Raw genomic sequence first — 57,671 nt, 5'->3', positions numbered from 1 at the left:
TTCCTGCTGTTCACCGAGGATGAAGACCTCGGCGCGCTGAACTTCTACTCCCGCAAACCCGGTGCGTTCACCGACGACAGCGAGCTGGCTGGCTTGTTGCTGGCCTCGCATGCGGCGGTCGCCTTTTCCGCGGCTCGTACCCACGCGCAGATGGAACAGGCTGTCGCCACGCGCCACGTCATCGGCGAAGCCATGGGCATCATCATGGGCAGCCACCGCGTGAACGAGGAGGAGGCCTTCAACGTGCTGCGCCGCTACTCACAGGCGAACAACATCAAGCTCCGCGAGGTCGCCCGCCGGGTATGCGAAGAGGGCATCCTCTCGTGACTTGATCGGCGTCTTCCCCCGCTCGCTGGCTGAACCGGAGGAGCCTGACCACATCCCGAGGCGATCGCCGCGGGGGCGACTCAGCGGCTGAAAGTCTGGAGTTCCTCAACTTACGTTCATGGATGAGCACCTGCGCCGGTACCTACGGCGCCATCTCCAAGCAGGGGGAGAGCCGTCGTCGACTGTCGTCATCTGTCGTCACTGGCCACCCTCGGACGGCCCAGGGACGGCCCCAGGACTGAGGACAAACCCGATGTCGCTCGGCAGGTCCGGGTGTCACGCTGCGGGGTGTGACGCGACCGGAGATGACGGAGCTGGATTATCTGCGCGAGGTGGAACGCCTGGCGCGGGCTGTTGTGTCCGCAGCTGGAGGCGAGGGCTGGCTTTCGTACGCCCCGGATCCAGATGACGCGACCGGTCTGCAACGAGCGGTGAATGCTCTCGCCCGATCCATCCGGCACTACCACTTCCCGGGCGACGGCTGCACAGAGGAGGAGGAACGCCCGGTGGTCAAGCTCGCCGGCGTAGTCATCCTCCGTCCCGAAGCGATGCCGACCGGATGGACGGAGACGTACGAGGATGCGTGCACGCGTCTTGGCGTTGAGCCCCGCACAGATGGCTGGGCTGTGTGGAACACCTGGGGCGACAACGACATGCCAGTCACAATGATCGTCTCTGCCGTCGACAGCACCGAGGGCCTGCTTGCGAACTGGTCGCGAGGCCGCACTGTCTATCCGATCATGCCTTTGCCCTCACAAGTCGCCCTCATCCACCAAGGTTGGTCCGCACCCATGTGCTGGACCCACACCTGCCGCAATGTTTCCACCTCCGTCAGCGTGCCCAGGCCGGGCGGCGTGTCAGCGGCGAAGACCGCCTCAAGCAGCAGCATCCCGTCACGACCGACCCGCAAGCCCACCTCATCACGCTTGGCGCGGGCCTTGGGGAACCGGGAGTCCTCGGCCCTGGCGGCGTAGTGCCTGAACCACTCCGGCTCCGCAACACCCGCCAGCCAGTCCGGGGCAGCCTGGGCAAGTGCGTTGAGCGCGGACCGCAGGGTCTCGGCCACCATCTCCAGCCAGGACAGCTCCCGCACCGACGACAGCACATGCGTAGCGTCGGTGCGGGCCCGGCCCGCCGTCTTGAGCAGGCCCTTCTCCCGGGCCGCGACCAGGATGCCGTCCAGCACCCGCCGCCCGGCATCGGCCTCCACCAGCCGATCCCGGAACTCCGACAGCACCGAGAAGTCGAACCCCGGATCGTCCAGCCGAAGGCCGAGGGCGTACTTGAAGTCGATCCTGGCCCGGACCGCCTCCGCGGCCTGCCGGTCGGTGAGTCCTTCGAGGAACTGCAACACCAGTACCAGCGCGAGCCGCCCCGGTGACCAGGCAGACCTGCCCCGTACCGGGAACAGGTCCGCGAACTCCTCGTCCGTGAACAACGGCCCCAGCTCGTCCCGCACCCGGATCGCCGGGCTCCCCTTCGGGAACGCGGCCCGAGCCACCCGCACCGTCTCCGCCGGGATCTCCCCAGACCCCTTCGGCTGCATCGACACCCGCACCCACCCCATACGACAACGTCGGCCTTCAAGACCACAACCAGGTCTTGAAGGCCGACGACACGCCAGGCCCCGGATTAACCAACAGCATCCAAGATCGGTCCGGGGCCTTTTAGCTGGTGCCCCCGGCAGGGTTCGAACCTGCGACACCCGCTTTAGGAGCGAGGTTGGGCGATCATGGCCCTGACCTGTGGATTCCCCGCCTTGCGCGGATGCTGGGCGTGTGTGCCTTGCGTACCCTGATTCCCCGCTGTTCCCCGCTCGTTCTGGCACGAGAGTGGCACGGCCCGGAGACTGTGCCACGAATCCTCGATGCTGTATTTCGCTGTACTGCTCAGCACCTACGGTTCGAGCCCTCGCCCAGTTCGGCGCCGGTACTTCCACGCGCGAAGCTCAAGCCAGGTGACCCAACCTGCGGACAATGTGATCGCCGTTTCGATCGACTGCCTCCAAGTCTCCGGGACCCACTTGTGTGCCGCGACTGCCACGAGGCCGAACCAAGCGCTCAGCAGGAGGTAGTCCCGAAGGCGGGTCCGCAGGCGGGCGTCTGGCCGTGCCAGGTACACCATGGAGATCCCCCTCTCTAAAACCGGAGGGTACAACGCGGCCGGAAGCGCGGTTGGCCGATCGAGTAGCCAGTTTGGAAGACGCCGCATGCGGATGGCGGCTGACCTGGCAACTCGCTGACCTGGGCCGGAGCTCGATCGCCGCCGCTGTTCCCCGTGAGTCCCCGCTGCGTCCCGTCGGACCGGGCACGCAGCGGGCACGGCTTGGCTGCGGCTCATGTCTGAGATCAAGCCGACGGATCCGGGAGCCGCGAGGGCGCGAGGACGTGTCCCACTATGGCTAGGCGCCGAGGATCTGCGTCGGCTGGGTTGCTGTCACATGGCGCCACGAGCCAGGAAGAAGCGACGCACTGTGCGGAGGGTGAAGACCGACACCGTAACCGCGAGCACGAAGTTGAGCGCGTCAACGACCTCGACAACGGAGTAGGGCGCGTGCAACAGGCCCGGCACCTTGGTGCCGATCATCCCGAGACCCATGAGGAGGGGGAGCCACGCCCAGAGGAAGCGCATGCCCCGGTCGAGGCCCACTCCCTCTCCCTTCCGAGCCTGGGTACGCTCCCACCACCGGCCGACGAGGCTTCCGAGAACCAGCAGGCATCCCATTGCGACGACAGACCAGTCCATAAACCGCAGCATCACATCTCCCTTGATCGGCAGGATCTTCCTACTGCGCATGACCGCACGCAAGGGCTCGCGATTGAGATGATCTAGGGCCAGTCGCGCACCTGCCCCACACATCCGGCACGGGGGTCGGCAACGGCGTGGGACCACTTCCACCCGATGAACTGGGGCCCTCCTTGGCCCCGCCGGCCGTCGCGATGCCCGGACCTACGAGCGGGGCTTTCTACCTGCGCAAACTGACGTAGGTCGGTGTAGCGACTTTGGCCGGGAGCTGCTTTGGCGCGAGTGATCATGGCCCCGTAAGCTTCCGGCGCGTCGGGCAGCCTGTGGACCTGCCCGGTAAAGCACGACGTTGGGGCCATGATCTTCGAGGCTCGCGCCAAAGTGGCTGGCTAAAGTCGTGGAGCCGACCGGCCCCAGCCACGACGTGTTCTGACCTCATGCACTGTGTGCCCGCCCGGAGGAGCGAAGCGACGACGGTGCTTGAACCCGTGAAGAAGGTTGTTACTCAGGTTGAGTCGTGATGCGCCACAGGGGCGCGTCGTACTGTTCCGGGCGGCTGTTGATGAGTAGCTCGCGCAGGTCCTGGCGCTGGTTGCCGTTGAGGTTCAGGGCCTCGGTGAGGTGGCGGAACGTGGTGTGGGTGACTTCGTGGCTGCGTGCCTCGGTCTCGAAGGCGTCCAGCTTGGTCAGGACCGCCTCTGGGTCCAGCTTCGACGGGGGCTGCTCGCGGAGCCAAGCGGCCTTGTTGCGCTCGTAGTCGATCTCCGAGTAGCCGCAGATTTCGCGACTGTGGGCCTCGACTTCGCCGAGGGCGGCTGTCGTCATGATCGCGCGGGCCAGCTGGTTGCGGCTCAACGCTTCGTCGCCTCGCGGAAGGACGAGGAACGGCGGGACGAGATGGTCACTCACCTGATCCGACTCGCCCAGCTCGGCCGCGCCGCCGGAATCTACCTAGAGGTGTGCGGACAGCGGTTCGGTGCCGAACTGGGCAAGGGAGCGACCATGCTCCGGGCCCAGCTCACCGGCCGCGTCTGCCACCGTGTCAACGACGAAGCCTCCGCGAAGATGGCGCTCGGCGACATCGCCCCCGAGTCGGTGTACGCGGCCTGCGCCATCGCCGCCGAACTGCCCGGCCTGGCCGTGGCGGGGGACACCTCCGGGGGCTGGTCCCGGATGCGCACCCCGTACCTGTCCCTCGCCGACGCTGCTGCCGTCTGCCGCGAGACGGCTGATCTCGCCCCGGACGTACCGGCGCTCGCCCCGTTCCGCCCCTACGTGCGGCCCGTGCCCCTGGGCGACTCCGGGACGTTCCCCGCCCCGCTCTCCGTGACCGAGTAGCCACTGCCGATCCAACGGCCGGCGCGGCCGTACCGCGCCAAGTCCTTACCCCCGCCATGCCTGAAGAAGGGACGGTATCCGTCATGTGCTCCGCATGCGAGGACTTCACCCGGACCGTCGTCATGCTCGGCCGACTCGCCCTGTACGCGCACACCGTGGACGCGGATACCGACTTCATCGCCGCCGTGGGCCCGTCCCTGGCCGCGTCCTTGCCCGAACCGCCGCCCGGCGTCCTCCCGACCGACTACGACCCCGGCACCGCACCCGCATACCCCGGTGAGGCGTCCTGATGGCCCACACCGCCCTCCGCGCTGACGCGGTCCTGGTCCAGGCCGTCATTGCCGGTGCCCTGTCCTTCGCCTACTTGCACGACCTCGCCGCCGCTGCCGGACAAGACGGCTGGAAGGCATGGGCCTACCCGATCAGCGTGGATCTGCTCCTGGTCGCCGCGTGGCGACGGCTCCGTTCCGGCGGGGCCAAGGCAGCCGCCTGGTGCTGGTTCCTCGTCGCGTTGACCGCGTCGCTCGGTGCCAACATCGCCACGGCCGGACTGCTCGACCTGGACGCCGTACCGGCCTGGCTGCGCATCCTCGTCGCCGGATGGCCGGCCGTCGCCTTCCTCGGCGGAACCCTGCTCGTTCACGGGGCGCCGGGGACGGACACCGCGCCGACGCCGGAAGAGCCTCGGACTGTCCAGGAGAGCACTCAGGCGGCAGACGCAAGCCCCGACGCCCTTCGCCGGCCGTTCGCTCACGCCCTACGCGGGCGCCGTCGCCGCCGTGGTGGTCGTGGGGGTCGTCCTGACGGCGCTCCTGGCGGCCGTCGCCATCACGGCCGTGTCCGTGGCTATCGCCGCCGTGGTCCTGCGCTCGCTCCTCAACGGCGCCAACAGGCGCTGACCGGCCGCCGGGGCGGCAACAACGCCGCCAAGCATCCCGCCGCCCCGGGGCCGTCCCTCCCAACCACCGAAACAGCCGAAAGGAACACCTATCATCACCCGGCAGGCTCCGCCCCCACTGGCGGAACTCTCCATGTTGGCCTCCCTCGGCACCATGCCCGAGCTGGCCCGCCAACTCTCCGGCCTGGGCGGCTGCACTCATCCCGTCCGCCTCGACGGCCACCGCACGGAGTACGCGGTCGACAGGACGACCGGCGAAATCGGCAACGTCCTGCACCACCTCGACTCCTCCACGCTCCCCGCCGGGCAGCTCCTGGTCCGCTGCAACAACCGCCGTGCGACCCGTTGCCCCGCCTGCGCCGAGACCTACCGCCGCGACACCTACCACCTGATCACCGCCGGACTACGCGGCGGCAAAGGCGCCTCGGAGGAGGTAGCCACCCACCCCCGGGTCTTCGCCACCCTGACCGCCCCGAGCTTCGGCCCGGTCCACAACCGCCCCAACGGCGGCCGAGACTGCCGTTGCGGCGTCCGCCACGACGAACACGATCCCGCCCTGGGGACACCCCTCAGCCCCGACACCTACGACTACGAAGCTGCCGTCCTCTGGAACGCCCACGCTGGTGCCTTGTGGCGGCGCTTCTCGATCTACCTCCGCCGAGAGGTGGCCAAGCGCGCCGGCCTCACCCAACGGGCCTTCCGCGACCACGCCCGCATCTCCTTCGCGAAGGTGGCCGAGTACCAGAAGCGCGGCGCGGTCCACTTCCACGCGGTCATCCGCCTGGACGGCCCGGAAGGAGGAGAAATGGCACCCCCGGCATGGGCCTCGACCACGCTCCTCGCCGACGCCATCCAAGCCGCCGCCGCTGCCGCCCGCGTGACCGGACCCGATATCGAAGATGCAGGACGCCGGGAGCTCCGCCGGCACCGCCCACCATGCGCACCGGACGATCCGGGTCGCTCTCGGTGAGGCCAAGCGGCGTGGGCACGTGGTCACGAACGTGGCCGAGATCGCCAAGGCTCCGCGTCTCGAAGAAGAGGACATCGAGCCGTTCACGATCGAGGAGGTTCAGAGTCTTCTCGTCGAGGCGGCCAAGCTCCGCAACAGCGCTCGCTGGGTCGTCGCCCTGGCGCTCGGCCTCCGGCAGGGGGAGGCTCTCGGGCTCCACTGGGAAGACGTCGACCTGGACGCGGGATACGTCCGCATCCGCAAGAACCGTCTCCGTCCCAAGTACGCCCACGGCTGTGGAGACGATCCCTGCGGTCGGAAGGCGGGGTACTGCCCCCAGAAGCAGCAGACCCGCCGAGAGCACAAGTCCACAAAGTCTCGTGCCGGGCGTCGCACGATCGGCCTGCCCGACCCGCTGATCAAGCTTCTCCGCCAGCACCAGGCGGAGCAGGAGAGGGAGCGGAGTGTTGCCGGTACGGACTGGGAGGACAAGGGATACGTCTTCGCCTCCCCTACTGGTGGCCCTCTCAGCCCGAACACCGACTTCCACATCTGGAAGAAGCTCCTGAAGGACGCGGGCGTACGGGACGGCCGTCTCCATGACGCGCGCCACACCGCCGCGACCGTCCTCCTGATCCTCGGCGTCCCGGACGTCGTGGTCGACGCCATCATGGGCTGGGAGCCCGGGGGAGCGGCCCGGATGCGGGCTCGGTACATGCACGTCACCGGAACCCTGCCGCGGAAAGTCGCCCAGCAAGTCGGCGATGCCCTCTGGGAGCTCCCGAAGACGAACTGAGACGGAAACTGAGACGGACAACGTCGAAGGGCCCCACTGCGAACAGTGGGGCCCTTCGACAACGTGCCCGGTGAGGCACTGGCGGAGGATACGAGATTCGAACTCGTGAGGGGTTGCCCCCAACACGCTTTCCAAGCGTGCGCCCTAGGCCTCTAGGCGAATCCTCCGCCGGAAACATTACATGACCGAGGGGAGTGCTCGCGAACTCGTTCCTGCTGGCCGGGATCGGGTACTCTGTGCGCAGCCCCTCACGCGGCGCTATCTGACTGAACTCCCCCAGGGCCGGAAGGCAGCAAGGGTAGGTCGGCTCTGGCGGGTGCGTGGGGGGCGTCTGTGTTTGCGGGCGGGGCTGGTTGTCGGTGGGCGCCTATAACCTCGTATGCGTGTCGTCTCTCGCGCTGTACCGCCGCTATCGCCCGGAGTCCTTCGCCGAGGTCATCGGGCAGGAGCATGTCACGGACCCGTTGCAGCAGGCGCTGCGGAACAACCGGGTCAATCACGCGTACCTGTTCAGCGGGCCGCGCGGGTGTGGCAAGACGACCAGCGCGCGGATCCTCGCCAGGTGCCTGAACTGCGAGCAGGGGCCCACGCCGACCCCGTGCGGCGAGTGCCAGTCCTGCCGGGACCTGGCCAGGAACGGGCCCGGATCGATCGACGTGATCGAGATCGACGCCGCTTCGCACGGTGGCGTGGACGATGCCCGCGAGCTGCGCGAAAAGGCCTTCTTCGGCCCCGCGAGCAGCCGGTACAAGATCTACATCATTGACGAGGCCCACATGGTCACGTCGGCGGGCTTCAACGCGTTGCTCAAGGTCGTCGAGGAGCCGCCCGAGCATCTCAAGTTCATCTTCGCGACCACCGAGCCCGAGAAGGTCATCGGGACCATCCGCTCGCGCACCCATCACTATCCGTTCCGGCTCGTCCCGCCGGGCACCCTGCGGGACTACCTCGGCGAGGTGTGCCAGAAGGAGGACATCCCCGTCGAGGAGGGTGTGCTGCCGCTGGTGGTGCGCGCGGGCGCGGGGTCCGTGCGTGACTCCATGTCCGTCATGGACCAGCTGCTCGCCGGTGCGGGCGCGGACGGTGTGACGTATGCCATGGCGACCTCCCTCCTCGGGTACACGGACGGGTCGCTGCTGGACTCCGTCGTCGAGGCGTTCGCCACCGGGGACGGGGCCGCGGCGTTCGAGGTCGTGGACCGTGTCATCGAGGGCGGCAACGATCCCCGCCGGTTCGTCGCCGACCTGCTGGAGCGCCTCCGTGACCTGGTGATCCTCGCCGCCGTCCCGGACGCCGTGGAGAAGGGGCTCATCGACGCTCCGGCCGATGTCATCGAGCGTATGCAGGCCCAGGCCGGCATCTTCGGCGCCGCCGAGCTCAGCCGCGCCGCCGACCTCGTCAACGAGGGGCTCACCGAGATGCGCGGCGCCACCTCGCCCCGCCTCCAGCTCGAGCTCATCTGCGCGCGCGTGCTGCTGCCCGCCGCCTACCGCGACGAGCGCTCGGTGATGGCCCGCCTCGACCGCATCGAGCGGGGCGTCAACTTCTCCGGCGGCGGTGGTGCGCCGGTGACGGGGTACGTTCCCGGGCCCGAGGCACACATGGGTGCGGCCCCGGCCGCCGGTGCGACGCCCGCTCCGCCGGGCGGTGGCATGGCGGCGGCCCGGGCGGCCGTGCGGGCCACCGGGGTGCTTCGGACTCTCCGGCTCCGGTGGGTGCGGCGGCCGCTGGTGGTGAACAGGGCGTCCAGTCTCCTGCTCCCGTGTCGACTCCCCCGCGGCAGCCGCCCCGCAGCCATCTGCTCCCGCCCCCGCCCCCGCCGCCCAGGCCCCGGCCGCCGGTGCCTGGCCCACTGCCGCACCCGCCGGTGCCGTGGCTGTCCCGGCGGCTGGCCCACGGCTGCCCCGGCGGGCAGCGGCCGTCGTCCCAGACTCCGGCCGCCCCCGCCTCCGCTGCCTCCGCGCCCCCGGCGGCGCCCGCCGCTCCCGCGGCACCCGTGCCCGGTGGCCTCGACCCCCGCATGCTCTGGCCGAACATCCTGGAGGCGGTCAAGAACCGTCGCCGTTTCACCTGGATCCTGCTCAGCCAGAACGCCCAGGTGGCCGGGTTCGACGGCATCACCCTCCAGCTCGGCTTCGTCAACGCCGGCGCCCGCGACAACTTCGCGAGCAGTGGCAGCGAGGACGTGCTGCGGCAGGCGCTGGCCGAGCAGTTCAACGTGCAGTGGAAGGTCGAGGCGATCGTCGACCCGTCGGGCGGTTCGGCGCCCCCGCCGTCCGGCGGTTCCCCGGGGTACGGCGGAGGCGGCGCCGGTGGCTACGGCAATCAGAGCGCCGGTGGCTACGGCAACCAGGGCGCCCCCGCGCAACGCCCCGCCGCCCCCCAGCCGTCCCCCGCGGCTCCTCAGGCCCAGCCGCCGGCCCAGGCTGCCCCCACCCCGACCCCGGCACCCCAGCCGACAGCCGCCCCCGAGCCGCCCCCGGTGGCTCCCGAGGACGACATCCCGGAGGACGACGACCCGGACCTCGACGAGTCGGCCCTCTCCGGCCATGACCTCATCGTGCGGGAGCTGGGGGCGACGGTCGTCGAGGAGTTCTCCAACGAATGAGGAGTTCTCCAACGAATGGAGAAGTTCTCCAACGGGGTGGGAGACGCGGGGCACGGAGGCCGTCCTTCGGAGGAACGCACAGCTGTCTCCGCTCCCAGCCCTCGGAAGCCCGTACAAACACCCCGGCCCACGCCGGATAGGCTGACCCCGTGAAGGTCCTCGTCATCGGCAGCGGCGCCCGCGAACACGCCCTGTGCCGCTCCCTGTCCCTCGACCCCGACGTCACCGCGCTGCACTGCGCCCCCGGCAACGCCGGCATCGCCGAGGTCGCCGAGCTGCACCAGGTGGACGCCCTGGACGGCAAGGCCGTGTCCGCGCTGGCCACGGAGCTCGAAGCCGACCTCGTGGTCGTCGGCCCGGAGGCCCCCCTGGTCGCCGGGGTCGCCGACGCCGTGCGCGAGGCGGGCATCCCGGTGTTCGGCCCCTCCGAGGAGGCCGCGCAGCTCGAGGGGTCCAAGGCCTTCGCCAAGGACGTGATGGCGGCCGCCGGCGTGCCCACCGCCCGGTCCTATGTCTGCACGACCGCGGAGGAGGCGGCCGCGGCCCTCGACGCCTTCGGTGCCCCCTATGTCGTCAAGGACGACGGGCTGGCCGCGGGCAAGGGCGTGGTCGTCACCCAGGACATCGAGGCCGCCAAGGCGCACGCGGCGGAGTGCGAGCGGGTCGTCATCGAGGAGTTCCTCGACGGCCCCGAGGTGTCCCTCTTCGCGATCACCGACGGCGAGACCGTCGTACCGCTCCAGCCGGCGCAGGACTTCAAGCGGGCCCTCGACAACGACGAGGGCCCGAACACCGGCGGCATGGGCGCGTACTCCCCGCTCCCGTGGGCCGAGCCCAAGCTGGTGGAAGAGGTCCTGCAGACCGTTCTGCAGCCCACGGTCGACGAGATGCGCCGACGCGGCACCCCCTTCTCCGGGCTGCTCTACGCCGGTCTCGCGATCACCTCGCGCGGTGTACGGGTCATCGAGTTCAACGCCCGCTTCGGCGACCCGGAGACCCAGGTGGTCCTGGCCCGGCTGAAGACTCCGCTGGCCGGTGTCCTGCTCGCCGCCGCGAACGGCGCCCTCGACGACCTGGCCCCGCTGCGCTGGAGCGAGGACGCGGCGGTCACCGTCGTCGTCGCCTCGCACAACTACCCCGGCACCCCGCGCACCGGCGACCCGATCACCGGCCTCGACCGGGTGGCCGCCGAGGACGCCCCGCACGCGTATGTGCTGCACGCGGGCACCCGGCGCGAGGGCGACGCGGTCGTCAGCGCCGGTGGCCGCGTCCTGTCCGTCACGGCGACCGGCAAGGACCTCACCGAGGCCCGCGAGCGGGCGTACGCGGCCGTGGAGCGCATCGGCCTCGACGGTTCGCAGCACCGCACGGACATCGCCGCGAAGGCGGCGGCGGGCGTGTAACCGCCGTACAAACGCCACACGCCGAACGCCAACTCGGGCCCCGGAGAAATCCGGGGCCCGATCATTGCTGTCTGTCGTACAGCTCTGACCAAAGCCATTCCATCGAGTGAGCAATGCCCCATCCGGCTGACGGGGGCCGAGGCCCCAACTAGGGTGCGGCGCAAGCGTTCCGGCACTTGGCCCACCGGCATTGCGATGTCTCCGGCGGGTGCCACAGTGGGGGAGTGAGCAACGCCAGGACAGCACCAGGGCATCAGCGAGGGGGTGACCTCCGGTCGTGACCGGAATGGGTGTGGAGGCGGGCGCGCAGGCGGCGCGGTCCCGGGCCCTCGCCGTGCTGCGGATCCGCGGCCGGGCGCTGGCCGTGGCCCTGCTGCCCGCGGCGGCGGCCGTGATCCTGCTGGCCGGCGGTTCCACGGGACATCTGCCGGGCCGCAGCTGGGACCTCGCCCGCTGGACCGTGAGCGGGGTCGCGCTGCTGGTGCTGCTGGCCGCCGCGGGCATAGCGCTGATCGTGGCCCGCTCCCGTCCGGCCGTGAGTCCGACGGTCGCGATCCCTGAGGAGTCCGCCCCCGACCTGTACCGGATGGTGCGTGACCTCGCCGACCGGCTCGACGTGCCCGCGCCCTCCGCCATAGCGCTCACCCCGGACTGCGACAGCTGGCTGGAGGACCGCACCCACCCCGCGCACGGCCCGCCCCCGCCCGAGCACCACGACGAGCTGGCGGACCCGGGCCGGCGCGCCCAGCGCCGTACGGCGGCCGCGCCCGTCCTCGTCATCGGCTCCCCGTTCCTGTGGTGGATGCGGGTCGGCGAACTGCGCGCGGTGCTCGCTCCGGTCGTCGCCGGTACGGGTCCCTCGGCGCACCCGGACATAGCGGCCGCCCGCCGTTTCGTCCGGGGGCTGGACGCGGCGGTCGCCGTGACCTCCGCACCCGGCCGCGGCCCGCTCACCCGCTCCGTGCTCGCGGGCGTCGGCTGGGTGGCGCGACTGATGCTGCGCGGCTGCCGGGAGCACGCGGCCGAGATGGAGAGGGGTGTGGCCGCCGCGGCCGCCGAGCGTGCACAGGCTGTGGATTACGGCCTGCGGATCGTCGCCCAGGAACAGGTGGGGCTGGCGTACGCGGGCTGGGACCGGCTGCTGACCCGGGTCGCGCTGCCGGCCTGGCGGATGGGCCGCTGGCCCTCGCGTCTCGACGCGGGCGTGGTGGCGGCGCTCACCGAGCTGTCCCGCCGGGATCGCCTGGCCGAGGGCTTCGCCTCCCGGCTCGGCGAGCGCCCCGCCTGTGACCTGCTGGAAGAGCCCGGCGCGATGGACGAGGCCGCCTCCCTGCTCGCCGCCCGTCTCTTCCACGGCGGCCCCGCGGAGCCGGGCCCGGACTGGTCCCCGGTGGACTGGCAGGAGTATCCGGACGAGGTCGTGGACCGGAAGTGGCGCACCGACGCGGCCCGTCTCCACCGCGTCCTGGACTCCCTCGGTGTCCGCACCACCCCCGACCCCACCGCCTCGGCCCCCGGCGGCCCCACCCTGTCCCGCGTCCTCGACCACCTGTCGGATCCACCGGACGACGAGACCGACGGCCACTCCTCGCCGACCGCTGCGTGCGGCGAGGGAGCCGCGATGGCCGCGGAGGACAAGTCACCCGAGGGCGCGGTCACCGAAGGAGCCGAAGAAGCCGAAGGAGCCGAAGAAGCCGAAGGAGCCCAAGGAGCCCCAGGAGCCGTCGGCCACGACCGGCCCTTCCCCGACACCCCCGCATACGACGACGAGCCCGACGGCGACTCCGAGAACCAGCGCGGTGCCGCCCTCGCCGCGCGGCTCAGCGCGGAGCTGGCCCGTGAGGAGGCCTCCGCGTGCGCCTCCGCCTCCGCCGCACCGCCGACCGGCTCGGCCCGCCCCGGCCAGGGTCCCGACACCGGCCTGTGGGACGACGGCGCCCTGCCCCTGTTCCCCCTCCAGCCCCCGCGCACCGCCCGCGAGCTCCTCGCCGACCACGTCACGGCGATGGTGTGCTGCGCCGCGATGGACACGGCGGGCGCGGTCCCGGGCCTGGACTGGCTCGACGGCCCGTCCCTCCTCATCAACGGCGAGCGGGCCGCGGATCTGAGCTCCCGGGTGCTCAGCCTGACCGAGGAAGGGGATCCGGACCCGCTTCGAGCCTGGCTGATCGAGTCGGGGATACGCCCGGAGAAGCCGGTACGGCTCGTCTGACCTCGGACGATGGTCCGCCGTAGCGGAACGCCTTCTTCCATTTCAGGTCAATTCGCAACGAATAGTGACCGCGCGCGTGCGTTATGTGATGTGCTGGGACCGATCGCGCACATGGCAAGGGCTTACGACATACGACAGCCGCATCGCACGCACAGTACGGGGGCCCGAGGGAGGGGAGCGATCATGGGATCCGAGCACATCCGCCGCTGGGAGTCGGGGGCACTCGCACACGCCGTCACGGACCCCTTCGGCCTGGGACCGGTTCCCTGGCTGCGCGGCAGCGAGACCTACTTCGACGACACCGGCCATGTCGTCCCCTGGTACGTGGACGCGACCCAGCAGCACGCGCCCCCGGCGGGCAGCGGCAGGCCGAGGGTGCCGGCTCCGCGCCCCTCCGGCGGCCCCCGCTCGGCGGACGACGTCCACCGCCAGATCAAGGGCTTCACCTCCACCGGCGCGGTCGCGCCCGGCGAGGCCGTCGACTTCCACATCACCGTCGACCCGCCCCAGCAGTTCAGCGTGGACATCTACCGGATCGGCCACTACGGCGGTGACGGCGCCGCCAAGATCACCACCAGCCCCCGGCTCTCCGGCATCGTCCAGCCCCCGCCGCTGACCGCCGACCGCACGGTCTCCTGCCACCACTGGTGGCTGTCCTGGCGGCTGCAGATCCCGTCGTACTGGAGCAACGGCGCCTACGTGGCCGTCCTCACCACCGCCGACGGCTACCGCTCCCACGTGCCGTTCACGGTCCGCGACAACCACCCCGCGGATCTGCTCCTGCTGCTCCCCGACATCACCTGGCAGGCCTACAACCTCTACCCGGAGGACGGCCACACCGGCGCCAGCCTCTACCACGCCTGGGACGAGAAGGGCCGGCTGCTCGGCGAGGCCGACGCCGCGACCACGGTCTCCTTCGACCGCCCGTACGCGGGCGCGGGCCTGCCCCTGCACGTCGGCCACGCCTACGACTTCATCCGCTGGGCGGAACGGTACGGCTACGACCTCGCCTACGCCGACGCCCGCGATCTGCACGCCGGACGCGTCGACCCCACCCGCTACCGGGGCCTGGTCTTCCCCGGCCACGACGAGTACTGGTCGACGCAGATGCGCCGCACGGTGGAGATCGCCCGCGAGAGCGGCACCTCGCTCGTCTTCCTCTCCGCCAACACCATGTACTGGCAGGTGGAACTGGGCCCCGCGCCCTCCGGCGCGGACCGCCTGCTCACCTGCCGCAAGCGCAAGGGGCCGGGCAGGCCGGTGCTCTGGCGCGAGATCGACCGCCCCGAACAGCAGCTGGTCGGCATCCAGTACGCGGGCCGGGTCCCCGAGCCCCACCCGCTGATCGTCCGCAACGCCGGCCACTGGCTGTGGGAGGCGACCGGCGCCGGCGAGGGCGACGAGCTGGCGGGCCTGGTGGCCGGCGAGGCCGACCGCTACTTCCCGCGCACCCCGCTCCCCGACCACGAAGAGCGCATTCTCCTCGCCCACTCCCCATACACCGACAACGACGGCGTCCAGCGCCACCAGGAGACCTCCCTGTACCGCGCGCCCTCCGGCGCCCTGGTCTTCGCGTCGGGGACCTTCGCCTGGTCACCGGCCCTGGACCGGCCGGGGCACGTGGACCCCCGTATCCAGCGGGCCACCGCCAACCTGCTGGATCGAATCTGCAAGCGCGACTGACCCGCTGTCCATGACCGGCCACCCATACGGGACAATCGAGCCACTTGGACAGAACCACGGGGAGGAACCGTGTCCGGATTCGTCGAAAAGCCCGAGCCGATCCAGGTTCCGGGTCTGGTGCATCTGCACACCGGCAAGGTGCGCGAGCTGTACCAGAACGAGGCGGGCGACCTCGTGATGGTCGCCAGCGACCGCATGTCCGCCTACGACTGGGTGCTGCCGACCGAGATCCCCGACAAGGGCCGCGTACTCACCCAGCTCTCGCTGTGGTGGTTCGACCAGCTCGCCGACCTGGTCCCCAACCACGTCCTGAGCACCGAGCTCCCCGCGGGCGCGCCCGTCGACTGGGCGGGCCGCACCCTGATCTGCAAGTCGCTGCGGATGATCCCGGTCGAGGCCGTGGCCCGCGGCTACCTCACCGGCTCGGGCCTCGCCGAGTACCAGGAGTCCCGCACGGTCTGCGGCCTCGCCCTGCCCGAGGGCCTCGTGGACGGCTCCGAACTGCCCGCCCCGATCTTCACCCCGGCCACCAAGGCCGAGGTCGGCGAGCACGACGAGAACGTGTCGTACGAGGAGGTCGCCCGGCAGGTCGGCGCGGACACCGCCGCCCAGCTGCGCCAGACCACCCTCGCCGTCTACAACCGGGCCCGGGACATCGCCCGCGACCGGGGGATCATCCTCGCGGACACCAAGTTCGAGTTCGGCTTCGAGGCAGACACCCTCGTCCTCGCCGACGAGGTCCTCACCCCGGACTCCTCCCGCTTCTGGCCGGCCGACCAGTGGCAGCCGGGCCGCGCGCAGCCGTCGTACGACAAGCAGTTCGTGCGCGACTGGCTGACCTCCGCCGAGTCCGGCTGGGACCGCAGGAGCGAGCAGCCCCCGCCGCCGCTGCCCCAGCAGGTCGTGGACGCCACCCGGGCGAAGTACATCGAGGCGTACGAGCGCCTGACCGGCCTGAGCTGGGCGTGATGCAAAGGGTGTAACGCAAAAGGCCCCCGGGAGACCGGGGGCCTTGCTGGAGCGGACGACGAGGCTCGAACTCGCGACCTCAACCTTGGCAAGGTTGCGCTCTACCAACTGAGCTACGTCCGCATTGCGCTGCTGCGCGAGAGCAACTATACCCAACCTCGCTCCCGAGCGAGACGCACCGCAGCATGACGGTTGTCGGCCCCGAGTTTCGTCACGGCCGAGGAGAGGTAGTTCCGCACGGTCCCCGGCGACAGCGCGGCCCGCTCAGCGATCTCTGCGACCGGTGCCCCGTCGGCGGCCAGCTCCAGGACCTCGGCCTCGCGCGCGGTCAGTGGCGAGTCCCCGGCGGAGATCGCGTCGGCGGCCAACTCGGGGTCGACGTAGCGGTTTCCGGCGTGCACGGTACGGATGATCTCCGCGAGCCGCTGGGCGCTGACGGTCTTCGGGACGAACCCGCGCACACCGGCCGCAAGGGCCCGTTTCAGATGGCCGGGCCGCCCGTGACCGGTGACGATCAGCACCTGGCAGCCGGGAAGTTCGGCCCGCAGGGATGTGGCGACCTTCACACCGTCGGCGCCCGGCATCTGAAGATCCAGCACCGCCACGTCCGGTTCATGGGCCCGCGCCATGGCGAGCGCCTCGGGCCCGGTCGCCGCCTCGGCGACCACGACGAGGTCGTCCTCCAGGGAGAGCAGCGCGGCCAGCGCCCCGCGGATCAGATGCTCGTCGTCGGCGAGCAACAGCCGTACCGGGGACCTCATGACGCGACTCCGCTCACACTCGCCACGGGCACCTCGGCCACCAGCCTGAACCCGTCCTCCCCGACGGCACCCGCCGTCAGGGTCCCGTCCACCACGGCCAGCCGCTCCCGCAGCCCCGCGAGCCCGGAACCCCCACCCCCGTCGGGGGCTCCGGACGCTCCGTCGTTCTCCACCGTCAGCACCACACGCCCCTCCAGCACCCGAAGACTCACCGCACACCGCCCGGCGTCCCCGTGCCGCAGCACATTGGTGGTGGCCTCGCGCACCACCCAGCCGAGCGCGGACTGCACGTCGGCGGGCAGCCCGTCGGCGGCACCGGTGATCTCGCAGTCGATCCCGGCCGCCGTCAACACGCCCTGCGCGCCGAGGAGTTCGACATCGAGGTCGGCCTCCCGATAGCCCCGTACGACATCGCGCACCTCCCGCTGCGACTCCTGTGCGATGCGCTGTACCTCGATCATCTGTTCCACGGCCTCTGGCCGTCCCCGCCGTGCCAGTTGCACGGCCAGTTCGCTCTTGAGGGCGATCACGGACAGGTTCCGCCCCAGGACGTCGTGCAGATCCCGCCCGAACCGCAGCCGCTCCTCGGCGACGGCGAGCCGGGCCTCGATCTCGCGGGCGCGTTCCGCCTCCCAGAGCACGGACAGGGTCCAGGCGCCGCAGCGCGCGGCCGTCAAGGCGAAGCCGGTGGCGAAGCCGCACACCACCGTCGTGGCGAGGACACCGAGACCGTCCAGGCGGACGATCGAGAGGGCGCCCACGATCAGTGCCGTGAGGACCGCGGATCGGCGCAGGAACACCGGGACGGACACGGTGAGCGCGTACGGCAGTCCGAACGGCACGAGCACCGCCGCGATCGCCAGCCGGGCCGTGACCGGATCGGTCCCGTCGACCACGGCGAGCGCCGTGATCAGGGCGAGCGCCAGGCCGAGCAGGACGGCGGCGGTGCGCTGGGAGCGGGGCGGCAGTTCGGCGCGCCCCAGGTAGTGGTCGAGCGCCGGCCGGACGAGCCGGCTCGCGGCCGCGCACTGCAGCAGGTCCACGGCGACCAGCAGCCCGCCGAGCACCATCGGCACGGGCCGCCGGTCGAGCCCGCCGACCAGCGGCAGCATCAGCCAGCTGAGCGGAAGCACCCAGATGGTGGCGTGCCAGGTGACCACGCTCTGCAGCTCGACGCGCTCCGCCTTGCTGCGCTCCCGCCAGTGACGCTGATGCAACCGCCGTATCCGCCCCACCCTGTGCTCCCCGGTACTCAGCGCCGCGGCTCCCACCGGAACCACCGCCGTACAGCAAACACCGCCAGAACGGTCCAGGCCAGCGAGGTCAGTACGGCGCCCAGCACCTCGTACGCGCCGAGATGGCCGGTCCAGCCCGCGCGGACCAGCCGGACGGCGGGGGAGAGCGGGAGGAGGTCGCAGACGGAGGCGAACCGGTCGGGCAGCACCTCGGTGGGGATCGCGATGCCCGAGCCGATCATCGACACCAACACCAGCGGCAGCGCGGTGACCTGGGCGCTCTCGGTGGTCCTGGTGAAGGCCGAGGTGAGGGCGGCGAGCGCGGCGCTCAGCACCAGGCCCGACAGGACGCCGAGCACGGCCAGCTGCGGCGCCCTGGGTGCCCCCGCATCGAGGAGCGCCGCGCAGCCCACGGACAGCACCAGCGCCTGGGCGAGTCCGACGCAGACCGCGGGCAGGGCCGTGCCGACGAGGATCTCCAGGTCCCCGAGTTCGCCGGTGCGCAGCCGCTTGAGGACGAGTTCCTCGCGGCGGGTGACGAAGGAGCTCACCAGCGCGGTGTACACGCAGAAGAGGAAGGAGAAGCCGATCCCGGCCGTCACCATCACCGCGCCGACGGTCAGTCCCTCGGCCTTGAGGTCGATCTGTTCGACCGCGGGCTGCACGCTGAACGGCAGCGCGAGCGGTGCGAGCAGTGCCGTGAGCACGGCACTGCGGTTGCGGCCGAGCAGGGTGAGTTCGGCCCGGGCCAGGGCGCGCAGCCGCCGGGCCACCGGTGCGAAGGCGAGGGTGCTCATGCCGCTGCTCCTGCCGTGGGCTCCTGCTCCCGCGCGATCCCGAGGAACGCCTCCTCCAGCGATGCCGACCGCATGTCGAGGCCGCGCAGTTCGACCCCGGCCCGCTCGGCCCACACCAGCAGCCCGGTGGCCGTCCGCTGGAGTTCCGGGGTCCGCAGCCGTACGGTCCTGCCCGCCACCTCGTGCCCGCACACCGCCAGCTCGGCGAGCGGCGGCAGATCGCCGACGAAGTACCCCTCGGGCAGTTCGAAGGAGATGCGGGAGGGCCGGCCCGCGGTCACCTCGGCGGGCGTGCCGGAGGCGGCGATGCGGCCCTCGTGCAGGATCGCGAGCCGGCCGGCGAGGCCTTCCGCCTCCTCCAGGTAGTGCGTGGTGAGCAGCACGGTGGTGCCGGTGTCGCGCAGCGCCCGTACCAACTCCCAGGTGTCCCGGCGCCCTTCGACGTCGAGCCCGGCCGTCGGCTCGTCGAGGAACAGCACCTCGGGCTCGCCGAGCAGCGCGAGGGCCAGGTCCAGGCGCCGCCGCTCACCTCCCGACAGCTGCTTCACCCGCACACCGGCCTTCCCGGCCAGCCCCACCAGCGCCAGCGCTTCACCTTCCGGCCGGGCCCCGCTGGTGCAGCCCGCCCACATCCGCGCGGTCTCGGCGACGGTCAGCTCGGACGGGAAGCCGCCCTCCTGGAGCATCACGCCGGTGCGCGGCCGTACGGCGGCCCGCTCCAGGTAGGGGTCGTGGCCGAGGACCCGCACCTGCCCGCCCGCCGGTGCCGCGAGGCCCTCCAGCAGCTCGACCGTCGAGGTCTTGCCCGCGCCGTTGGTGCCCAGCAGCGCGAAGATCTCGCCGCGGGCCACGGAGAAATCGATTCCGCGCACCGCCTCGAACCCGCCCCCGTAGACACGCCGGAGGTCGGTGACCTTGATCACGTGCTCGTGCTCTTTGATGTCCATGACCTCAGCGTCCCGGCGGGCGGGGCCGGACAGCAGTGCGCGGTGTCATCACTCGGCATGACAAATGTCAGACGTACGGCACATAAAAAACCCCGGTCATCAAGACCGGGGCTTCTCTGGAGCGGACGACGAGGCTCGAACTCGCGACCTCAACCTTGGCAAGGTTGCGCTCTACCAACTGAGCTACGTCCGCACTGCTCCCGACCGGCTCCCACCGATCGGTGCGAGCACCAGCCTACCCGATCGTCCCCCAAGCTCTCGACAAGCTCGAGCAGGGGGGACCCCCATGCATGCATGTGACGGTGGTGGTGCCAGAGCGGGTGACAGGAATCGCACACTGCGCCTTCCCCCTGGAAGGGGGATGTTCTACTACTGAACTACACCCGCATGTAGTCCGTGGGATCCGGCCTTTCGGCCTTGCCCCTCGGCGTGCTCCAGACATTAGCTGATCAGCAGGGGGGTAGCGCAAGTCGGCTGCTGACGGCTTCCAAGTCGGCTGTCCTCAGGGTCCGGTGACGGACCCTGAGGACTCACCCCTCGCGGGCGTCACTGGGCGGCGCTGAACGCCTCGTAGACCTTCTTGGGGATCCGGCCGCGTGCGGGCACGTCCATCTTGTTCGCCTGGGCCCAGGCGCGGACGGCCGCGGGATCGGGAGCGACCTCGGTCTGCCGGTAGGTCTTGCCCGACTTCGCCCTCTTGCGGCCGGCTGCCACGTACGGCTCAAGAGCCTTACGCAGTTTCTTGGCATTGGCTTGATTGAGGTCGATCTCGTACGACTTGCCGTCGAGTCCGAAGGCGATCGTTTCCGCCGCTTCCGAGCCGTCGATGTCGTCAAAGAGAGTGACCACGACCTTCTGCGCCACGAATATCGGTCCCTTCGTGCGACACCCCTCTGCGGTGACGTGCCAAGACGCCCGGGAGATGTCGACTGTCCGCCTGTTAACGGGGAAAGTATCGGCTATTGCCAATTCATTTGTACAGTGCTCGGCAATGCAAAGTGAAGCCCGACTAAATCCGCCCGCGTGTCCGAGCGCAATAGCTGCCACGGGTCGACCGCCGAACTTTCCCAGATTTTTTGGTGAAGGCACCCGTTCGACACCTGATCGTGATGCCCGTCACGTAGTTTCCTCCAACTCTACTCGCGTAGAAATTTTGTGCGGGTAGTCTGAAGGAACCTGCTCAGCACCACACACCGGGAGTGCCAGTGGCACGCGTCGTAGTCGACGTCATGCTCAAGCCGGAGATCCTCGACCCCCAGGGCCAGGCGGTGCAGCGCGCACTGCCGCGACTGGGTTTCGAAGGGATCTCCGACGTACGTCAGGGAAAGCGATTCGAACTGGAAGTTGACGGCCCGGTCGACGAGGCCGCGCTCGCCCGCATCCACGATCTTGCGGAATCCTTCCTCGCCAACACCGTGATCGAGGACTTCACCGTCAAGGTGGAGGAAGTCGCGGAGGCCGCGAAGTGACCGCTCGTATTGGCGTCGTCACTTTCCCGGGAAGTCTCGACGACCGGGACACCCGGCGCGCGATCCGCCACGCGGGTGCCGAACCGGTCGCCCTCTGGCACAAGGACAAGGACCTCAAGCAGGTCGACGCCGTGGTGCTGCCCGGTGGTTTCTCCTACGGCGACTATCTGCGGGCCGGAGCCATCTCCCGCTTCTCGCCGGTGATGGAGTCCGTCATCGAGCAGGCGAAGGCCGGACTTCCCGTCCTCGGTATCTGCAACGGCTTCCAGATCCTCACGGAAGCCCACCTTCTCCCGGGCGGGATGCTCGGCAACAACCACCTCCACTTCATCTGCCGCGACCAGAAGCTGCGGGTGGAGAACGCGGAGACCTCCTGGACGAGCGACTACAGCGCCGGCGAGGAGATCCACATCCCGCTGAAGAACATGGACGGCCGGTACGTCGCCGACGAGTACACGCTCGACAAGCTGGAGGCCGAGGGACGGGTCGCCTTCCGCTACCTCGACTTCAACCCCAACGGCTCGCTCCGCGACATCGCCGGCATCACCAACGAGGCGGGCAACGTCGTCGGCCTGATGCCGCACCCCGAGCACGCCGTGGAGCCGCTGATCGGTACGGGCCGTACCGACGGCCTCCCGTTCTTCACCTCGATCCTCAAGAAGCTGGTGGGCGCATGAGCCGGACGCCTCTGGACACGGTCGAGCACGCGGCCGCGACCCCCGACGTCGAGCTGCCCTGGGCCGAACTCGGTCTGAAGAAGGACGAGTACGAGCGGGTCGTGGAGATCCTGGGCCGCCGCCCGACCGGCGCCGAGCTCGCCATGTACTCGGTCATGTGGTCCGAGCACTGCTCGTACAAGTCCTCCAAGGTCCATCTGCGCCAGTTCGGCGAGAAGGCCCCGCAGAGCGACGCGATGCTGGTGGGCATCGGTGAGAACGCGGGCGTCGTCGACGTCGGCCAGGGCTACGCGGTCACCTTCAAGGTCGAGTCGCACAACCACCCGTCGTACGTCGAGCCCTACCAGGGCGCGGCCACCGGTGTCGGCGGCATCGTCCGCGACATCATCGCGATGGGCGCCCGCCCGGTCGCGGTCGTGGATCCGCTGCGCTTCGGCGCCGCCGACCACCCCGACACCAAGCGCGTCCTGCCGGGCGTCGTCGCCGGCATTGGCGGCTACGGCAACTGCCTGGGCCTGCCCAACATCGGCGGCGAGGTCGTCTTCGACGCCTGCTACCAGGGCAACCCGCTGGTCAACGCCGGTGCCATCGGCGTCATGCGGCACGAGGACATCCACCTCGCGAAGGCGTCCGGCGCGGGCAACAAGGTCGTCCTGTACGGCGCCCGGACCGGCGGCGACGGCATCGGCGGCGCCTCGATCCTCGCGTCCGAGACCTTCGACACTGCATCTGACAGTGCCTCCGGCACGGGCAAGCCCTCCAAGCGCCCGGCCGTCCAGGTCGGCGACCCCTTCCAGGAGAAGCTCCTCATCGAGTGCACCCTGGAGGCCTTCCAGGAGAAGCTGGTCGTCGGTATCCAGGACCTCGGCGCGGCGGGCCTGTCCTGCGCCACCTCCGAGCTGGCCTCCAACGGCTCCGGCGGCATGCGCGTGACCCTGGACGACGTACCGCTGCGTGACTCGACCCTCTCTCCCGAGGAAATCCTCATGAGCGAGTCGCAGGAACGCATGTGCGCGGTCGTGGAGCCGGAGAAGGTCGACCGGTTCCTTGAGATCTGCGACAAGTGGGACGTCATCGCCACCGTCATCGGTGAGGTGACCGACGGCGACCGCCTGGAGATCTACTGGCACGGCGGCAAGATCGTCGACGTCGACCCGCGGACCGTCGCCCACGAGGGCCCGGTGTACGAGCGCCCCTACGCCCGCCCGTCCTGGCAGGACGAGCTCCAGGCGGACGACGCGAACAAGCTGCCGCGCCCGGCGACCTCCGAGGAGCTGAAGGACCAGGTCCTGAAGCTGGTCGGCTCGCCCAACCAGGCCTCCAAGAAGTGGATCACCTCGCAGTACGACCACTTCGTGCAGGGCAACACCGTCCTCGCCCAGCCCGAGGACTCCGGCATGATCCGCGTCGACGAGGAGACCGGCCTCGGCGTCGCGATCGCCACGGACGGCAACGGCCGGTACGCCAAGCTCGACCCGTACGCGGGCGCGCAGCTGGCGCTCGCCGAGGCCTACCGCAACGTGGCGACGACCGGCGCCAAGCCGCTGGCCGTCTCCGACTGCCTGAACTTCGGCTCGCCCGAGGACCCGGCGGTGATGTGGCAGTTCGCGGAGGCCGTGCGCGGCCTGGCGGACGCCTGCCAGCAGCTGGGCACCCCGGTGACCGGCGGCAACGTCTCGCTCTACAACCAGACGGGCGAGGCGGCCATCCACCCGACCCCCGTCGTCGCGGTCCTCGGAGTCATCGACGACGTCGCGCGCCGCACGCCGGTCGCCTTCCAGGAGGAGGGCCAGCTGCTCTACCTCCTCGGCGACACGCGTGAGGAGTTCGGCGGCTCGGCCTGGTCCCAGGTCGTCCACGACCACCTCGGCGGCCTGCCTCCGAAGGTCGACCTGGAGCGGGAGCGCCTGCTCGGCGAGATCATGATCTCCGCCTCGCGAGACGGCATGATCGACTCCGCGCACGACCTGTCCGACGGCGGTCTGATCCAGGCGGTCGTCGAGTCGGCGCTGCTCAGCGGCATGGGCGCGCGTCTGGTCGTACCGGACGGGCTCGACGCGTTCACCTTCCTGCTGTCCGAGTCGGCGGGCCGCGCGATCGTCGCCGTACCGCGCTCGGAAGAGGTCCGCTTCAACGACATGTGCGGCGCGCGCGGCCTCCCGGCCACCCGCATCGGCGTCGTCGACGGCGACGCGGTGGAGGTCCAGGGCGAGTTCGCACTCTCCCTGACGGAGCTGCGCGAGGCGCACGAGGGGACGATCCCGGCGCTGCTCGCGTGATTCCCGTCGCTGGGGCGTGATCCCCTTTCCGGGACCGTCCCGCGGCAGCATGAAGGCCTCGCTCGTCGACTCGATGAGCGAGGCCTTCGTGCTGCGCCGTCAGCGCTGGGTCAGACCGCCACCCAGATCACCGTCGCCAGGAGGGCGAACGAGCTGAAGATCTCCACGATGCCGATCTGCTTGGGCGTGAGACCGCGTCGGGGCAGGGCGGCCGCGCGGAGGAGGCAGCCGGTGAAGGGCAGCGCGTAGGGGAGGGCCAGCCAGGCCGCCGCCAGGAGCGCCGCGGCGTGGAAGGAGAGCGACGCGGTCATCAGCCTGTGGCTGCCCCGGGCCCGGATGGTCGTTCTGACGAAGAGCAGGGAGCCGGTGAAGTAGAGGAGCGTCACCAGGGATGTGCCGGTGACCTGCCAGGGGGATGCTTCGCCGGCCACGGCCACGACCGGCAGGATCAGCGTCGCCGCCACGACCGAGACCAGGCCGTTGCCCAGGGCGCGGTCACGGCGGGCCTTGGCGAACAGGCCGTTGACCGCGAGTACCGCCGCGAAGACCGGTGCGAAGAGGAGGATCTGCGGCCGGGCGAGCAGAACCGTGACGCCGGCGGTCAGCGTGATGCTTCCGTAGACGAGGAGTTGTGTGCGGACCCGGGAGAGGCGGCGGGTCTTGATGGCCAGCAGGCCGAAGTAGGACAGCAGGTAGCCGCCCACCCAGCCCAGGAGCAGCGGGATCTGCACCCAGGAGAAGCCGACCGCGATCAGTCCGGCCAGGTAGGGCACCAGCAGCATGGCCCAGGCGCCGTGCTGCGGAGGCATCCACCGGCCGCGCCGCCGTCGGCGCCGGACCGGGGCGGAACGGGGCCCGGCCGTCCTGGCCGTGCCGGGCGACTCAACCGTCCCGGCCGACTCGGGTGGTATCTGCGGGGACATGGGCTGCCTCGTTCTTGAGGGCCGAGTCGAGGCGGATGAGCACGCCGTCGAGGATCCGCTGCGCCGCGCTCGCGCAGCGGGAGCAAGTGGAAACATGGGTAGTAATAGAAACGAAATTTCTAGTTTCTAATAGACCGGAACCCTAACATAACCGCCCCCCGTGCTACAGGGCACCACCGCGTGACCACCGCGTGACCACGTACGGGACCACGTACCAGGGCCTAGGCTCACCGCCATGCCCACGCCCAAGAAGCGCGCACGTACGTACGACCCCGCCAGGATCCGCGACGCCGTGCAGGTCCAGTTCGGGAACGTGCGCAACGCCGTCCGCACCCTCACTCCCGAGCAATTCGCGCTGCCGACCCGGCTGGGGGACTGGACCGTACGGGAGCTGATCGCGCACATCGGCATGGCCGTCACCGCCGTCCACCGGGCCCTCGACGAGCCCGAGCCGCCCCGGCGGGACGTCACCGTCGTCGAGTGGTCCTTCGCCACCGCCGGCAATGCCTCCGCCATCGCCGACTTCACCCGGCGCCTGGTCGAGCGGCACCCCGACCTCGACGCCTACCTCGCCGACGTCGACCGGAGTCTGCGTGAGCTTCTCGACGCGCATCCCGGCAGCCGGCTGCTGGCGACCAGCGCGGGTGCCCTGTCCCTGGACGACTATCTCGTCACCCGCACCGTGGAGCTCGTCGTCCACACCGACGACCTGAACGCGGCCGTACCGGGCCTCGACGTGCCCTACGACCGACAGGCCCTCGCCGCGGCCACCCGTCTGCTCGCCGACGCGCTCGCCGTGAAGGCCCCCGGCGGCTCGACCGAGGTCCGCGTCCCGCCGTACGCCGTCGTGCAGTGCGTCGAGGGGCCCCGGCACACCCGTGGCACTCCGCCCAACGTCGTCGAGACCGACCCGCTCACCTGGATCCGGCTCGCCACCGGTCGGCTGCTCTGGAAGGACGCCATCGAGGCGGCGAAGGTGAGCGCGAGCGGGGAGCGGGCGGATCTCGCGGCCCTGCTGCCGCTGATGTCCTAGGAGGCCCGCGGAGGGAACCGATCCTCCCGGTCCGTCCGTCGAATCGACATGCGCAGGCACAAAGAGCGTCTGATCCTGGCGGCCACCGTCTCGCTCGTCGTTCCGCTCGCGGCGGCCTGCGGCAGTGAGCACGCGGGCAGTGGATCCGCCGGCGCCCAGGAGCCGGCGACCGGCGTCCACTGGATCGTCGACAGCGTCACCGTGGACGGCACGACACGCAGTGCCCCGGCGGGTGCCCACATGGTGATCGACGACGGCGGCAGGACCCAGGGCAACTACGGCTGCAACCACTTCACCGCGCGGGCCGCCTTCGACGGCGACCGCATCCGGCTCAGCGACGCCACGGCGACCGAGATGGCGTGCGAGGCCCAGCCCATGGCCTTCGAGCGGACCCTCGCCCACACTCTCGCTGCCGGCCCCCTCACCACCCGGGTGAACGGCGACCGGCTGACCCTCACCACCACCGGGGGCGACACCGTCCGGCTGACCAAGGAGGAGGACGCCCCGCTCTACGGCACCGAATGGACGATCACGGCACTCGGTGCCGGCGACACCGTCAGCTCCCTGCCGAAGGGGGCCGACGCCCATCTCACCTTCGACCGCAAGAGCGGAAAGGTCAGCGGCCGCCTGGGCTGCAATCAGGTCACCGCGCACGCCACGGTCAGCGACTCCAGTATCACCCTGGGCTCTGCCGCGACCACCCGAATGATGTGCGACGCCTCACTCATGCATACGGAAAAGAGTCTGCTGCGGCTCTTCGGCGGCACCGTCAGCTACCGACTTGATCATCGAAACCTCACGCTGACCAGCGAAAATGGAGAGACTGTGACGGCCGTGGCCCAGGGGTGACCGGTCAAGAACGCATAACTTCGGTGCATTGGCCAATTCGGACCAGTGGTCGATCTCGCCTACACTCGGTGCCGTGCCACGTGGTGACGGTCGACTCAATCACGATCTGCTCCCCGGTGAGAAAGGCCCCCAGGACGCGTGTGGCGTCTTCGGTGTCTGGGCTCCGGGTGAAGAGGTCGCAAAGCTCACGTACTTCGGGCTCTACGCCCTCCAGCACCGGGGTCAGGAATCCGCGGGGATCGCGGTCAGCAACGGCTCCCAGATCCTCGTCTTCAAGGACATGGGCCTGGTCTCCCAGGTCTTCGACGAGACCTCTCTCGGTTCGCTCCAGGGTCATATCGCGGTCGGTCACGCCCGCTACTCGACCACCGGCGCGTCCGTGTGGGAGAACGCCCAGCCGACGTTCCGTGCCACCGCGCACGGCTCCATCGCGCTCGGGCACAACGGCAACCTGGTCAACACGGCGCAGCTCGCCGAGATGGTTGCCAATCTTCCCAAGGACAACAACGGCCGCTCGACCCGGGTCGCGGCCACCAACGACACCGACCTGCTGACCGCGCTCCTCGCGGCCCAGGTCGACGAGGACGGCAAGCCGCTGACCATCGAGGAGGCCGCGCACGCGGTCCTCCCGCAGGTCAAGGGCGCCTTCTCGCTCGTCTTCATGGACGAGCACACCCTCTACGCCGCCCGCGACCCGCAGGGCATCCGCCCGCTGGTCCTCGGCCGCCTCGAGCGCGGCTGGGTGGTCGCCTCCGAGAGCGCCGCCCTGGACATCTGCGGTGCCAGCTTCGTCCGCGAGATAGAGCCGGGCGAGTTCGTCGCGATCGACGAGAACGGTCTGCGCACCTCTCGATTCGCGGAAGCGAAGCCCAAGGGCTGTGTCTTCGAGTACGTGTATCTCGCCCGCCCCGACACCGACATCGCCGGGCGGAACGTCTATCTCTCGCGCGTCGAGATGGGCCGCCGCCTCGCCAAGGAGGCCCCCGTCGAGGCCGACCTGGTGATAGCGACCCCGGAGTCCGGCACCCCGGCCGCCATCGGCTACGCGGAGGCCTCCGGCATTCCGTTCGGCGCCGGTCTGGTGAAGAACGCCTACGTCGGCCGGACCTTCATCCAGCCCTCGCAGACCATCCGGCAGCTCGGCATCCGGCTGAAGCTGAACCCGCTCAAGGAAGTCATCAGGGGCAAGCGCCTGGTCGTCGTCGACGACTCGATCGTGCGCGGCAACACCCAGCGCGCCCTGGTGCGCATGCTCCGCGAGGCCGGCGCCGCCGAGGTCCACATCCGGATCTCCTCGCCGCCCGTGAAGTGGCCCTGCTTCTTCGGCATCGACTTCGCCACCCGCGCCGAGCTCATCGCCAACGGCATGACGATCGAGGAGATCGGCACCTCGCTCGGCGCCGACTCCCTGGCCTACATCTCCATCGACGGCATGATCGAGGCGACCACGATCGCCAAGCCGAACCTGTGCCGCGCCTGCTTCGACGGCGAGTACCCGATGGAGCTCCCGGACCCCGAGCTGCTCGGCAAGCAGCTCCTGGAGACCGAGCTGGCCGCAGGGCCCGCCGCCACGGCCGCGGCCGACGCGATCCGTCGCCCGTAAGCCCCGTAGAAACCAACCCGAAAGATCCCAGGCAATGTCTGCTGTGTCTGATCAGTCGCCGTCGGCGACGGGCCCTTCCACCGGTGCTTCCTACGCGGCTGCCGGAGTCGACATCGAGGCGGGCGACCGCGCCGTCGAGCTGATGAAGGAGTGGGTGAAGAAGACCCGGCGCCCCGAGGTCCTCGGCGGCCTCGGCGGCTTCGCCGGCCTCTTCGACGCCTCCGCCCTCAAGCGCTACGAGCGTCCGCTCCTCGCCTCCGCCACGGACGGCGTCGGCACCAAGGTCGACATCGCGCGGCAGATGGGCGTCTACGACAGCATCGGGCACGACCTGGTCGCCATGGTCATGGACGACATCGTGGTGTGCGGTGCCGAGCCGCTGTTCATGACCGACTACATCTGCGTCGGCAAGGTCCACCCCGAGCGCGTGGCCGCCATCGTGAAGGGCATCGCGGAGGGCTGTGTGCTGGCCGGCTGCGCCCTGGTGGGCGGTGAGACGGCCGAGCACCCGGGTCTGCTGGGTGCGGACGACTTCGACGTCGCCGGCGCCGGTACGGGCGTCGTGGAGGCCGACCGGCTGCTCGGCGCGGATCGTATCCGTAAGGGTGACGCGGTGATCGCCATGGCGTCCTCCGGGCTTCACTCGAACGGGTACTCCCTGGTCCGCCACGTCCTGCTGAACCAGGCGGGCCTGGCGCTCGACGCACACATCGAGGAACTCGGCCGCACGCTCGGCGAGGAGCTCCTGGAGCCCACCAAGATCTACTCGCTGGACTGCCTGGCCCTCATCCGCACCACCGAGGTCCACGCCTTCAGCCATGTCACCGGCGGCGGCCTCGCGGCCAACCTGGCCCGGGTGATCCCGGACCAGCTGCACGCCGTCGTCGACCGCTCCACCTGGACCCCGGGCGCGATCTTCGACCTCGTCGGCCGGACCGGCGACGTCGAGCGCCTGGAGCTGGAGAAGACCCTCAACATGGGCGTCGGCATGATCGCGATCGTGCCCCAGGCCTCGGTGGACGTGGCCCTGGCGACACTGGCCGACCGCGGGGTCGACGCCTGGGTCGCCGGCGAGATCACGGACCGGGGCGAGCACGACTCGGGCGCGGCCCTGATCGGCGACTACGCCTGACGGTCCCGGTGACTGGCGGCCTGACGGTCCCGATGACCGTTGCTGACACCCGATGGCGTTCGCGGGGCTTCACGGCCCCGCGGGCCCAGGGCCCGGCCATTTCAGGCCCGGCGCCCCGGGAGGCAGCACGAAACCCGGTCCGGTGCCAAGGCCCCGGACCGGGTGAAGTGCAGTCGCTGCAGAAACCGCGAAGCGCGCTACGTCAAGCGCCGCGACGACGCGACGCGGGACCGGACTCGTCGTCCTCGTCGTCCTCGTCGTCGTCGTTGTAGAGATCCGCGTACTGGGCGTACGGGTCATCTTCCTCGTCGTCGTCCTCGAACGGCTCGCCGTTCGGCGGCTGACTCGAAGTCGAAGCGCCCAGCTCGCTGGCCAGACGCGACAGGTCAGTCCCGCCGCTGTTGTACTTCAGCTGGCGGGCGACCTTCGTCTGCTTGGCCTTGGCCCGGCCGCGCCCCATGGCTCGACCCCCTCGGTGACGGGGCTCGACGGCCCCAGAGTCTTGACACGCGTTCATGATCTGGAACGGGCTCTCCGTGGAGAGACCGGTCCGTAGGGCTTCCACGGTACCTGAGCCCGCGCCCATACGGTACGTCGCCCGCAGCACGTGCCTCGGCCCAGAACCCGCGAGGCGCCCCGTCCTCGCTGGTCAACCGCGATTTTAACCACTTATCGGCGGCCGACCCGCCGACGAACGTGAGAGTTCTCTCTAACTGTCCGCCGACGGGTACCGGCAAACCCCGTGGAACCTCCGCGTCAGCGTGCCGCGGCGGCCTCGTGCATCCGCTGCTCGGCGATCCGGTCGGCCGCGGCGGCCGGCGGAATCCCGTCTTCCTTCGCACGTGCGAAGATAGCCAGCGTGGTGTCGAAGATCTTCGCCGCCTTCGCCTTGCACCGGTCGAAGTCGAAGCCGTGCAGCTCGTCGGCGACCTGGATCACACCGCCGGCGTTCACCACATAGTCCGGCGCGTAGAGGATCCCGCGGTCGGCGAGGTCCTTCTCCACACCCGGGTGGGCGAGCTGGTTGTTGGCCGCGCCGCACACCACCCTGGCCGTGAGCACCGCCACGGACTCGTCGTTCAGCGCCCCGCCGAGCGCGCAGGGGGCGTAGATGTCGAGGCCCTCCACGCGGATCAGCGCGTCGGTGTCGGTGACCGCCGTGACGCCCGGGTGCTGGTCGAGAATCCGCCGTACGGCGTCCTCGCGCACGTCCGTGATCACGACCTCGGCGCCCTCGTCCAGCAGATGCCGGACCAGGTGGTGGCCGACCTTGCCGACACCGGCGATGCCGACCCGGCGGCCGCGCAGCGAGGGGTCGCCCCACAGGTGCTGGGCACAGGCCCGCATGCCCTGGTAGACACCGAAGGCGGTGAGGACCGAGGAGTCGCCCGCGCCGCCGTTCTCCGGCGAGCGCCCGGTGGTCCAGCGGCACTCGCGGGCCACGACGTCCATGTCGGCGACATACGTGCCGACGTCGCACGCGGTGACGTACCGACCGCCGAGCGAGGCCACGAACCGCCCGTAGGCGAGCAGCAGCTCTTCGGTCTTGATGCGCTCCGGATCGCCGATGATCACGGCCTTGCCGCCGCCGTGGTCGAGCCCGGCCATGGCGTTCTTGTACGACATGCCGCGCGCGAGGTTGAGTGCGTCGGCGATGGCCTCCGCCTCGTTCGCGTACGGATAGAAGCGCGTACCGCCCAGCGCGGGGCCGAGAGCGGTGGAGTGGATGGCGATCACGGCCTTGAGTCCGGTCGCGCGGTCCTGGCAGAGCACTACTTGCTCATGACCGCCCTGGTCCGAGTGGAACAGGGTGTGCAGTACATCAGCAGGTGCGCCGGTTACGTCGGTCACGGTGGTGACTCCCGGGTAAGTTGCGGCGGTCGAAAGACCAGCTCCCGTGTGGGTGGCGGGTGCTGTGGCATGAGCGTAGAGCCTGTGCCCACCCACCATCCGCGCAGTGTTCAGGATCACTCTCTCGCGATCACTCTCTCGCGCCGCACACGCACGCACACGCGTGGCACGATTTGCAGTGGTTTCCCGCCCGTTTCGGGACACCTCGTACGGATCCCGTACGGGTTTCGAGCCCTGTCCGGTGGGGAGGGAGCAGGCGTGCCCAAGGTGTCCTCGGTGATCGTCCCCTACGCTGCGTATCTACGCGTGTACGAACCGTTGGCCGCCTTCCCGGAGCCGGAGCGCGCCCACTGGTCGCGCTACGCCCGCCGCCCCGAGCGCCCCTCCTACCAGGACGAGCTGCGCCGCTCCCTGGCCGATCTGCTGCCCACCCCGCCGGTCCCGGTGCCGGTGCACGAGAGCGGCGACGCCTTCGTGCTGGACGTCGACGGGGTGGTCTGCGTCTGCCCTTGGCGCACCCGGCTGCGCGGCTGGCAGGCCCTGGGCGAGCTGTCCGAGGAGTTCCCGGCGTCGGTCCTGGACGCGGTGCTGCCGCCGGTCGTGCGCCGGCAGGCCGCCCAGGACTACGAGCGCTGGCTCACCCGCAACCCCGATGCCCGCCCCTGGATCCGCACCGCCACCTGGCAGGTGCCGCTGAACTGGTTCGTGCTGGTCTCCGACGAGGAGCGGGAGTACGCCAAGGGAGGTGCCGAGGAGGCTCCCCTGCTGCGCTACCGCACGCCCATGGTGCAGGCCAGGCGGCGCGTGGCCCGGGGACTGCGGACGCTCAAGGACGCCATCGAGGAAGGGCCGCTGATCGACGGCCTGGTGGACGTGGGGCGGTGGCTGGAGGAGTTCCACCCGCGCTCGCTGGTCGAGCTGGACTACGGCGGCCTGGTGCACGCGGTGCCGGCCGGCGAGCTGGAGGGGGACCACTCGGCGGCGGACGTGGCCGAGGGCATCGACGCGCTGCGCAGGGGCGACGGGGCCGCGGCGGGGGAGGCGTACGGGCGGCTCGTGGAGCGGTGGCGGACGGTGCGGGACAGGCGTTCCGCGAACTGAGTGACGTACGTCACGGCCCAAACCGGCCTGGACGACGTACGGTCTACGCCACTTAGGTCACCTGACGGGGCGTTGGTTCCGATAGGGGCTTTTGTATCAAGGGTGACGGACCGCACTTACGCGGCCCTTGCGCCTCTTGCCGCTCCTCATGCCAAAATAGGACAAGGAGTCCGGGGAAGACTCCGTCCGCCCAACTAAGCTCCATTCTGGGCGGAATCTCAGCATTGCAATGCTTTGGGGGGTCTTGTGACTCCTGATCGCCCCTGTGACTGATCGTCACAGTGGCGTGACTGTCCGCTATGGCATGGTCCATCGGCTTCCGCGGCTGATGACTACCTGGGAGGGCAATTCCATCGGTTTGGCCGACGCGGCTGGACAGATGGTGTAGTTGTAGTGCCGAGGACAAGCCGTTCGTCCTATAACCGACTCGACCCGCGTCCACCATTTCGGGCAACGCGGGTCAAGGTGCAGAATTTAGAGGAAAGAACCGAGAAGGTTCGGTTCTCCCGAGGAGGCCGCTCATGACCGCTCGCACCCCTGATGCCGAGCCGCTGCTGACCCCGGCTGAGGTCGCCACGATGTTCCGCGTCGACCCCAAGACGGTCACGCGGTGGGCGAAGGCCGGCAAGCTCACTTCCATCCGTACGCTCGGCGGACACCGCCGCTACCGCGAGGCCGAGGTCCGCGCTCTTCTCGCGGGCATCCCGCAGCAGCGCAGCGAGGCCTGAACAATCGCATAACCGGGCAAAACGGCTGGTCCCCCAACCCGCCGAGGCGCCCGGGCCCTAGCTCCAAGCGACGCGGGACCTGCCCCAACAGGACCCTCGCCCAAGCCAATGGGAACTTCTCAGGCACGTGACACAGGGTGCGTCGTAGATCGCGCTGGACTCCGCCGGGTCCAGCGCGATCTTTTTTGTGCGCCGAAACCCCTGGTGCGGAGGGTCCGTGAGCGGGCTTGTCGGAGTCTGGGGAGGGGTGTCGGATCCGCTGTGGATGTCCCCTCGGAGCGGTGCAATTGCACATATTAAATTGACCCGTTGTAGGACAGGTGTAAGTACCGGGGTTTCAGAAAGTCATGCGGTGACACCCGTCACATACCGGGTGGCTTGTTGTCGGTGGTCCATGTGCGCTAATGGAGACATGGGCTCCAGCGTCCCACTGTGGCACGGGTGTTGGGAGTGCGCGAGCGCTACGCGGTCGGGGCGGCCTCGTCCTCGGCCGCGCCCTCCAGAGCCTGAGCGCCCGGCGGGGCGGAGTCCATCGCCAGCCTCAGCAGGCGGTGGCAGATCGGGCAGTGGCGGGTGAGGTGCCGATAGGAGGAGGCGGCCGACAGGTGCGCGCGGAGCAGGGCTCGCGTCTCGTGCCTGACAGATGCCGCCATACGCCACCTCCGGGGGCCGCACGAGAACGGGGCCTGCTTTCTGGGTACCGACGGAATGTGACGCCGTCAAGAGCGGGGGGCTCCGCCGGTTCGGCGTTGTTCACCGGTGCCTCCGCTGGGTTCGGCGCCGGTGTCGGTGTGGCCGCTCACTGGGGGCTGCCGCCCCCAGACCCCCGCTTCGGCCTGAACGGCCTCGTCCTCAAACGCCGGACGGGCTGATTGGTGCCGGCCGGTGGTGAGGGGTGAGGGGCGGAGATATGGCGAAGGCCCGCATCCGTATCGGTGCGGGCCTTCATCGTTGCGGTCCTGACGGGATTTGAACCCGCGGCCTCCACCTTGACAGGGTGGCGAGCACTCCAAGCTGCTCCACAGGACCAGGTTTCGCGGCGCCATTCGTGCGTTGCGCTGCGAGAAGAGACTGTACAGGAGGGTGAGCCCCACGGTCGAACTCACCCTGCGTGCACAGGCGATTACGAGACCGCCGCGTCGATCGCCTTCACGATCCGCTTGTCGGAGACCGGGTACGCCGTGCCGAGCGCATGCGCGAAGTAGCTGACCCGGAGCTCCTCGATCATCCAGCGGATGTCCAGGACGGACGACGGGACGGGACGGCCCTGCGGCAGCTGCTCCAGGAGCCAGGCGTACTCGTCCTGCATCTCGTGGACCTTCTCCATGCGAGTGGTGTCCCGCTGGACGCCCGTCGGCATCTGCTGGAGACGACGGTCCACGGCCACCAGATAGCGCATCAGGTCCGGCAGCCGCCGTATGCCCGCCCACGTCACGAAGCCGGGCTTCACAAGGACGTCCAGCTGGGTGCGTACGTCCGTGAGGTTGGGCAGGAGGACGGGGCTGCGTACGGCCTTGAGACGGCGCTCACAGGCCTGCCAGGCGGCCAGGACCTGCTGCACCTGGGCGACCGTACGGACCGTCGTGTCGACGATCTCCGCGCGCACCTTGTCGTACAACTTCCGGTACGACTCCTCGTCCCACACCGGCCCGCCGAAGTCGGCGATCAGCTTGTCCGCCGCAGCCATCGCGCAGTCGTCGAACAGGGCCTGTATCGAACCGTGCGGATTCGCGGACAGCGCGAGCTTCTGCGCGTTCGTCAGGCGGTCGCTCGTGAATTTGGCCGGGTTGACCGGGATGTTGCGCAGGATCAGCCGCCGGGTGCCCCTCCACATGGCCTCGGCCTGTTCCGCCTCCGTGTCGAAGAGCCGGACCGACACCGTGTCCCCGTCGTCGACCAGCGCCGGGTACGCCTTCACCGGATGGCCGGCCCTGCGGGTCTCGAACACACGGATGAGCGCGCCGATCGTCCAGTCGGTGAGGCCCTTGCGCTCCAGGGACTCCCCGCCCTGCCGCTCGGCCGTCGCCGCCGCGGCCTGGGACAGGGCCTGGCGCGCCTTCGGCTTCAGCCGGAGCTTCAGCGCCTCCAGGTCCTTGTCCTCGGCGAGCTTGCGGCGCCGCTCGTCGACGATGCGGAAGGTGATCCGCAGATGGTCCGGGAGCCGCGTCCAGTCGAAGTCGTCGGCCTCGAAGGGCACGCCGACCATGCGCTTCAGCTCGCGGGCCATGGTGAGCGTCAGCGGCTCCTGCAAGGGCACCGCCCTGTCCAGGAACGCCTTCGCATAGTTCGGCGCGGGCACGTAGTGGCGGCGGATCGGCTTCGGCAAGGAGCGGATCAGCTCCGTCACCACTTCCTCGCGAAGACCCGGGATCTGCCAGTCGAAACCCTCGTCCATGACCTGGTTGAGGACCTGGAGCGGGATGTGCACGGTGACGCCGTCGGCATCCGCGCCCGGCTCGAACTGGTAGGTCACCCGGAACTTCAGCTGCCCCTGCCGCCATGAGTCCGGGTAGTCGGCCTTGGTGACCGCCTCCGCCGACTCCCGGATGAGCATCTCCCGCTCGAAGTCCAGGAAGTCGGGCTGCTCGTGCCGCTTGTGCTTCCACCAGGAGTCGAAGTGCGCGCCGGAGACCACATGGTCGGGGACCCGCTGGTCGTAGAAGTCGAAGAGCGTCTCGTCGTCGACGACGATGTCCCGACGGCGGGCACGGTGCTCCAGCTCCTCCACCTCGCTGAGGAGTTTGCGGTTGTCGGCGAAGAACTTGTGGTGCGTGCGCCAGTCGCCCTCGACCAGGGCGTTGCGGATGAAAAGCTCGCGGGAGGCTTCCGCGTCGATACGGCCGTAGTTGACCTTCCGCTGGGCGACGATCGGTACGCCGTACAGCGTGACCTTCTCGAACGCCATCACCGCCGCCTGGTCCTTCTCCCAGTGCGGCTCGCTGTAGGTCCGCTTGAGCAGGTGCCCGGCGAGCGGCTCCACCCACTCCGGCTCGATCTTCGCGTTGACCCGGGCCCACAGCCGGCTCGTCTCCACCAGCTCCGCCGACATCACGAAACGCGGCGTCTTCTTGAACAGGGCCGAGCCGGGGAAGATCGCGAACTTGGCGCTGCGGGCGCCCAAGTACTCGTTCTTCGCGCCGTCCTTCACATCCTTCATGCCGATGTGCGAGAGCAGTCCGGCGAGGAGGGACACGTGGACGCGGTCGTCGGGGGCGTCCTGCTCGCTGAGGTGGATGCCCATCTGTTTGGCGACCGTGCGCAGCTGGGTGTAGATGTCCTGCCATTCGCGAATGCGCAGGAAGTTGAGGTACTCCTGCTTGCACATGCGCCGGAACGCGGACGAACCCCGCTCCTTCTGCTGCTCGCGGATGTAGCGCCAGAGGTTGAGGTAGGCGAGGAAGTCGCTCGTCTCGTCCTTGAAGCGAGCGTGCTGCTGATCGGCCTGGGTCTGCTTGTCGGCCGGGCGCTCGCGCGGGTCCTGGATGGACAGCGCGGCGGCGATGACCATGACCTCGCGGACACAGTCGTTCTTGTCGGCCTCCAGGACCATACGGGCCAGCCGCGGGTCGACGGGCAGCTGGGCGAGCTTGCGGCCGGTGTCCGTGAGCCGCTTGCGCACGTCCTTCTGCATCGGGTCGAGGGCGCCCAGCTCCTGCAGCAGCTGCACGCCGTCACGGATGTTGCGGTGGTCCGGCGGATCGATGAAGGGGAACTTCTCGATGTCGCCGAGGCCGGCCGCGGTCATCTGCAGAATGACGGAGGCGAGGTTCGTACGGAGGATCTCCGCGTCGGTGAACTCCGGCCGGGCGTTGAAGTCGTCCTCGCTGTAGAGCCGGATGCAGACGCCGTCGGACGTACGGCCGCAGCGGCCCTTGCGCTGGTTGGCGCTGGCCCGGGAGACCGCCTCGATGGGGAGGCGCTGCACCTTGGTGCGGTGGCTGTAGCGCGAGATACGGGCGAAGCCGGGGTCGATGACGTACTTGATGCCCGGCACGGTGAGGGACGTCTCGGCGACGTTCGTCGCCAGAACGATCCTGCGGCCGCCGTGGGGCTGGAACACACGGTGCTGCTCGGCGTGCGAGAGCCGCGCGTAGAGAGGCAGGATCTCTGTGCTCTGCCAATCAGCGCCTCCGGCGCGGGGATACTTCTTCTTCTCCAGCGCGTCCGCGGTGTCCCGGATCTCGCGCTCACCGGAGAGGAACACGAGGATGTCGCCCTTGCCCTCCCCCATCAACTCCTCGACCGCGTCGGTGATCGCGGTGATCTGATCCCGGTCCGCGTCCTCGGAGTCCTCCTCCAGGAGCGGCCGGTACCGCACCTCCACCGGATACGTCCGGCCACTCACCTCGACGATCGGCGCGTCACCGAAGTGCCGGGAGAAACGCTCGGGGTCGATCGTCGCGGAGGTGATGACGACCTTGAGGTCCGGCCGCTTCGGCAGCAGCTGGGCCAGATAACCGAGCAGGAAGTCGATGTTGAGGGACCGCTCATGGGCCTCGTCGATGATGATCGTGTCGTACGCGCGCAGCTCACGGTCCGTCTGGATCTCGGCGAGCAGGATGCCGTCCGTCATCAGCTTGATGAACGTGGCGTCCGGGTTCACCTGGTCGGTGAACCGCACCTTCCAGCCGACCGACTCGCCGAGCGGGGTGTCCAGCTCCTCGGCCACACGCTCGGCGACCGTACGAGCCGCGATACGACGGGGCTGGGTGTGCCCGATCATGCCCCGGACCCCGCGCCCGAGCTCAAGACAGATCTTCGGGATCTGGGTCGTCTTGCCGGACCCGGTCTCACCGGCGACGATCACGACCTGGTGATCACGGATCGCGGCCGCGATCGCGTCCTTCTTCTGGCTGACGGGCAGCTGCTCGGGATAGCCGACCGCGGGCACCCGGGCACGCCGCTCACCCATCCGTGCCTCGGCCTTCGCGACCTCGGCCTCGATCTCGGCGAGAACAGCGGCACGGGCCTCGGGCTTACGGATCTTGCGTGCGCCCTCGAGCCTGCGCCCGAGCCGGTGCGCGTCGCGCAGCGACAGCTCGGTCAGGCGGGGGGCGAGGGCGCCGAGGGCGGGGGCGGGATGCGTAGACATACGCCGTCCAGGATCTCACCCCGGGGAAATCCGTGGCGAACGCTTTTGCCCCACGGTGTTTTCAGGGGGTGCGCTGCACCGGAGGGGCAGACTGCGGCTCACGCCCGCGGGAGCCGTCGCCCAGAGCGATGGACCTGGCGGTGTTGGAGACGGCCTTGATCCCCAGATAGGCCGTGGTCATGCTGCTGACCGCGGTGAACGCGGCCGTCAGCACACCGACGATCACCGCCTTGTCACCGCCGAGCTGCCACACCCCGAAGATCGCGACCCCGGCGATCGCGAGATTACTGATGACCACGGCAAGCAGCCCGTACCGCGCCCGGTCCTTCTCCAACTCGGTATCCCGAATGGCCCTCGACTCGTCCCGGCTCATCGTCCCCGCCCCCCAGATCTCACGGCCGACCAGGCAGAACGTAGCGCCGCACGGTATCCGTGCCAAGCCGAGGGTGGAACAGTACGAGCGGGCGTCCCCGGTAGCGGACGCGGACGCTCGTACCACGAGCATGATCCACGAGGCACACAACAAGGCCCCGATCCGAAGATCGGGGCCTTGGCTGTGGCTGGGGCCGGGGTCGAACCGGCGACCTTCCGCTTTTCAGGCGGACGCTCGTACCAACTGAGCTACCCAGCCACGAGGCTTTCGAGGAAGCCTCAGCGGTCCTGACGGGATTTGAACCCGCGGCCTCCACCTTGACAGGGTGGCGAGCACTCCAAACTGCTCCACAGGACCAAGCTTGCGTGCAACAGTGTCGCACACGATCTTGCGTGCCCCCAACGGGATTCGAACCCGTGCTACCGCCTTGAAAGGGCGGCGTCCTAGGCCGCTAGACGATGAGGGCTATCGGCCCGCCTGGGCGCTTGTCAGCGCGTCGGGGACGTGAGAAGCATATGGGATGGCGGGGAGTATCGCCAAAACGGTTTACGGCCTCGTGGGCGACGCCGTCCCCGATGGGGTGGTGGGGGTGCTCGGCGTGGGGTTCGCGCCAGGCCTGTTCTCCTCCGGCAGGTGACGGCTGACCTCGGCCGTCGTCAGGCCCAGGCCGCCCAGCCTGATCTCGTCCCAGGCCTGGAGCCGCCGCGTGTCCCGGTCGAAGTAGAGGATCGACGCCTCGACCGGATCGGGGTACTTGCCCTCCACCGCACGCAGCCCGCTGCCGCCCGTCGAGCCCTCCACCCGCAGCCGGGTCCCCTTCTTCATGACCTCCGTCTGCTCGTGGTGGATGTGGCCCGCCAGCACCAGGGGCACCTCGCCGTCCGTGCGTCGGGCGGCGGAGGGCTCGTGGGCCACGGCCACGTCCACGGGTGTGCCCGCGGCCCGCTGGTCGCGCAGCGCCGTGGCCAGCTGGTCCCCGGCCAGTGCCTCCGCCGCGTCGCCGCCCGGCCGGCCCGAGCGGTCGGGGGTGAACTGGGGGTCGCCGATGCCGGCGAACCGCAGCCCCGCGATCGTCCGTGCCCGTCCGTCGTCCAGGACGCGCACGTTCTTCATCCGCTGCAGGTAGCTCTGGGTGAGACGTGAGTCGTGGTTGCCCCGGACCCATACATACGGCGCGCCCAGGTCCGCGATCGGGTCGAGGAAGCCGTTCTCCGCCGCCGTACCGTGGTCCATCGTGTCGCCGGAGTCGACGATCACGTTCACCTTGTACTCGGCCACCAGCGACGCGATGATCTTCCAGCTCGCCGGGTTCAGATGGATGTCCGAGACGTGCAGGACCCGGATCGTGCTCGGGTCGGGCCGGTAGGCCGGGAGCGTGGAGGTGACGTCGTACAGCTTCGTCACGTTCGTCACCAGGCGGGCCAACTCCTTCTGGTAGACGTCGAATTCGGTGACGATGCTGCGCGCGTTGCCGACCAGGGAGGGCGCGGAGGACAGCAGGCCCGAGAACTTCGGTTCCAGGACCGACTTGGGGTTCCAGGTGGCGTACGCCGTCGCTCCCGAGGCGGCCAGCAGGGCGAGGGCGAGTCCGCCGGCCGCGAGGGCGCGCCGGGGGCGGCGGTAGACCGCCAGGCCCAGTGCGGTCGCGCCGGAGACCACGGCGACGCAGGAGCGTAGGGCCAGGTCGAGTGTGCCGTGCTCGACGTCCCGGGCGATCTCGTCCTGGAGGCCGGTGAGGCGCTCGGGGTGATCGACGAGGGCTTGTGAGCGGACGGGGTCGAGTTGGTCGACGTTCACGTCCAGGCGGACGGGCGCGACATGGCTGTCGAGTGTCAGTGCGCCCAGCGGTGAGACGTTGATCTTCGTGCCGCCGCTGAGGGACGGGCGCAGGGCCATGGTCGTGTTCATCGGGCCGACCTGGGCTCTGACGTTGCCGACGATGAGCAGGCCCAGCCAGGCGCCGACGAGGACGACGACCGTCATGCCGAGGGCGCGCGCCCAGGGGTGCTGCTGGGTGGCGAGTTCCGGGGCGTGGCGGTTCGGGTGGCGCCGGGTGAGTGTGCGGATGATCCGGTTGCGGGCTGCGAGGGGGACGCGGGCCATTGGTCGCGTATGCCCAAGCCGGGCAGTGGATATGCGGGGGTTCGCGGCCGGCGTGTCCGAGGGCTGGTGAGGCTCCGACGGCCGTCGGTTCGTGACGCTCCCGCGGTCGTTGGTTCGCAACGCCCCTACGGCTGTGCCGTGCCGGACAATGACCGTGTGCTGGAGATGACGCGCGAGGAGTTCGAGGAACTGGTCGCCGAGGCGCTCGACCGGATTCCGCCGGAGCTGACGCGGCTGATGGACAACGTCGCGGTGTTCGTGGAGGACGAGCCCCCGGCGGACGATCCCGAGCTGCTCGGGCTCTACGAGGGGACGCCGCTGACCGATCGCGGCGAGTGGTACGCGGGCGTGCTGCCCGACCGGATCACCATTTACCGGGGGCCGACGTTGCGGATGTGCGACACGCGCGAGGACGTCGTCGCGGAGACCGAGGTCACCGTGGTGCACGAAATCGCCCACCATTTCGGGATTGACGACGAGCGGCTGCACGCGCTCGGGTACGGGTGAGGGCCGGGCGCGTGTCTTCTTGAGTCCGGCGGGAGTTGGGCACGGCGACTCCTTCATCCTCCCCCGGAGGTGGCCGCCGTGCGCCCCAAGTACGTACCTGTCCGTCTGGCCGCCGCGGTGCTGGCCGTGACGGCTGCCGCCGGTTGTGTGAGCGTGGGCGAGGACGGCGGCCGGGCGAGCCCCTCGCACTCGGCGGGGCGGCGGGGCGGCGAGGCGGCCGACGGGGGGTCGGCGGTGTCGGGGGGTGGTGCCGGGTACGACGGCTCCGAGGGCGATGCCAAGCACAAGCACGGGCGGAAGGCGAAGCACGGCAAGCACGCGTCGGAGTCGGCGTCGCCCTCACGGGCGGGGAGTTCCTCCGTGTCGCCGGCCGGGCCGGGCGGCAGTCAGAAGCCGGGGTTCCGGCGCCGACCCAGGCGCCGCCGACCCCCACGCCGACGCCTCCCGAGCCGGAGCCTCCGGCGTCGACCCCGCCGCCGGTGTCGACCCCGCCGACGGCCGAGCCGTCGTCGTCGGCGCACGAGGAGGCGGGGCCGCAGCTGGGGGACCGGGAGCCGGCGCCCGAGGCGGGGGCTCCGGCGTAGATTCGGAGGCCACCCGGTTACCGGCGTGGGCACGTGACCAGCGTCTCGTGGGTTGAGTTTGCCTTGGGGGGCGGTGGGTGCGTATGGTGGTAGATCGTTTGATCCCATTTGCCCGGCGCCAACGCAGAGCGCGCCGTGTGGCGCGTACTCTCCTTTGCCGTGGCGGACCGCATTGAGGCGGTCGTATTGCGAATCACGGAGTTGACGGGCGCGTGCCGAAGAGACTCCGGAAGGTTTCGCATTCGCATGTCCGTGTCCAGCACAGATCACATCGTCATGTCCGAGAACGAGCTCGAGAACGACGAGTCGACCGAGGTCACCGAGACCGCTGACACCCCCCAGATCACTTTCGCCGACCTCGGCCTCCCCGAGGGCGTGGTGCGCAAGCTCGCGCAGAACGGCGTGACCGTCCCGTTCCCGATCCAGGCCGCGACCATCCCGGACGCCCTGGTCGGCAAGGACATCCTCGGCCGTGGCCGCACCGGCTCCGGCAAGACGCTCTCCTTCGGTCTGCCGACGCTGGCGACGCTGGCCGGCGGGCGCACCGAGAAGAGGCGCCCCCGCGCCATCATCCTCACGCCGACGCGTGAGCTGGCCATGCAGGTGGCGGACGCCCTCCAGCCGTACGGCGACGTCCTCGGCCTGAAGATGAAGGTCGTCTGCGGCGGTACGTCGATGGGCAACCAGATCTACGCCCTGGAGCGGGGCGTCGACATCCTCGTCGCCACCCCGGGCCGCCTGCGCGACATCATCAACCGCGGTGCCTGCTCCCTGGAGGACGTGCAGATCGCCGTTCTCGACGAGGCCGACCAGATGTCCGACCTGGGCTTCCTGCCCGAGGTCACCGAGCTGCTCGACCAGGTCCCGGCGGGCGGCCAGCGGATGCTGTTCTCCGCGACCATGGAGAACGAGATCCAGACGCTCGTCGACCGCTACCTGCAGTCCCCCGTCTCGCACGAGGTGGACGCGGCCCAGGGCGCGGTCACGACGATGTCCCACCACATCCTGATCGTGAAGCCCAAGGACAAGGCGCCGGTCACGGCGGCCATCGCCTCCCGCAAGGGCCGCACCATCATCTTCGTCCGCACCCAGCTGGGCGCCGACCGTGTCGCCGAGCAGCTGCGCGACGCGGGCGTGAAGGCGGACGCGCTGCACGGCGGCATGACCCAGGGCGCGCGCACCCGCACGCTGGCGGACTTCAAGGACGGTTACGTCAACGTCCTGGTCGCCACCGACGTCGCGGCCCGCGGTATCCACGTCGACGGCATCGACCTGGTCCTGAACGTGGACCCGGCCGGCGACCACAAGGACTATCTGCACCGCGCCGGCCGCACGGCCCGCGCCGGCCGCACGGGCACGGTCGTCTCGCTGTCCCTGCCGCACCAGCGCCGCCAGATCTTCCGTCTGATGGAGGACGCGGGCGTCGACGCCGCGCGCCACATCATCCAGGGTGGTGCCGCCTTCGACCCGGAGGTCGCCGAGATCACCGGCGCCCGCTCCATGACCGAGGTCCAGGCCGAGTCCGCGGGCAACGCCGCTCAGCAGGCGGAGCGTGAGGTCGCCCAGCTCACCAAGCAGCTGGAGCGGGCCACGCGGCGCGCGGCCGAGCTGCGCGAGGAGGTCGACCGGCTGGTGGCCCGGGTCGCCCGCGAGCGGGGCGAGGACCCGGAGGCGGCGGTGGCCGAGGCCCAGGCTTCGGCGGCCGAGGCGGTGGCCGTGATCGAGGCGTCGGTCCCGGAGCAGCCGGTCGCGCAGGACGTCGAGCGCACCGAGCGCCCGGCGGCCTCCGCGCCGTACGAGCGTCGGGAGCGGCGTGACGACCGGGGCGAGCGTGGCTTCGACCGCGGGGACCGTGGTGACCGTGGTGGCCGTTCCTTCGAGCGTCGTGATGACCGTGGCGGCTTCCGCCGTGATGACCGTCGTCCGGACCGTGGTGGCGAGCGTGGCGGTTTCGAGCGTCGTGACGACCGTGGCGGCTTCCGCCGTGATGACCGTCGTCCGGACCGTGGCGGCGAGCGTGGCGGTTTCGAGCGTCGTGACGACCGTGGTGGCCGTTCCTTCGAGCGTCGTGACGACCGTGGCGGCTTCCGCCGTGATGACCGTCGTCCGGACCGTGGTGGCGAGCGTGGCGGTTTCGAGCGCCGTGACGACCGTGGTGGCCGTTCCTTCGAGCGTCGCGACGACCGTGGCGGCTTCCGCCGGGACGAGCGCGGTGGGCACCGTAGCAGCGACCGCCCGTTCAACCGGGACCGCCGTGACGACCGCCCCGGCTTCCGCTCCGCCGGCCACGACCGCCCGTACGGCCGTCGTGACGACCACCGCGGCACCGGCTCCTTCGGCCGCCGCGACGACAAGCCGCGCTGGAAGCGCAACGGCTGACGCCGAGTGACCTGACTGACAAGGGCCCGCACGACTTCGTTCGTGCGGGCCCTTGCGTTGTTTCCGCCGCCCACTTTTTCCGTACCGATGACGCTGAAGTGGTTGCTACGATCCACTTGCTTGGCATGGACACAGCGGGCGAGGGGGAATCGCCGCCGTCATGCCGTTCTTGCTTCCCTGGGGAGGGACCCTTTGACTCGGCGTGTACGCGCACGCTCTTTTGTGGTCCGGCGTGGCCGGATCGCCCTGACTCTCGCGAGCCTGGCCGCACTGGGCGCCGGCTCGCTGACCACCGCGGCCCCGGCGGCCGCGGACACCACCCCGACGCCGATCACGACGGACGGCGTGTGGGGCATCGACTACGCGGGCGGCTTTCTGACCAGCGTGGAGAACACCCCGAGCGGCTCCCAGTGGGTGATCGGCCGGCAGATCTCCGCCGACGGCTCCACGGTGCTGACCGAGACGTCGCGTGGTTACGCCGACGTGTTCGCAAGCGGCAGCCACGTCCAGCGGGTGCCGTGCGACGCCGGCTCGCAGGGCTGTGTGCCGCTGCGCTCGTTCGGCAATACGTACACCGGCTACTTCATGGACGACGGCAGCGGCAAGCAGGTGGCGCAGGTCCACCTGACCGAGAACTCGCTGAGCGGCACGGACGAGCCGACGGTCACCGGGGGCCGCTTCGTCGACGCCACCGGCCGCTACTACGTCTACCAGGCGTCCTCGACCGGCAAGCAGTACGTCGACGCGGTGCACGCCTACCGCTCCGAGGACGTGCGGCTGACCCGGCGCATCACGGCCGCCTCCGTGTGGGGTTCGGCGCTGTGGGCGCCGGGCTCGGGCAACGGGGTCGTGACCGCGTATGACCTGGAGTCGAAGAAGACGGTCGCGACCGTCTCCACCGGGGCTCCCTGCACGGTCAAGGAACTGCAGGTCATCGGCCGCTGGATGTACTGGAACTGCGGCCCGACGGGCGCCGCGGGCGTGTACGACCGTACGGCGAAGAAGAAGATCACGGTGCCCTCCGGCCCCGCCCTCGTCGGTGACGGCTATCTCGTCCGGCACGACCGGACGGCCGGGAAGCTGATGCTGACCGACTATCACTCGGGTACGGCCGCCGCCCCGCGCGCGATCGCCGACCTGCCGGCCGGGAGGACCGCCGACCAGCGGCGGCTGACCTGGACGGTGGACAAGCTCGGCGGCGACATCGCGTACGTCGGCGAGGACAAGTCGATCCGGATCGTGCAGAGCGGGGTGCCCACGCAGTCACTGGCGAAGATCGAGTCGGACGTGGCCGGCGACTCGGTGGACGTGAAGGGCCGCAACGGGGTCAATTACTGGGACAGCATCTGGCAGTTGAACAAGCCGGCGCACTGGACCTTCACCGTGAAGGACGCGCTGGGGCACACCGAGCGCACCCTCACCGGCAGCGGCGCGCACGTCGAGGTGAACTGGGACCTGAAGACGGACTCGGGCGTCGTCCCCTACAACGGCCCCAAGACCTGGAGCCTGCGAGCCACGGCCGACGACGGTGGGGGCACGTACACCACGGGCGGCAAGCTGGCGTACCACGGCGGCCGTCAGGGGTTCCACGACCAGGGGTACTCCAGCAACGGTGAGTTGGTCACGCTCAACTCCTCGGGCGCTCTGAGCCTGCACTACACCCAGGGCAACGGCACCTTCGGCCCCAAGTACTCCGGCTCCGGCTGGCCCGCCGGTACGGTGGCCGTGCCCTTCGGTGACATGGACAAGGACCGGTGCGCCGAAATGCTGGTCCGCATGCCGAACGGCGAGCTGCGGCGCTACGCGGGCCGGTGCGGCTGGGAGTACACCCCCTCGAACAGCCACACCTCCCTCGGTACCGGCTGGAAGGCGTACAACGTGCTCACCGCCCCCGGCGACCTGACCGGTGACGGCCGTACGGACTTGCTGGCGCGCAAGGCCTCGACCGGTGACGTCTATCTGTTCGCCAACGACGGCGCCGGGAAGCTGAAGGCGGGTGTCAAGATCGGGACGTGGTCGGCGTACAAGCGGATCGTCGGCGCCGGCGACCTGAACGGCGACGGCTTCGGCGACGTCCTGGCGCTGGACAGGTCGGGCACGCTGTGGCGCTACGACGGCACCGGGGCGGGCCAGGTGAAGGGGCGGGTGAAGGTCTTCTCCGGCTGGGGCGCGTCGTACAACGCGGTCGTCGGCGTCGGGGACATCACCGGTGACGGCAAGAACGACCTGGTCGCGCGGGACACCGCCGGCAACCTGTACCGCCAGACCGGCACCGGCAGGGGGTCGTTCACGGCACGGGTGAAGATCGGGACGGGCTGGCAGGGCTACAAGGGCCTCTTCTAGGCATCCCGTGATGCATGTCATGCCCCCGGCGAGAGGATCGCTGGGGGCATGACAAATGGCGCGACCGTCAGCGGTCCTCGCCCGCCGGGTGCCGGCGTTCTCCGACTACGCCGTCTCCTTCACGATCATCTCCGTCCTGTCGGGCTGTCCCGATGGCCGAAGTCTGCTCCGCGTCCCCGACCTTCGCGGAGTTCGTGAACAACACGGGCTGGGGCAGCGGGGTCTACGTCGTCCACACCCGCACCCTCACCCGTGAGGCCGTCACCCGCCCCGACACCGCCGAACCGGCCGATCCCTGACGGTTCCCGCCCGTTCCGGCCACTTCGCCACCCCCGACGCGACCGCGAGCCCGATACCCGATCGGAGACGCGGCCTGGTCCGGCTATGCTCGGGGAGGCAACATCGTCTGGGCCCTTAGCTCAATTGGCAGAGCAGTGGACTTTTAATCCATTGGTTGTGGGTTCGAGTCCCACAGGGCCTACGGCTGCGGGGGAGGGGAAACCCCTTCTGACCTGCGGTGCAGCGCTCGGACCGGCTTCGGTCGGCCCGAGCGCTGGCTCGTTTTCGGGCGCGTGCGTGAGCGGATGTGCCCGTGGCCTGTGGATCGGCTGCGGCGTCCGCGGATGGTTCGGTGGCTGCCCGACGCACCCCCGCGGGTCAACCTCGCTGCGTGCATGCGTGAGAGTTGCGGAGACATGGCGCAGATCCCGATCTGCGGAGCGGCGACCCGGTCCGGGGGCCAGCGTTCAGATGCTACGTAGGGCCCGGACCGGCATCAGTCGGCCCGGGCGCTGTCCTGCTTGCCGTGGGTCGACCCGGGGTGGTGTCTGGTGGGGGCGACGACGGTCGTGAGGAAGGGCACTGCTCCCCGCTGCTGGTAGAAGCGCATGGCACCGCCGTTGCCCGCCATGACGGCGATCTGAACAGTCGCCACACCCTCATCGGCGAGAAGTTTCATGGCCTCGTCGTACAACTGGCCTCCCAGCCCCACTCCGCGGTACTGCTCTCGGGTGACGAGGGTCTCAAGCGCACCCACCCGGTCGCCCCAGTCCCGCGAGCCCGAGGCGGCCTTGATCCGAACCATCGCGTAGGCGGCGAGCTCCTCCTCCACGTGCGCTGTCAGGCATCGACTGAAGCCCTCGTCCATCCATTCCAAATATTGACGGCGACGAAATTCCCAAAAGGCCACTTCCGGATGCAGGTCGCCAAATCGGTCAAGATGGGGCGAGACCCGGGCGTGATGCTCCACCAGTTCTCGCCAAAGGGGGCGCAGGCTGTCGATGAGGCCCACCGAAAGGTGGTTGACTTTGATCATTGATGAGTTAGCCTTTCTTTCGAGTCACGTCGGCAGGGGCCGTACCGCAGGCCCGTGAGGTGAGTGGAAAATGCCACACAAGGCGATTGTAAAGCTCATCCTTCCGCGCCCTAAAGGTGTGGTCAATGTGCCGATTGCGCGATGGGGGAAAGTGAAACACCGATGCACACTCTCATAGTTGACAACTATGATTCCTATACCTACAATCTCTTCCAGCTCATAGCTGACGTTTCCGGAGAGAAACCGACAGTCGTCCGGAACGACGAACTCTCCTGGGTGCAGCTCGAGCAACTCGAATTCGACAACGTCGTGATATCTCCTGGTCCCGGCACCCCTGCGGCGCCCGGGGACCTAGGCGTGTGCGCCGACGTGCTGCTGAAGTGTCAGAAGCCGGTGCTCGGGGTCTGCCTCGGGCACCAGGGCATCGGCTGGACGGCGGGGGCCGAGGTCGTGCGCGCACCGGAGCCGATGCACGGTCGCATCTCCAGGATCAGCCACGACGACGAGCTCTTCGCCGGCATCCCGCAGGGATTCTCTGCGGTCCGTTACCACTCGTTGGCGCTGGCCACGCCACTTCCGGCCACCCTTCGCGCCATTGCGTGGAGCGACGACGGTGTATTGATGGGCGTGCGTCGCACCGACAAGCCGCAGTGGGGGGTGCAGTACCACCCCGAAGCCGTCTGCAGTGAGTACGGCGAGCAATTGGTGGCGAACTTCATGACTCTTACAGGCGATCGTCTGGCAGTCGCCTGATTCACGCAGCGCGAACAATTCTCCTTTCCCTGACCAGGAAAAACATTGAATCTCAAGAACGGGCTTCGGCTCGTCCATGCCCAAATACAGAGCGCTCTGCCCGCTGCCGCCGTTTTCGAAGAATTCTACGGATCTTCGCCCAATGCTTACTGGCTCGACAGCAGCCGCTGCGTCCGGGGGGCTCGGTACAGTTTCATGGGTGATGCAAGCGGGCCGCTGGCCGATGTAATCACCTATCGCCACGGCTCGCAGCAGGTGGAATCCCGCACCCACGGACCCGTCGACACTTCCGTCTGGGAGTACCTTTCCCGCTGGACTGGTGTGGACGTCGAGCAGGAGACGGAGCTCCCGTTTGATTTCAACGGGGGGTTCGTCGGCTATTTCGGATACGAGCTCAAGGCCGAATGCGGCGGTTCGGATCGACACCGTTCCCGCTACCCCGACGCGGCGTTCATCTTCTCGGACAGATTCCTCGCCTTCGACCACGAGGAGGGCCGGGTTCACGTCTGCGCGGTGGCCGACCGGGCGCACCTGGAGTCAGCCCGTGCATGGGCGGAGGAGACGAGCCGGCGCCTGTCGGTGGCCTCCGCGCCGGTCCCGAGACTCCCCCGGACAGCGAGATCCGCCCCGGGCCCCCTGGTCCTGCGGCACGACAAGGACGCGTACCGGGCTCTGATCGGGCGGGCTCAGGAGCTCATCCGGGCAGGGGAGACCTACGAGGTCTGTCTGACGACCAGTCTGACCGGTGAGCCGGTCGACGATCCCTTGGCGCTCTACATGGAACTCCGACGCATCAACCCCGCTCCGTACGCGGCCTACTTCGCCATCGGAGACATCCAGGTCCTGTGTTCATCCCCGGAACGGTTCCTGAAGCTGGACCGTGACCGCCGCGCCGAGACCAAACCGATCAAGGGGACCATCCAGCGCGGTGCCACCCCCGAAGAGGACAGGGCACTTGCCGAATGGCTCCGCGACGACGAGAAGACGCAGGCGGAGAACATGATGATCGTCGACCTTCTCCGCAATGACCTCGGCCGCGTGTGCGAGATCGGCACCGTGAAGGTCGACAGCCTCATGCACGTCGAGTCGTATGAGACCGTCCATCAGCTCGTATCGACGATCTCCGGCACCCTCGCCGAGGGCACGGACGCAGTCGAGTGTGTGAGGGCGTCCTTCCCCGGCGGCTCCATGACGGGCGCCCCCAAGATCCGCACGATGTCCTTCATCGACGAACTGGAAGGCGCTCCACGCGGCATCTACTCGGGCAGCCTGGGCTACCTCGCCCTCAACGGCACCGCGGACCTCAACATCGTGATCCGGACGGTGGTGAACGACCCCGCAGGCGTCCATGTCGGCGCAGGGGGCGCCATCGTGCACATGTCGGACCCGGATGCCGAATTCGCCGAGGTCGCCCTGAAGCTCCAGCCTCTCGAGCGCGCGCTGAACGACTCTCCCGTCACCCTCCGGAACGGTCACGCATGACAACCACCCCACACGACACCACCTTTCTCCAGGTCGGGCTTCCTGACGTGCACGGACGCCTCACGGGTCGCCGGCTGCTGGTGGACACCGACCAGCAGGCTCCCGCGCCGTCCTTCACCGCCCGCGATTACGTCCTGGCGACCGACATCGACTTGACCGAGGCCGAACCAGAGACCGAGACCGAGGGACTGCACTGGTACACCGGCGACGGCGACATCGTCGTCAGGGCGGCCGAGGACTCCCGCGTCTACGACCTCGGCGACGCGGGCAAGCTCGTACTGGCCGACGCCCACGACAGCGCGGGCCGTCCGATCCACGCCGCACCCCGACAGGTCCTGAAGGCCGTTCTGGCCGACGCCGCCCGGCTCGGTCTGCAACCGGCCATCGGCACCGAGGTGGAGTTCTACGCCTACGGCCAAAGCCCCCAGGCGCTCCGGGACGACACCTTCCGCGACCCTCGCCCACACTCTCCGTACATCCCGGACACCCTGCTGGAGACTCCTCCCCGTGACCGGGCTCTGCTCGAAGCGATCTGCCGCGCATGCGGCCAGGCGGGACTCGACGTGGAGGGCTACGCGAATGAGGGCGCGCCGGGGCAGTTCGAGATCAACTTCGGATACGGCGACTTCCTGCAGGTCTGCGACGCGCATGTGGTGTACAAGACCATCGTGCGGGAGACGGCTCGCCTGCACGACCGCACGGTCACCTTCATGGCGAAGCCGACCGACGACAGCTTCGGCAGTTCTTGCCACATGCACCTGAGCCTCGGTCAGGAGGGCGGCAATGCTTTCCACGACGAGAAGGTGTTGCGCTCGTTCGTGGCGGGCGTGCTGACGCTGCTGCCGGAGAGTTCGCTGTTCTACGCCCCGTATGTCAACTCCTACAAGCGCCTCCCGGCCGGCGCCTCAGCCGCGCGCCTCGCGTGGCACCGCAGGCGTCGCTCAACGCTCCGCCTCATCTCGCCGGAGCACAACCCCAGACTGGAGCTCCGGATCGCGGGCGCCGACGCGAACCCCTACCTCGCTGCCGCAGCCTTCCTCGCGGCGGGCCTCTACGGCGTGGAGCAGCGGCTGGACTGCCCGGAGGAAGGGGAGCCGCTGGGCACGTTCCCGTCGACCCTCTCGCAGGCGCTCGCCCTGACCAGGAGCGGTACCGCGCTGCGCAGCGTCCTGCCGGCGGGCGCGGTCGAACTCGTCACCGCGGTGGCCCAGGTGGAACTGGACAAGTTCGAACGAACCGTCACGTCCTTCGAACGGGAACGAATGCTCGAACGGATCTGAGCCGCAACGTGCGCCGAACCCGTACAGAACCTCATATCAACGGAGTGAGAACAGTGGCAGAGGCGGAGAGCTGTCGCCATCTCGTCCTGGTGGACGCACCGGGCGGGCCTCAAGTGGCCGACATCGTCAACTCCCTGGCCGGACTGGCCACCTGCACCGTCGTAAGCCTGCGCTGGGGCAGCCCTGCGGAGCACGCCCGCCGGGTCGACGGGCTGCGGGCGCTGGGGCCGGTCGACATCATCGAGCGGGCGGACCAGGTGGTGGACGCGTTGCTGGCCGTCGCCGCCGGCGGCCGGCCCATCGACGGCGTGCTGGCCTTCAGCGAGATCGTCAGCTATCACGCGGCCGTCGCCGCAGCGGCCCTGCGCCTTCCGGCGAACTCCCCCCAGGCCACCATCCGGTTGCGCCGCAAGGACCTGCAGCGGCAGGCGCTCAGCGCGGCCGGCGTTCCCTGCCCCGAGTTCGCCGTCGTCACCGACGAGGACGAACTGGAGGCCGCGTCGTCCCGCCTGGCCTTCCCCGTGGTCCTCAAGCCGGCCATCGGCGTCGGCAGTCTCTGCGTCACCAGGGCAGAGGACCGTTACCAACTCGCCGAGGCGTTCGCCCGAGCGAGCCGTCAGTACCGCGACGACCCCCGAGTGAACGGTGCCAGTCCCGTCTTCGTGGTCGAGGAAGTCATCCAGGGCGACAACTGGCACGCCGACGAACGGATGGGAACACGCGTCAGCGTGGAGTCGCTGCTGGACGCCGACGAGATCCACCACCTGGCCGTCACCGACAAACTCCCGCTGGCACCGCCGTTCCGGGAAGTGGGCGACGTCATGCCCTCAGGGCTGCCCGAGCAGCGGCGTGCCGAGATCCTCGACGTGACGACCCGGGCCCTGCGGGCGCTCGGCGCGACGTCCGGAGCCACTCACACAGAGCTCATGCTCACCTCGGATGGCCCGGTGATCATCGAGGTGAACGGGCGTATCGGCGGCGGTGTCTTCGAGTTGCTGCGGACCGCGGCTGCATACGACATGGCGAGGCAACAGGCCAGGATCGCCTTGGGGGAGAGGCTGGAGGAACTTCCCCTGTTCTCGGGATACGCGGCCTTCGTCACCCCGCAACCCCCGTCCGGCGACTACGAGATCCTCTCCGTGGGCGGCCGGGAGGAGATCGCGGCCGTCCCAGGCGTCGTAGAGGTGATCCAGACCAAGTCTGCTGGCGCCGTCCTGGCGAAGGAGGCGGGAACCAACGCCCATACCTTCCGGGTCCTTGCGGCCGGCCGGGAACCCGACGAGTTCTTCACCCAGCTCAAGGCCATCGAGGACAGCATCCAGCTCGAACTCGGCCCGGCGCCGTCCCGTGGCGCGCAGGAGCCGCACCGTGTCTGACGCCGACCGTGAATACATTCAGTCCCTGGCTCGGCACCGGGCACAGATCGACGGCCTCGACGAACAGATCATCGCCCTCTTCTCCCGGCGCCTGGATGTCAGCGAAGCCGTGGGCGCCCTCAAAGCCGAGAAGGGCAAAGCCGTGGGCGAGGAAGGCCGGGCTGAGCAGGTGCTCGACCGATACCGGCAGGCAGGCAGGCTGAGCCAGGAGGGACAAGCCGCCGAGTGGTTCGCCCGGCTGGGCGATCTGATCCTGGACGCCAGTGCCGCGTTGCAGGACCGCATCATCGACGCCGACACCGAGAGCGACAGCGCACAGTGACCCCGGGGACCTACTGGATCGACGGCCGTCTCGTCACCGATACCGAGGGCGCGGCATCACTGTCGGCCCACGGGCTGCACTACGGCTACGGCGTCTTCGAAGGAATCCGGGGCTACGCCGTCGGAGGCGATGTCGCCCTCTTCAGACTCGACGACCACCTACGGCGCTTCGAACGGTCCGCCCAGATCCTCGGCATCCCTCTCGGCCACTCCGGCGCGGAGATCACCCAGGCCGTCATCTCTCTGACCGAACGGGCGGGCTTCGGGGACTGCTACATCAGGCCCATGGCCTTCTACGGCGGAGGCCCGCTCGGGATGGGCACGGCAGGCCGCGCCGCCCATGTGGCCGTCCTGGTGGACGAGTGGGAACAGGAACGATTCGACTCGGAACCCGAGAGGATCCGGGTCGCTGTGAGCACGTGGCGCCGCCCTGGACCGGACACACTGCCTTTGCAGGCCAAGACCACGGGCATGTACCTCAATTCAGTGCTCGGCAAGCGGGAGGCCCATGCCTCGGGTGCCGACGACGCGCTCTTCCTCACCCAGGAAGGGCTGGTCGCCGACGCCAGCGGGGCGAACGTCTTCACCGTCTCGGGCGGCGTGCTGCGCACTCCGCCCCGCTCAACCGGTGTGCTGTGCGGCATCACCCGCGACACCGTCATGGAGCTGGCGGTCGGTAATGGTCTGCGGGTGGTGGAGGAACCGGTCACACTCGCCGACCTGTTGACGGCGGACGAGGTCTTCCTGACCGGAACCGGCCTGGAGATCCGCCCGGTCGAGGCGATCGGCGACAGCGTCTACGGATGCGGACCGACGACCCGGCTGTTGGCCCACGACTATCAGAAGGCGGTCCGGGGCGAGGTCGATGGGCTCCGCGACCGTGTGACCTGGCTGCGGCGGGACACCCCGTGAGCCCCTATCGGGCGCTGCTGCGTACACCCGGCTCCCTGCGAGCAGAAGTGTTCTCCCTGCTGGGACGCCTGGGTTACGTCATGTGCGGACTCGGTGCCCTCTTTCTGGGAACCGATCGGATGGGCATCACAGCCGGCGGTCTGGGAGCCGGCGCCTTTGCGCTCGGTGCGGCCGTGGGAACTCCCCTGTCCGGTCGGCTGAGTGCCCAGTACGGCACGCCTGGGGTCTTTTCTCTGCTGGCGGCGACCAGCGTACTGGGCACTTTGACGGCCCTGTTGAGCACCACTGGGCACAGTCTCCCCGGCTTCGCTCTGGGGTGTGTGATCATCGGCGCGACCGCCCCGCCCGTGGGGGCAGGCATGAGGGCGCTGTGGGCAAAGGCCGACATCGCGGAACACCTTCGAGGTCCGGCCAACTCGCTCGAATCCGTGGGCATGGAAGTGCTCTTCATCCTCGGCCCGCCGCTCGTCGGTCTGCTCGCCACGGCGGATCCAGTCCTCACGCTTGTCGTCGCCGACGGTTGCGTACTGGTTGGAGCGATCGGCTTTGCCACAGCCCCACTGGTCCGGCGGCTCCTCGGCCCGACGACGGACCGCTCGGGCGGGCCATCGCGCCGGGTGCTGAGCCGTCCGGTGGTGTGGCTGCTGTGCGTTGCCGGCCTCACCGCGGCTGCCTCGGGAGCGATGGACGTCGCCGTGGTGGCCGCACTCCGCGAGAGCGGCTCCGCGCAGAGCGCGGGGCTCGTGCTGCTCGCGCCGGGGGTGGGCAGTGTGCTGGGCGGCGTCGGATATGGCTTGGTCTCCATGGAGCGGACGCCAGGTGGCAGACTCGGCCTGCTGCTGCTCGCCTGGATGTGCACCCTGATCCTTGTCGCGACCCAGAACACTCCGTGGCCGCTCGCGCTCGCGCTTTTCCTGTCCGGTATCCCCATGGCGGCGCTGGGGGTCGAGGAATACAACCTGCTCGGACGCGCGAGCCCGGACCCAGGACGCATCCAGGAGGTGTACTCCTGGGCCGGTTCCAGCATCAACGTCGGCGTCTCCACGGGAAGCGCCGTCTGCGGGTTCGTGGCAGCGCACTCCCCGCAGAACCTCGCCTTGTGGACTCCTGCGGCCGCCGTCCTGGTTGCCTGTCTCCCGTACACCGTCGCCCGCGCGTCGTGGAGGACGTCTTCCTCGACTGACTCCGCCACGGCGACCGAAGCTCTCCGCTGATCAATCGTCACCATTCCAGAAGGCTGTGAACCACCATGACATCGCGACGAGTTCTCGTCCTGGGTGGAAACGCCCGCACGCTCGGCAAGGCCGCTGCCATGGGTCTGGAAGTCGTGAACTTCCAGAAGCCCGCCCTTTTCACCCCAGAGGTCGTCGGACACTGCGCACAGGTCCATCTGATCGACTACCAGGACATCGAGCTGGTGACCCGGCTCGCGCGCACACTGCACGCTGTGCGCCCCTTCGAGCGCATCCTCACCCAGAGTGAGATAGGCCAGTTGGTGGTCGGGCACCTCAACGACGAGCTGGGGCTACAGGGCAACGGCCTCACCGTAATGCGCACGCTCCACGACAAACTCGCCCTGCGCACACTGTTGAACGCCAAAGGCATCGGGCCGGTGGACGTCGTACGGGGAACGAATCGCGATGCTCTCCACCGTTTCGTCGCCGAGCACGGGAGTGCGGTCGTCAAGCCCGTTATGGGATCCGGCAGCCTGGGTGTGCGCAAGATCCGCTCAGTGGCCGAAGTGGACGAAGTCTGGGACTGGCTCTCCTCATTCGGTATCGGCACGTTCATGGTCGAGGAACTCTTGGAGGGCCGGGAGGTGAGTGTCGAGACGTTCTCCTACCGGGGCGAGCATCATGTCCTGGCCGTGACGGGCAAGGAGACCGGCGGCGGGGTGGTCGAACTGGGGCACGTCGTGCCGGCTCCGCTCGGCATGGCGGACCAGCGGGCTGTCGCCGATTTTACCGCTGCCGTCCTCGACACCGTGGGAGTGGCGGAGGGCACCGCACACACCGAGCTCATCCTCACGGCAGCCGGTCCGCGGGTGGTGGAGTCGCACGCCCGGTGTGGCGGTGACCGCATCACCAAGCTCGTCGAACTGTCGACAGGTATCGACATGGAGGAGCTGCCTTTCCACCTGCTGGACACGACGGGCTTCACCGTTCCGTCGCCGGAGGCCAAGGGTGCCGCGGCCATCCGGTTCCTCACGGCTGAGCCCGGCCGTGTCGTGACAGTCGAAGGCGTCGAGAAGGCGCGCGCCCACGAGGCTGTGATCGAGCTCGACGTGAAGGTTCAGGAAGGTGATCTAGTACGCCCCCTGCACTGGTCGGAGGACCGGTGCGGATACGTCCTCGTTCACGCGGCCAGTACCTCCGAGGCCATCGCGCAGGCGGACAAGATCAGCTCCTCGATCGAGATCAGAACGGAAGCCGTCGCCGACATCCCGGAGGTTCACATGAATGACGTGCTCGCCGAAGTCGACGAGATTCTGGACCCCTTCGCATGAGCCCCGACAGCGCGGCGGCGACCCGAGCCCGAGCAGAGAGCGCAGCAGCGACACCGACTCTTGAGGAGCAACGGCACCTCATCGCACGACTCGACGACAAGATCATCCGACTCATTCGTCAACGGAATGTCGAATGTGCGCAGCTTGAGCAGGTACGCCAATCTCTCGGGCAACCGCGTGTGGAACTCTCCTGGGAGAACAGCACGCTCCAGCGTTATCGGAACGAACTCGGCGCACAGGGCACCGACTTCGGGCTACTCCTGCTCAAGATGTCGCGGACGTAGTCGGCGTACGGCTCTGACCAGACGGTTCCGGACACCGAAGCATCGTCCGACTCCCACACCTCATCAGGACCCGTTGATCCATTGGTTGTGGGTTCGAGTCCCACAGGGCCTACGCCATCGCCCCCGGCTCGGAGCACCGTCGAGCTGGGGGCGAGTCCGTGCCGACGCCTTCGGCGTCAGCCCGCGCTGAGTTCCGCCAGCGGCAGCGTGTGCTGGGTCTGCAGGACCTTGGCCCGCAGGTAGCGGACGTTGTGGGCGGTGGTGAAGACGCCCGTCGGGACGCGGTCGTGGACGGTGATGCCGAGGGTGCGCAGCTGGTCGGCCTTGTCGGGGTTGTTGGAGAGCAGGTCGAGTTCCCCGATGCCGAGGGCGCGCAGCATCTGGGCGGCGGCCGTGTAGTCGCGGGCGTCCTCCGGGAGGCCCAGCGCGGCGTTCGCCTCGTAGGTGTCCAGGCCCTGGTCCTGGAGGGCGTACGCGTCGAGCTTGTTGTAGAGCCCGATGCCGCGTCCCTCCTGGCGGAGGTAGAGCAGTACGCCGCCGCGGTCGGCGATGCGCTCGACCGCCTCGCGCAGCTGCGGGCCGCAGTCGCAGCGGGCCGAGCCGAAGACGTCGCCGGTCAGGCACTCGGAGTGCAGCCGGACCAGCGGGACGGGTCCGGGGTCGCCGAGGACGACGGCGATGTGTTCCTGGCCGTCGGTCAGGCCGTGGAAGGTGACGAGTTCGGCGTCGACGCTGTAACCGTCGTGGA

43 protein-coding genes, 9 tRNA genes, 1 other RNA gene and 8 pseudogenes (2 of these 61 only partly in view) are annotated in these 57,671 nt (G+C 69.5%); 36 read left to right on the top strand and 25 right to left on the bottom strand.

Annotated features, from left to right (window positions below):
* Positions 1 to 327, top strand: a pseudogene (locus N8I87_RS19425) (GAF and ANTAR domain-containing protein) (it extends 326 nt beyond the left edge of the window).
* A gap of 793 nt (positions 328 to 1,120) precedes the next feature.
* Here N8I87_RS19425 and N8I87_RS19420 read toward each other — a convergent pair.
* The 3 genes and pseudogenes from N8I87_RS19420 to N8I87_RS19410 all read right to left on the bottom strand — a co-directional run.
* Positions 1,121 to 1,879 (bottom strand): annotated as a pseudogene (locus N8I87_RS19420) (transposase); the annotation flags it as partial.
* 884 nt (positions 1,880 to 2,763) lie between these two features.
* On the bottom strand, positions 2,764 to 3,123 hold the full coding sequence (locus N8I87_RS19415; RefSeq protein WP_263210408.1) for a hypothetical protein: 360 nt from the start codon (positions 3,121 to 3,123) through the stop codon (positions 2,764 to 2,766).
* A gap of 450 nt (positions 3,124 to 3,573) precedes the next feature.
* A pseudogene (locus N8I87_RS19410) lies at positions 3,574 to 3,936 on the bottom strand (DUF1152 domain-containing protein); the annotation flags it as partial.
* Here N8I87_RS19410 and N8I87_RS19405 point away from each other — a divergent pair.
* The 6 genes and pseudogenes from N8I87_RS19405 to N8I87_RS19380 all read left to right on the top strand — a co-directional run.
* Positions 3,916 to 4,410 (top strand): annotated as a pseudogene (locus N8I87_RS19405) (FtsK/SpoIIIE domain-containing protein); the annotation flags it as partial. The pseudogenes N8I87_RS19410 and N8I87_RS19405 overlap by 21 nt on opposite strands.
* 83 nt (positions 4,411 to 4,493) lie before the next feature.
* Complete coding sequence (locus N8I87_RS19400; RefSeq protein WP_263210407.1) at positions 4,494 to 4,700, top strand: hypothetical protein; 207 nt, start codon at positions 4,494 to 4,496, stop codon at positions 4,698 to 4,700.
* A pseudogene (locus N8I87_RS19395) lies at positions 4,700 to 5,062 on the top strand (DUF2637 domain-containing protein); the annotation flags it as partial. The gene N8I87_RS19400 and the pseudogene N8I87_RS19395, both read left to right, overlap by 1 nt.
* A 37-nt stretch (positions 5,063 to 5,099) precedes the next feature.
* Positions 5,100 to 5,309, top strand: coding sequence for a SpdD protein (locus N8I87_RS19390; RefSeq protein WP_263216546.1), 210 nt, complete (start codon positions 5,100 to 5,102; stop codon positions 5,307 to 5,309).
* 132 nt (positions 5,310 to 5,441) lie between these two features.
* Positions 5,442 to 6,206 (top strand): annotated as a pseudogene (locus tag N8I87_RS19385) (replication initiator); the annotation flags it as partial.
* Positions 6,205 to 7,053 (top strand): annotated as a pseudogene (locus tag N8I87_RS19380) (tyrosine-type recombinase/integrase); the annotation flags it as partial. The pseudogenes N8I87_RS19385 and N8I87_RS19380, both read left to right, overlap by 2 nt.
* 79 nt (positions 7,054 to 7,132) lie before the next feature.
* Here N8I87_RS19380 and N8I87_RS19375 read toward each other — a convergent pair.
* Positions 7,133 to 7,220: transfer RNA gene (locus N8I87_RS19375), tRNA-Ser, on the bottom strand.
* 73 nt (positions 7,221 to 7,293) lie between these two features.
* Between N8I87_RS19375 and ffs the strand changes: the two genes are divergently transcribed.
* The 6 genes and pseudogenes from ffs (at position 7,294) to N8I87_RS19345 (ending at position 15,928) form a co-directional block, all read left to right on the top strand.
* Positions 7,294 to 7,388, top strand: an RNA gene (gene ffs, locus N8I87_RS19370) — signal recognition particle sRNA small type.
* Between the two features lie 48 nt (positions 7,389 to 7,436).
* Positions 7,437 to 9,661, top strand: a pseudogene (locus N8I87_RS19365) (DNA polymerase III subunit gamma and tau).
* A gap of 149 nt (positions 9,662 to 9,810) precedes the next feature.
* Entirely contained in the window at positions 9,811 to 11,064 is a 1,254-nt protein-coding gene (purD, locus tag N8I87_RS19360) for a phosphoribosylamine--glycine ligase (protein WP_263210405.1), read from the top strand.
* Between the two features lie 286 nt (positions 11,065 to 11,350).
* Entirely contained in the window at positions 11,351 to 13,276 is a 1,926-nt protein-coding gene (locus tag N8I87_RS19355) for a hypothetical protein (RefSeq protein ID WP_263216545.1), read from the top strand.
* Positions 13,277 to 13,459: 183 nt separating this feature from the next.
* Positions 13,460 to 14,959: a N,N-dimethylformamidase beta subunit family domain-containing protein gene (locus N8I87_RS19350; RefSeq protein WP_263210403.1), complete on the top strand. Its 1,500-nt coding sequence runs from the start codon at positions 13,460 to 13,462 to the stop codon at positions 14,957 to 14,959.
* A gap of 69 nt (positions 14,960 to 15,028) precedes the next feature.
* Positions 15,029 to 15,928 carry a phosphoribosylaminoimidazolesuccinocarboxamide synthase gene (locus N8I87_RS19345; RefSeq protein ID WP_263210402.1) on the top strand — a complete coding sequence of 300 codons (900 nt, stop codon included), beginning with the start codon at positions 15,029 to 15,031 and terminating at the stop codon, positions 15,926 to 15,928.
* A 47-nt stretch (positions 15,929 to 15,975) separates the two neighbouring features.
* On the opposite strand, the gene N8I87_RS19340 is transcribed toward N8I87_RS19345, so the two are convergent.
* From N8I87_RS19340 to N8I87_RS19305, 8 genes are all read right to left on the bottom strand, one after another.
* Positions 15,976 to 16,051: transfer RNA gene (locus N8I87_RS19340), tRNA-Gly, on the bottom strand.
* Positions 16,052 to 16,074: 23 nt separating this feature from the next.
* The gene (locus tag N8I87_RS19335) at positions 16,075 to 16,689 is read right to left on the bottom strand and encodes a response regulator transcription factor (RefSeq protein WP_263210400.1); all 615 of its coding nucleotides are present in this window, start codon (positions 16,687 to 16,689) and stop codon (positions 16,075 to 16,077) included.
* The gene (locus N8I87_RS19330) at positions 16,686 to 17,906 is read right to left on the bottom strand and encodes a sensor histidine kinase (protein ID WP_263210399.1); all 1,221 of its coding nucleotides are present in this window, start codon (positions 17,904 to 17,906) and stop codon (positions 16,686 to 16,688) included. The genes N8I87_RS19335 and N8I87_RS19330 overlap by 4 nt, the downstream gene beginning before the upstream one ends.
* 35 nt (positions 17,907 to 17,941) lie before the next feature.
* A complete protein-coding gene (locus N8I87_RS19325) occupies positions 17,942 to 18,721 on the bottom strand; it encodes an ABC transporter permease (RefSeq protein ID WP_263210397.1) in 780 nt (259 codons plus the stop codon).
* Positions 18,718 to 19,668, bottom strand: a complete 951-nt coding sequence (locus tag N8I87_RS19320; RefSeq protein ID WP_263210395.1) for an ABC transporter ATP-binding protein — start codon at positions 19,666 to 19,668, stop codon at positions 18,718 to 18,720. Before N8I87_RS19320 ends, N8I87_RS19325 begins: the two co-directional genes overlap by 4 nt.
* Positions 19,669 to 19,785: 117 nt before the next feature.
* Positions 19,786 to 19,861 (bottom strand) — tRNA-Gly (locus N8I87_RS19315).
* Between the two features lie 122 nt (positions 19,862 to 19,983).
* Positions 19,984 to 20,055 (bottom strand) — tRNA-Gly (locus tag N8I87_RS19310).
* A gap of 159 nt (positions 20,056 to 20,214) precedes the next feature.
* The gene (locus tag N8I87_RS19305) at positions 20,215 to 20,532 is read right to left on the bottom strand and encodes a histone-like nucleoid-structuring protein Lsr2 (RefSeq protein ID WP_263210394.1); all 318 of its coding nucleotides are present in this window, start codon (positions 20,530 to 20,532) and stop codon (positions 20,215 to 20,217) included.
* Positions 20,533 to 20,873: 341 nt separating this feature from the next.
* Here N8I87_RS19305 and purS point away from each other — a divergent pair, with 341 nt between their 5' ends.
* From purS to purL, 3 genes are read left to right on the top strand one after another with little or no spacing between them, the layout of a single operon-like run.
* Positions 20,874 to 21,137 (top strand): phosphoribosylformylglycinamidine synthase subunit PurS, encoded by a 264-nt coding sequence (gene purS, locus N8I87_RS19300; protein ID WP_015659417.1) that lies wholly within the window; start codon positions 20,874 to 20,876, stop codon positions 21,135 to 21,137.
* The gene (purQ, locus tag N8I87_RS19295) at positions 21,134 to 21,814 is read left to right on the top strand and encodes a phosphoribosylformylglycinamidine synthase subunit PurQ (RefSeq protein ID WP_263210392.1); all 681 of its coding nucleotides are present in this window, start codon (positions 21,134 to 21,136) and stop codon (positions 21,812 to 21,814) included. The genes purS and purQ overlap by 4 nt, the downstream gene beginning before the upstream one ends.
* Positions 21,811 to 24,093: a phosphoribosylformylglycinamidine synthase subunit PurL gene (gene purL, locus N8I87_RS19290; RefSeq protein ID WP_263210391.1), complete on the top strand. Its 2,283-nt coding sequence runs from the start codon at positions 21,811 to 21,813 to the stop codon at positions 24,091 to 24,093. Before purQ ends, purL begins: the two co-directional genes overlap by 4 nt.
* A 110-nt stretch (positions 24,094 to 24,203) precedes the next feature.
* On the opposite strand, the gene N8I87_RS19285 is transcribed toward purL, so the two are convergent.
* Positions 24,204 to 25,016, bottom strand: a complete 813-nt coding sequence (locus N8I87_RS19285; protein ID WP_263210389.1) for a YwiC-like family protein — start codon at positions 25,014 to 25,016, stop codon at positions 24,204 to 24,206.
* 235 nt (positions 25,017 to 25,251) lie between these two features.
* Here N8I87_RS19285 and N8I87_RS19280 point away from each other — a divergent pair, with 235 nt between their 5' ends.
* The 4 genes from N8I87_RS19280 to purM all read left to right on the top strand — a co-directional run bounded on the left by N8I87_RS19280 (position 25,252) and on the right by purM (position 29,633).
* Positions 25,252 to 26,049 (top strand): maleylpyruvate isomerase family mycothiol-dependent enzyme, encoded by a 798-nt coding sequence (locus N8I87_RS19280; protein ID WP_263210387.1) that lies wholly within the window; start codon positions 25,252 to 25,254, stop codon positions 26,047 to 26,049.
* A gap of 48 nt (positions 26,050 to 26,097) precedes the next feature.
* Positions 26,098 to 26,898 (top strand): META domain-containing protein, encoded by an 801-nt coding sequence (locus N8I87_RS19275; protein WP_263210386.1) that lies wholly within the window; start codon positions 26,098 to 26,100, stop codon positions 26,896 to 26,898.
* Positions 26,899 to 26,971: 73 nt separating this feature from the next.
* Complete coding sequence (purF, locus tag N8I87_RS19270; RefSeq protein WP_263210384.1) at positions 26,972 to 28,501, top strand: amidophosphoribosyltransferase; 1,530 nt, start codon at positions 26,972 to 26,974, stop codon at positions 28,499 to 28,501.
* A gap of 34 nt (positions 28,502 to 28,535) precedes the next feature.
* The gene (purM, locus tag N8I87_RS19265) at positions 28,536 to 29,633 is read left to right on the top strand and encodes a phosphoribosylformylglycinamidine cyclo-ligase (RefSeq protein ID WP_263210383.1); all 1,098 of its coding nucleotides are present in this window, start codon (positions 28,536 to 28,538) and stop codon (positions 29,631 to 29,633) included.
* Between the two features lie 202 nt (positions 29,634 to 29,835).
* On the opposite strand, the gene N8I87_RS19260 is transcribed toward purM, so the two are convergent.
* On the bottom strand, positions 29,836 to 30,093 hold the full coding sequence (locus tag N8I87_RS19260; protein WP_263210381.1) for a DUF3073 domain-containing protein: 258 nt from the start codon (positions 30,091 to 30,093) through the stop codon (positions 29,836 to 29,838).
* Between the two features lie 296 nt (positions 30,094 to 30,389).
* Complete coding sequence (locus tag N8I87_RS19255; protein WP_263210380.1) at positions 30,390 to 31,484, bottom strand: Leu/Phe/Val dehydrogenase; 1,095 nt, start codon at positions 31,482 to 31,484, stop codon at positions 30,390 to 30,392.
* A gap of 258 nt (positions 31,485 to 31,742) precedes the next feature.
* On the opposite strand from N8I87_RS19255, the gene N8I87_RS19250 reads away from it, so the two are divergent.
* A complete protein-coding gene (locus N8I87_RS19250; protein WP_263210379.1) occupies positions 31,743 to 32,585 on the top strand; it encodes a DUF8083 family protein in 843 nt (280 codons plus the stop codon).
* Positions 32,586 to 33,106: 521 nt separating this feature from the next.
* Positions 33,107 to 33,313 carry a developmental transcriptional regulator BldC gene (gene bldC / locus N8I87_RS19245; protein ID WP_003949541.1) on the top strand — a complete coding sequence of 69 codons (207 nt, stop codon included), beginning with the start codon at positions 33,107 to 33,109 and terminating at the stop codon, positions 33,311 to 33,313.
* Between the two features lie 461 nt (positions 33,314 to 33,774).
* Here bldC and N8I87_RS19240 read toward each other — a convergent pair whose 3' ends face one another.
* From N8I87_RS19240 to N8I87_RS19205, 8 genes are all read right to left on the bottom strand, one after another.
* On the bottom strand, positions 33,775 to 33,966 hold the full coding sequence (locus N8I87_RS19240; RefSeq protein WP_263210378.1) for a DUF6274 family protein: 192 nt from the start codon (positions 33,964 to 33,966) through the stop codon (positions 33,775 to 33,777).
* A 301-nt stretch (positions 33,967 to 34,267) separates the two neighbouring features.
* A tRNA-Asp gene (locus N8I87_RS19235) sits at positions 34,268 to 34,342 on the bottom strand.
* A 94-nt stretch (positions 34,343 to 34,436) separates the two neighbouring features.
* Positions 34,437 to 38,405: an ATP-dependent RNA helicase HrpA gene (gene hrpA, locus N8I87_RS19230; protein WP_263210377.1), complete on the bottom strand. Its 3,969-nt coding sequence runs from the start codon at positions 38,403 to 38,405 to the stop codon at positions 34,437 to 34,439.
* A 61-nt stretch (positions 38,406 to 38,466) separates the two neighbouring features.
* Positions 38,467 to 38,778 carry a 6TM ABC transporter family protein gene (locus N8I87_RS19225; protein ID WP_263210376.1) on the bottom strand — a complete coding sequence of 104 codons (312 nt, stop codon included), beginning with the start codon at positions 38,776 to 38,778 and terminating at the stop codon, positions 38,467 to 38,469.
* A gap of 184 nt (positions 38,779 to 38,962) precedes the next feature.
* Positions 38,963 to 39,036: transfer RNA gene (locus tag N8I87_RS19220), tRNA-Phe, on the bottom strand.
* 24 nt (positions 39,037 to 39,060) lie between these two features.
* Positions 39,061 to 39,135: transfer RNA gene (locus N8I87_RS19215), tRNA-Asp, on the bottom strand.
* Between the two features lie 36 nt (positions 39,136 to 39,171).
* Positions 39,172 to 39,244, bottom strand: a tRNA-Glu gene (locus N8I87_RS19210).
* Between the two features lie 80 nt (positions 39,245 to 39,324).
* Positions 39,325 to 40,881, bottom strand: coding sequence for a metallophosphoesterase family protein (locus tag N8I87_RS19205; RefSeq protein ID WP_263210375.1), 1,557 nt, complete (start codon positions 40,879 to 40,881; stop codon positions 39,325 to 39,327).
* 156 nt (positions 40,882 to 41,037) lie between these two features.
* On the opposite strand from N8I87_RS19205, the gene N8I87_RS19200 reads away from it, so the two are divergent.
* The 5 genes from N8I87_RS19200 to N8I87_RS19175 all read left to right on the top strand — a co-directional run bounded on the left by N8I87_RS19200 (position 41,038) and on the right by N8I87_RS19175 (position 47,175).
* The gene (locus N8I87_RS19200) at positions 41,038 to 41,388 is read left to right on the top strand and encodes a metallopeptidase family protein (RefSeq protein WP_263210374.1); all 351 of its coding nucleotides are present in this window, start codon (positions 41,038 to 41,040) and stop codon (positions 41,386 to 41,388) included.
* An 830-nt stretch (positions 41,389 to 42,218) separates the two neighbouring features.
* Positions 42,219 to 44,351, top strand: coding sequence for a DEAD/DEAH box helicase (locus N8I87_RS19190; RefSeq protein WP_263210373.1), 2,133 nt, complete (start codon positions 42,219 to 42,221; stop codon positions 44,349 to 44,351).
* 192 nt (positions 44,352 to 44,543) lie between these two features.
* A complete protein-coding gene (locus tag N8I87_RS19185; protein WP_263210371.1) occupies positions 44,544 to 46,694 on the top strand; it encodes an FG-GAP repeat domain-containing protein in 2,151 nt (716 codons plus the stop codon).
* Positions 46,695 to 46,846: 152 nt separating this feature from the next.
* Positions 46,847 to 46,993 (top strand): hypothetical protein, encoded by a 147-nt coding sequence (locus N8I87_RS19180; protein WP_263216986.1) that lies wholly within the window; start codon positions 46,847 to 46,849, stop codon positions 46,991 to 46,993.
* Positions 46,994 to 47,102: 109 nt separating this feature from the next.
* Positions 47,103 to 47,175, top strand: a tRNA-Lys gene (locus tag N8I87_RS19175).
* Between the two features lie 294 nt (positions 47,176 to 47,469).
* Here the strand turns inward: N8I87_RS19175 and N8I87_RS19170 are convergent.
* The gene (locus N8I87_RS19170) at positions 47,470 to 48,009 is read right to left on the bottom strand and encodes a GNAT family N-acetyltransferase (protein WP_263210369.1); all 540 of its coding nucleotides are present in this window, start codon (positions 48,007 to 48,009) and stop codon (positions 47,470 to 47,472) included.
* A 162-nt stretch (positions 48,010 to 48,171) separates the two neighbouring features.
* On the opposite strand from N8I87_RS19170, the gene N8I87_RS19165 reads away from it, so the two are divergent.
* The 9 genes from N8I87_RS19165 (at position 48,172) to N8I87_RS19125 (ending at position 56,923) form a co-directional block, all read left to right on the top strand.
* Complete coding sequence (locus N8I87_RS19165) at positions 48,172 to 48,762, top strand: anthranilate synthase component II (RefSeq protein WP_263210367.1); 591 nt, start codon at positions 48,172 to 48,174, stop codon at positions 48,760 to 48,762.
* A gap of 195 nt (positions 48,763 to 48,957) precedes the next feature.
* The gene (pabB, locus tag N8I87_RS19160) at positions 48,958 to 50,244 is read left to right on the top strand and encodes an aminodeoxychorismate synthase component I (protein WP_491743939.1); all 1,287 of its coding nucleotides are present in this window, start codon (positions 48,958 to 48,960) and stop codon (positions 50,242 to 50,244) included.
* Positions 50,241 to 51,524 carry a type I glutamate--ammonia ligase gene (locus N8I87_RS19155; protein ID WP_263210364.1) on the top strand — a complete coding sequence of 428 codons (1,284 nt, stop codon included), beginning with the start codon at positions 50,241 to 50,243 and terminating at the stop codon, positions 51,522 to 51,524. Before pabB ends, N8I87_RS19155 begins: the two co-directional genes overlap by 4 nt.
* A gap of 53 nt (positions 51,525 to 51,577) precedes the next feature.
* Complete coding sequence (locus N8I87_RS19150; RefSeq protein WP_263210362.1) at positions 51,578 to 52,900, top strand: ATP-grasp domain-containing protein; 1,323 nt, start codon at positions 51,578 to 51,580, stop codon at positions 52,898 to 52,900.
* Positions 52,893 to 53,222: a chorismate mutase gene (locus N8I87_RS19145; protein ID WP_263210359.1), complete on the top strand. Its 330-nt coding sequence runs from the start codon at positions 52,893 to 52,895 to the stop codon at positions 53,220 to 53,222. Before N8I87_RS19150 ends, N8I87_RS19145 begins: the two co-directional genes overlap by 8 nt.
* Positions 53,219 to 54,133 (top strand): branched-chain-amino-acid transaminase, encoded by a 915-nt coding sequence (gene ilvE, locus N8I87_RS19140; RefSeq protein ID WP_263210358.1) that lies wholly within the window; start codon positions 53,219 to 53,221, stop codon positions 54,131 to 54,133. Before N8I87_RS19145 ends, ilvE begins: the two co-directional genes overlap by 4 nt.
* The gene (locus N8I87_RS19135) at positions 54,130 to 55,347 is read left to right on the top strand and encodes an MFS transporter (protein WP_263210356.1); all 1,218 of its coding nucleotides are present in this window, start codon (positions 54,130 to 54,132) and stop codon (positions 55,345 to 55,347) included. Before ilvE ends, N8I87_RS19135 begins: the two co-directional genes overlap by 4 nt.
* 203 nt (positions 55,348 to 55,550) lie before the next feature.
* Entirely contained in the window at positions 55,551 to 56,639 is a 1,089-nt protein-coding gene (locus tag N8I87_RS19130) for an ATP-grasp domain-containing protein (RefSeq protein WP_411577253.1), read from the top strand.
* Positions 56,636 to 56,923 carry a chorismate mutase family protein gene (locus tag N8I87_RS19125; RefSeq protein ID WP_263210355.1) on the top strand — a complete coding sequence of 96 codons (288 nt, stop codon included), beginning with the start codon at positions 56,636 to 56,638 and terminating at the stop codon, positions 56,921 to 56,923. Before N8I87_RS19130 ends, N8I87_RS19125 begins: the two co-directional genes overlap by 4 nt.
* A 176-nt stretch (positions 56,924 to 57,099) precedes the next feature.
* Here N8I87_RS19125 and N8I87_RS19120 read toward each other — a convergent pair whose 3' ends face one another.
* Positions 57,100 to 57,671, bottom strand: partial view of a GTP cyclohydrolase II gene (locus N8I87_RS19120; RefSeq protein ID WP_263210353.1) — the 3' portion only. The gene runs 55 nt beyond the window's last position; only the last 572 of its 627 coding nucleotides appear in the window; its start codon lies off the right edge, out of view — the gene reads right to left on this strand; the stop codon is at positions 57,100 to 57,102.

It is taken from the genome of Streptomyces sp. HUAS 15-9 (assembly GCF_025642155.1).
Classification (GTDB): domain Bacteria; phylum Actinomycetota; class Actinomycetes; order Streptomycetales; family Streptomycetaceae; genus Streptomyces.
Note: the sequence above shows the minus strand (reverse complement) of the source record. Positions and strands in the feature narration are given on the sequence as shown.

Coding starts and splice junctions, on each gene's coding strand:
- N8I87_RS19415 (WP_263210408.1), bottom strand. CDS start 3,123: ATGCGCAGTAGGAAGATCCTGCCGATCAAGGGAGATGTGATGCTGCGG.
- N8I87_RS19400 (WP_263210407.1), top strand. CDS start 4,494: ATGTGCTCCGCATGCGAGGACTTCACCCGGACCGTCGTCATGCTCGGC.
- N8I87_RS19355 (WP_263216545.1), top strand. CDS start 11,351: ATGGGTGTGGAGGCGGGCGCGCAGGCGGCGCGGTCCCGGGCCCTCGCC.
- N8I87_RS19350 (WP_263210403.1), top strand. CDS start 13,460: ATGGGATCCGAGCACATCCGCCGCTGGGAGTCGGGGGCACTCGCACAC.
- N8I87_RS19335 (WP_263210400.1), bottom strand. CDS start 16,689: ATGAGGTCCCCGGTACGGCTGTTGCTCGCCGACGACGAGCATCTGATC.
- N8I87_RS19325 (WP_263210397.1), bottom strand. CDS start 18,721: ATGAGCACCCTCGCCTTCGCACCGGTGGCCCGGCGGCTGCGCGCCCTG.
- N8I87_RS19320 (WP_263210395.1), bottom strand. CDS start 19,668: ATGGACATCAAAGAGCACGAGCACGTGATCAAGGTCACCGACCTCCGG.
- purL (WP_263210391.1), top strand. CDS start 21,811: ATGAGCCGGACGCCTCTGGACACGGTCGAGCACGCGGCCGCGACCCCC.
- N8I87_RS19285 (WP_263210389.1), bottom strand. CDS start 25,016: ATGTCCCCGCAGATACCACCCGAGTCGGCCGGGACGGTTGAGTCGCCC.
- N8I87_RS19280 (WP_263210387.1), top strand. CDS start 25,252: ATGCCCACGCCCAAGAAGCGCGCACGTACGTACGACCCCGCCAGGATC.
- N8I87_RS19275 (WP_263210386.1), top strand. CDS start 26,098: ATGCGCAGGCACAAAGAGCGTCTGATCCTGGCGGCCACCGTCTCGCTC.
- purM (WP_263210383.1), top strand. CDS start 28,536: ATGTCTGCTGTGTCTGATCAGTCGCCGTCGGCGACGGGCCCTTCCACC.
- N8I87_RS19260 (WP_263210381.1), bottom strand. CDS start 30,093: ATGGGGCGCGGCCGGGCCAAGGCCAAGCAGACGAAGGTCGCCCGCCAG.
- bldC (WP_003949541.1), top strand. CDS start 33,107: ATGACCGCTCGCACCCCTGATGCCGAGCCGCTGCTGACCCCGGCTGAG.
- N8I87_RS19240 (WP_263210378.1), bottom strand. CDS start 33,966: ATGGCGGCATCTGTCAGGCACGAGACGCGAGCCCTGCTCCGCGCGCAC.
- hrpA (WP_263210377.1), bottom strand. CDS start 38,405: ATGTCTACGCATCCCGCCCCCGCCCTCGGCGCCCTCGCCCCCCGCCTG.
- N8I87_RS19225 (WP_263210376.1), bottom strand. CDS start 38,778: ATGAGCCGGGACGAGTCGAGGGCCATTCGGGATACCGAGTTGGAGAAG.
- N8I87_RS19205 (WP_263210375.1), bottom strand. CDS start 40,881: ATGGCCCGCGTCCCCCTCGCAGCCCGCAACCGGATCATCCGCACACTC.
- N8I87_RS19190 (WP_263210373.1), top strand. CDS start 42,219: ATGTCCGTGTCCAGCACAGATCACATCGTCATGTCCGAGAACGAGCTC.
- N8I87_RS19180 (WP_263216986.1), top strand. CDS start 46,847: ATGGCCGAAGTCTGCTCCGCGTCCCCGACCTTCGCGGAGTTCGTGAAC.
- N8I87_RS19170 (WP_263210369.1), bottom strand. CDS start 48,009: ATGATCAAAGTCAACCACCTTTCGGTGGGCCTCATCGACAGCCTGCGC.
- N8I87_RS19165 (WP_263210367.1), top strand. CDS start 48,172: ATGCACACTCTCATAGTTGACAACTATGATTCCTATACCTACAATCTC.
- pabB (WP_491743939.1), top strand. CDS start 48,958: ATGGGTGATGCAAGCGGGCCGCTGGCCGATGTAATCACCTATCGCCAC.
- N8I87_RS19155 (WP_263210364.1), top strand. CDS start 50,241: ATGACAACCACCCCACACGACACCACCTTTCTCCAGGTCGGGCTTCCT.
- N8I87_RS19125 (WP_263210355.1), top strand. CDS start 56,636: ATGAGCCCCGACAGCGCGGCGGCGACCCGAGCCCGAGCAGAGAGCGCA.